The organism is Stenotrophomonas sp. YJH_SMC_36 (genome assembly GCF_059369935.1).
In genome coordinates this window covers 110,637-167,247 of record NZ_JCAFTD010000009.1, presented here as the reverse complement: position 1 = coordinate 167,247, position 56,611 = coordinate 110,637, and the positions used below count along the sequence as shown (strand labels likewise).

The following is a 56,611-nucleotide window of genomic DNA, read 5'->3' as shown; positions in this document are numbered from 1 at the left end:
GCGCGCTGGACCTCAAGGTCCTGCCCAACCTGTTGTTCCTGGCCGCCCTGCTGGTGCCACTGCCGTGGCGATGGGCACGCATCACACGCACGGTCGTCGCCGTGCCGGTGGCCGTGGTGCTCTACTACCAGGACACCTGGTGGCCGCCCTTCCAGCGTCTTCTCGCACAGCCGGGCGTGCTCGATTTCTCCGCCGACTACTGGCTGGAGCTGGCGCAGCGCTTCATCAACTGGCAGATGGTCGCGGTGCTGGTGCTGCTGGTGGTTGCCTACCTGCTGCTGAAACCGTGGCTGCGCATCACGACGCTGAGCGTGCTGGGCATGCTGGGCATGGCGGTGGTGGCACTGCCATTGCCGGCGGGCCTGAACTGGAGAACGTCGCAGGCCACCGCAGCGACCGGCGGTGCTGACGCCGCTGCCGGCGCTGCCGGTGCACTTGCGCCGGCCAGCAACGAGACACTCAATGCCTGGCTGGCGGCCTTCTACCAGCAGCAGTCGGGCCTGAAGACGGTGTTCCCGGCGCCGGCCAGCGCTGCGCCGTTCGACGTCATCATCCTCAACATCTGTTCGCTGGCATGGAGTGATCTGGACGAAGTCGGCATGCGCCAGAACACGCTGCTGGACCACATGGACCTGATCTTCGACGATTTCAACTCGGCCACCGCCTACAGCGGACCGGCGGCGATCCGCCTGCTGCGCGCCAGCTGCGGACAGACCTCGCACACCGCATTGTTCGACCCGGTGCCAGCCGAATGCCAGTTGTTCTCCAACCTGCAGCGCCTGGGTTTCCAGAGCGAGCTGGCGATGAACCACGATGGGCACTTCGACAACTTCATCGGCGAACTGAGCCAGTACGGTGGGTTGCAGGCACGGCCGATGGACATCAGCGCGTTTCCCCGGGCGCTGGTCGCGTTCGACAAGTCGCCGCTGCGCCGCGATGGTGACGTGCTGAACGCCTGGTGGAAGCAGCGCCAGGCCGAACAGGCGCAGCAGGTCGCGCTGTTCTACAACACGATCTCCCTGCACGACGGCAACCGCATCGTCGGCGCCGACGGTCGTGCCAACGCGGCTGACTACAAGGCCCGCGCGCAGATGGTGCTGGGTGACATGGCAGGCTTCGTCGAAGCGGTGGAGCGCAGTGGCCGTCGCGCCATGATCGTCGTGGTGCCCGAGCATGGCGCGGCGCTGCATGGCGACCGCATGCAGATTCCCGGCATGCGGGAGATTCCCAGCCCCTCGATCACCCATGTGCCGGTCGGCGTCAAGCTGGTCGGGATGGGCACGCCGGCCAGCGGAGGGCCGCGTCATGTGCCCGAGCCCAGCAGCTATCTGGCCCTCTCCGAACTGGTGTCGCGGGTGTATGCGCTGAACGCGCAGTCGCCGCCGGGAGCGCGTGACTGGGACAGCCTGCTGCAGGGGCTGCCACGTACGCCCTCGGTGTCGGAGAACGAAGGCGCCAAGGTCATCGATTACGGTGGCAAGCCCTGGCTGCAGCTGCAGGGAAGCAAGGCCTGGAACCCGTACCCGGAGGACAAACGCTGATGGCCGACATCCTGGCCGTTGCCAGTACGCTTTCGGTGGAGGAGGACGACATCGATCTGCTGCGTCGCAGCCTGGGCATGCCCGGGTTGCCCTACGTGGACTTCTCGGCGCAGAACGAACGTGCCCGGGCACTGGCACGCTGGCCGTTGCTGGCCGAGCTGGAGCGGCAGCCATGAGCGTACTGCTGTCCCTGCAGGGCGTGCACGGCGGCACAGGCGTCACCACGGTGCTGGCCGCACTGGGACAGGCGCTGCATGCGCAGGGCCAGCGCGTGCTGCTGGTCGAGTGCAGTCCGGATCAGATGCTGGGCCTGCATGTCGGGTTGGCCGCACGGGAGGCCGATGGCTGGGCGCGGGCGATGCTGGACGGCCGCGACTGGCGAGATGCGGCCTTCGCCTGCGCGCCGGGCCTGGCGGTGCTGCCGTACGGCCGTGTCAGCGCGGCCGAAGCCCTGCAGATCGAGCAGGCGCTGAGTCTGGCACCCGATACCTGGAATGATCGTGTGCCGGTGCTGTCGGCGCAGTTCGACTGGCTGCTGTTCGACCTGCCGCAGCGGCTGCCGGCACACGCGGCGGCGGTCAACCGATATGCGCGCTGTACGCTGCCGTTGCGCCTGGCGTGCGTCGATCCGGCAAGCCACGTCTTCCTGCAGCGGCAGCACGACGATCCGCGCCGTCTGCTGGCCAACCGGTATGACCCGGCGGTTCCGGTGCAGCGCGATCTGATGCAGCTGTGGCTGCATGCGCACGCGTCGATGCTGGTGCCTCAGCCTCTGCACGAAGATGCGCGGGTGCCGGCCGCGTTGGCCAGCAAGCAGCCGCTGGGGCAGCATGCGGCCGATGCGCTGGCGGCTGCCGACGTCGCCGGCCTGGCATTGTGGTGCCTGGCCGAGGCGGCGCGGCGGCAGGATCGGGAGAGCGGGCGATGAAGGGCGCACGCATCCACTATCTGCACTGGAACCGGCTGCGTGAGCGCGTGTACGCCGCATGGCCACTGTGCGCGCTGCTGTGGTCGCTGCAGGCCCTGGGCTGGGCGCTGTTGAGGCTGGAAGGACCTGCGTGGCAGGCGCTGGCGCCGCGGCTGCGGCGTGCGTTCCCGCAGTTGCAGGGTGATCGCCGCTGGCGCCCCGGAGATCCACTGCGGCTGCTGATCCAGGCCGCATGGCTGTCGCTGGTGCGCCTGGTTCCGCATACCTCGCTGCGCCGCCAGCGCCTGGCCCAGGCCCGGCGCCAGCGCATCGCCGAGCTGCGCGGAGCGGCAGGACGCGGTCGCCTGCGCTACCTGCGGGCGATGCGTGATGCACCTGCCGATGTCGGCAACAGTCGCCTCGCGGCGTGGCTCGCACAGCGCCTGGAGCACCTGCCGCCCCGCGCGCGTCAGGCGCTGACCGCGCTCACTGGTCTGGCTACGCTGGGTCTGGCGGCACTGTGCATCACCCAGCCCTTCAGCTACCTGGCGCAGTTCGTGTTCGTGCTGCTGCTATGGGTCATCGCGCTGCTGGTACGGCGCATGCCCGGCCGCTATGCGACGCTGGTACTGGTGGTGCTGTCGATCACCGTGTCCTGCCGCTATCTCTGGTGGCGCTATACCGCCACCCTGAACTGGAGCAGCACCTTCGACCTGGTCTGCGGTCTGGTGCTGCTGGTGGCCGAGACGTATTCCTGGCTGGTGCTGATGCTGGGCTACGTACAGGTTGCCTGGCCGCTGCGACGGCGTCCGGCGCCCTTGCCGGCCGACATCCGGCAGTGGCCCACGGTGGATGTGCTGATTCCCACCTACAACGAAGACCTGTCACTGGTGCGGCATACCGTCCATGCCGCCATGGGGCTGGACTGGCCGGCCGACAGACTTCGCATCCACCTTCTCGATGACGGCAAGCGCGAGGCGTTCCGTGCCTTCGCCGAGCAGACCGGCGTCAACTACATCACCCGCAGCGACAACCGGCACGCCAAGGCCGGCAACCTCAACCACGCCCTGACCCTGATCGACGGTGAGCTGGTGGCGATCTTCGACAGCGATCACTTGCCGGTGCGCTCGTTCCTGCAGATCACCTGTGGTTGGTTCCTGCGCGATCCGAAGCTGGCGCTGGTGCAGACGCCGCACCATTTCTTCTCGGCCGATCCCTTCGAGCGCAACCTGCAGGTGTTCCGCAGTGATCCCAACGAGGGCGAGCTGTTCTACGGGCTGGTGCAGGACGGCAACGACCTGTGGAATGCCGCGTTCTTCTGTGGTTCCTGCGCGGTGCTGCGGCGTGAGGCCATCGATGCCATCGGCGGCTTCGCCACCGAGACCGTCACCGAGGATGCGCATACCGCCCTGCGCCTGCATCGCCAGGGCTGGAACTCGGCCTACCTTCGCATTCCGCAGGCGGCCGGCCTGGCCACCGACAGCCTGGGCGCGCATGTCAACCAGCGCATCCGCTGGGCGCGCGGCATGGTGCAGATCTTCCGCATCGACAATCCGCTGCTTGGCAAGGGCCTGAGCCTGTTCCAGCGCTTCTGCTACGCCAACGCGATGCTGCACTTCCTCGCGGGCATCCCGCGGCTGGTGTTCCTCACCGCGCCGCTGGCCTTCCTCCTGCTGCATGTCTACATCATCTACGCCCCCGCGCTGGCGATCCTGCTGTTTGTCGTTCCACACATGGCCCACGCCAGCCTGACCAACGCGCGCATCCAGGGCCGGTACCGCCGCCCGTTCTGGGGTGAGGTCTATGAAACCGTGCTGGCCTGGTACATCGCGCGGCCGACCACCGTGGCCCTGTTCAGTCCCGGCCGTGGCAAGTTCAATGTCACCGACAAGGGCGGCACGCAGGCGGGTGACCGCTTCGACTGGCGGGTGGCGCGCCCCTACCTGGTACTGGCGCTGCTGAACGTGCTGGGGCTGTGCTTCGCCGTGTGGCGTTTCATCGAGGGGCCTGCCGATGAGCGCGGCACGGTGGTCGTGAGTTCGTTGTGGGTGCTGTACAACCTGCTGATCATCGGCGGCGCGCTGGCGGTGGCGGCGGAGGTACAGCAGGTGCGGCGCACCCACCGGGTCACCACGCGCCTGCCGATGGCGCTGCAGATACCCGATGGGCGTCGACTGCGGGGCGTGCTGCAGGACTATTCCAACGATGGCGTCGGCCTGGAGTTGGGACTGGATCCGCAACTGGCCGAAGGCACGCGCGTACACCTGCTGCTCGGGCGTGGCCGGCGCGAGTTCGCCTTCCCGGCTCGGGTACAGCGCAGCGTCGGCCATCGCCTTGGCCTGCTGCTGCAGTTCGACAACGAGCGCCAGCGCGTGGAGTTCGCCCAATGCACATTCGCCCGCGCCGATGCGTGGCTGGACTGGCATGCCGGTTACCAGCCCAAGAGCCTGCCACGCAGCCTGTGGAGCGTGCTGGTGCTGGGCTGGAAAGGCTATCGGCGGATGGGCGACTTCACGCCGTTCGATCTCGACCGCCCCGTGCACTGGAGCGGTCGCCTGCTGCGCTGGCTGGCCAGTTTCGCACCACAACGTCCGCTTCCCTCCCACCCGGCTGACCCAGCCGCTGACCCAGGGCTTCGTCCATGAGCATCCCGACCTCTCTGCGCTGGCTGCTGCTGCCGTTGCTGGTACTGCCAGTGGTGTCCGGCAATGGCGCTCCAGCACCCGTGCCGGCGCCTGCCACCGGTTCCACGCCGGATGCCCCGGCCGCGCAGGTTGCGGTACCGACCCCGACCACAGCAGCATCGGTGCCCGCGCCGCGCGGCGAACCGGCCTTGCCCGATACCTGGGCCGGCAGCGCTTGGCCCTGGCAACGGCACAGCACCTTCGCACAGCTTGGCCGCCGCCAGGACACGCTGCTGTCCGGCGTCCGCAACAGCACCACGTTCGAATTCCAGGTGCGCCGCGATCGCCTCGCGCGCGAAGCGGAACTGGATCTGAGCTTCACACCCTCGCCGTCGCTGTTGCCGACGCTGTCGCACCTGCGGGTCTATCTGAATGACGCGATGATGGGCGTGGTACCGATCAGCAACGACCAGCTGGGGCGCCCCGTGCAGGCCAAGCTGCCGCTGGACGCGCGCCTGATCGCTGATTTCAACCAGGTCCGCCTGGAATTCGTAGGCCATTACACCGATATCTGCGAAGAACCCACGCACAGCTCGCTGTGGGTCAACCTCTCCAGCAACAGCACGCTGAGGCTGGGCGGCCAGCCGCTGGACATGCAGGATGATCTGGCCAATTTCCCGCTGCCCTTCTTCGATCCGCGCGACACCGCGCGGCTGGAACTGCCGGTGGTGTTTGCAGCGGCGCCCACGCTGGCGCAGCAGCGGGCTGCGGCGGTCATGGCGTCCTATTTCGGCAGCCTGGCGGGATGGTGGCGGCAGGCCCGTTTCCCGGTGAGCTTCGGCACCCTGCCCGAGCAGGGCCACGCGGTCGTGCTGGCGGTGAATGGCCGCTTCCCGCCGGTGATCGCCAACCACGCGCCTGTGCAGGGGCCGGTGATCGAGCTGATGGCCCTGCCCGAGGATCCGCAGCGCAAGCTGCTGCTGGTGCTGGGCCGCAACGACGATGACCTGCAGAAGGCCGTTTCGGCGATGGCGGCCGGCAATGTCCTGTTCCGCGGCCGCCAGGTCGCGATCGACGAAATGAAGCCGTTGGCGCCACGCAGGCCGTACGACGCGCCGAACTGGGTGCGTACCGATCGCGCGGTGCGCCTGGCCGAGCTGCTGGACTATCCGCAGCAGCTGCATGCCAACGGGGTATCGCCGCAGCCGATCACGGTCAATCTCAACCTGCCACCGGACCTGTTCATCTGGCGCAACCAGGGCATTCCACTGAACCTGCGTTACCGCTACACGCCGCCGTTTGGCAGTGATGAGTCGCGGCTGGGCGTGGCGATCAACGACCAGTTCATTTCAAGCTTCCCGCTGGTGCGCCGCACCGGCAAGCAGGGTGTGGCGGAAATCCGCCTGCCTGTGCTCGCTGGCGATGCCGGCGCCGACGATGGCCGCCTGTTGATTCCGGCGCTGAAGCTGGGTGACCGCAACCAGCTGCGGTTCGACTTCAACTTTGCCAGCGTGATGGGCAGTGCCCAGCGCGACCACTGCCAGACCGTGCTGCCGCCCAACCTGCAGGCGGCCATCGAGGAGGATTCGACCATCGACTTCTCCGGTTTCCATCACTACATGGGGTTGCCGGACCTGTCCGCGTTCGCGCTCAGCGGCTTCCCGTTCACACGCATGGCGGACCTGTCTGAAACCGTGGTGCTGGTGCCGCCGTCCGCCAGCGAGGCCCAGGTCAGCCTGCTGCTCAACCTGATCGGAGGCCTGGGCGTGCAGAGTGGGTACCCGGCCTACGGGTTGCGCCTGTCCGCGGACTGGAAACAGGCCAGTGCGCTGGATGCGGACCTGCTGGTTCTGGGCGCGTTGCCGGATGAGCTGCGCGGCAGCCAGCAGCTGTCACTGCTGATCGACGATCAACGCACGCGCCTGCTCAACGGCCAGTGGCCATCGCCGGAGCTGGCGGTGCAGCAGGCCCGTCGCGGCAGCCGTGCGGGCGATCCTGCGGTCACCCGCGTGGCGGTCACCGCACAGGCGCCCTTCGCGGCCATCGTCGGCCTGCAGTCGCCCCGCCATGCACAGCGCAGCATCGTCTCGCTGGCGGCCAGCCATCCGGCCGACTATCAGCTGCTCGATGATGCACTCAGCGACACCGGCAAGCGCGAAGCCATTGCGGGATCGGTGGCGATCCTGCGCAGTTCCGGCATCAACAGCCAGTTCGTGGGCGAACACTACTACGTGGGCGCGCTGCCGTGGTGGCTGCTGCTGTGGTACCACCTGGCCGATCATCCGGCATTGCTGGCCGTGCTGGCCACGCTGGTGGTGCTGATGGTCGCCTTCCTGCTCTGGCGTGCACTGCGCTGGGTCGCCGCGCGGCGCCTGGATGCGGGCAAGGAATGAGCCGGACCTCGCCGCCGCTGCTGATGGCGTCCCGGCTGGTGCTGCTGGGTCTGGCCGGGACCGGCGCATGTGCGGCACAGGCGCTGCCGCAAATGCCCGGCGGTACTGCGGCCGAGCAGCGGCAGTGGTTGTTGCAGCAGGTACGCATCGGCGAGGCGACCGGGCGCCAGAGTCTGATCGAAGATGCGTTGGCCCGGCTGCGCATGCTGGCACCGGATGATCGTGGCACCCTGCTGGCGATCCTGGAGGTGCAGTTGTCGCAGCAGAAGGTGGAGGATGCGACCGCGACGCTGCAACGATTGCGGCAGGTCGGTGCGGGCAGTCGCGAACTCGCTGCGGGTGATCGCCTCTGGCAGGCCTACCAGGGCGATCTGCAGCAGGAGCTGCAGCAGGCACGCCTGTTCGCAGCCGGTGGCCGCAGTGCCGATGCGCTGGCGATCTACCGCCGCCTGTTCAATGACGCGCCTCCGGGGTTGCAGCTGGGGCTGGAGTACTGGCGTCTGCGTGGCGCGCAGGCGGATGGCCGCGCGCTGGCGATCCGGGAGCTGACCGCATTGGACCAGGCGTATCCAGGCAACACCGGGCTGCTGCAGACGCTGTCGCAGCTGCTGTTCGCGGCCGGTCGCGACGATGAAGCGCTCGACGCGCTGCGGCGCATGGGCCGCAACCCCGACGCCCGCGGGCTGGCTGCCGATGCCGAGTGGGCGTACCTGCAGGACCAGCCCGCCGATGAGCGCGGCGTGCGTCGCCTGCAGGAGTTCATCACCCGCAATCCAACCTTCAATGACATCGCCCTGGTGCGCGAGCGCTATGCCGAGCAGCACAGGCAGGTCAGTGATCCGGCCTGGCGGGCGGGTCTGCGTGGCCAGCAACTGCTTGAACGCGGGCGCGATGCCGAGGCCGAACGTGCCTTCCAGCAGGCGTTGCGGGCCTATCCGCGCGAAGCCGCCTTCCTGGGCGGATTGGGCATGGCGCAGATGCGACAGGGCCGTCGCGCGTCGGCGATCGGCCTGTTCGAACGCGCGATCCAGGCCACGCCCGTCGGCGAGAGCAGCGACAAATGGCGCGACCTCATTGCCAGTACGCGCTACTGGCTGCTGCTGGACCAGGCCGATGCCGCACTCGGTGCCGGTCGGCTGGACGAGGCGGATGCGTTGTACGCGCAGGCGCGGCGGCAGCAGCCACGCGAGGTCAACGCACGGCTGGGGCAGGTGGATGTTGCCGTGGCCCGTGGCGACGACGCCTCGGCCGAACGCCAGCTGCAGGCCGCGAGGCGGATGGCGCCGAACGATGCCAACGTGATCCGCAGGTTGGTGCAGCTGTATGGGAGGACCGATCCGCAGCGTCTGGAGACCTTCATCGATGCGTTGCCGGCCGCGCAGCGCCGGTTGTACGCCGAGGATCTGCGTCAGCTGCGGATCAGTCGCCTGCGCGAACGACGTGAGCAGGCCCTGGCGGCCGGCGATGCGGAGGCCGCCCTTGCGCTCGGGCATGAGCTGCGCGTGGAGCTGCCCGCCGATGCGTGGCTCGCCCGTGCCCTGGCCGTTGAGCTGCAGGCCGCGGGTCGGCCTGCCGAGGCCGATGCGGTGGTCGCGGACATGGTGGCGCGCAATGACAGCGCTGAAGCACGCTACGCGCAGGCGTTGTATCTGTCCGGCACCGATCGCCTGCCGCAGGCACTGGCAGTGCTGGACGCGGTGCCGCTGGCGGAATGGGATGACGATATCCGCGCACTGTCCGCACGGCTGCGCCGGCAGCAGCTCATCGATCATCTCTGGTCGCTGCGTGCGCAGGGACGCGAGCCGGAAGCCATCGCCCTGCTGCAACAGCAACCGGCCAGTGCCGAGAACAACCTGCTGCTGGCCGACTGGGCGCGCCTGCGCGGCGACCACCCGCAGGCCCTGCAGTATTACCAGCGGGTACTTGCGGAGCAGCCGGACAACGTCGATGCACAGCTTGGCCAGGTGCAGGCCTGGATCGGTGCCGGCGATCTGGACAACGCGCGGCGGCAGATGCGGCTGTCGCCGCCGGTGGTCGCCGAAGATGCGCTCGGCCAGCAGCGCCAGCTGGCCGGCATCTGGACCGACCTGCACGAGGACGCCAAGGCATTGGCGATCCTGCGCGCGCTGCTGGCCCGCAGGGACGGTCCGGATCCACAGTCCTGGCGCGACGCAGCGCGACTGGTGCGCCGCGAGGATCCGCAGCAGGCGCTGGACATGTACGCGCAGGCGATGGCCGACAACGGCCTGCTGGCCGCAACGCAGGCACAGCCGCGCGACAACCGCGCGCTGACCCTGGCCAGCCGCGAGACCGCGGGGGACGACTGGCTGCGGCGCAGCCTGCGCAGCGACGTGGGAACGCTGTACCAGCAGGAAAATCCCACGCTGACGGTGATGCAGGATACCGGTCGTCGCAGCGACGGAACGCCCGGCATTTCCCGCCTCGGGCGCGACACCCGCATCGCGCATCTGGATGCGCCGTTTGCAGGCGGGCTCGGCTGGGCGCGCATCGAACAGGTGCACTTCGACGCAGGGCGGTTCCGCACCGGCGCCGACGACACTTACGACGAGGATTTCGGCAGCTGCGACCTGTCGCTGCTGCGTGCCGACGGCTCCCGGCTGCAGGCCCCGGGATGTACCCGCTTCGTGCATCAGCGGCGCAGTTCCGGCGCAGGGTTCGCGGCCGGCTGGCGCACGCTGGACGATCGCTGGAATGTCGACCTTGGCCATACGCCGTCCCACTATGTGATCGGCAACTGGCTGGGAGGCATCACCGCCAATGGCGATCTGGGCCGTCTCGGCTGGGGGGCGACGCTGTCGCGGCGGCCGATGACCAACTCCCTGCTGTCACAGGCCGGTGCCTACGATCCTCGCAGCGGCATTGCCTGGGGTGGGGTGACCGCCAATGGCATCACCTTCAGCCTGGGCTTCGATGAGGGCGGACGCAATGGTGTCTGGTCGAACTGGAGCTGGCACCGGTTGACCGGTCACAACGTCGCGGACAACACGCGTGCGCGTGCGATGGTCGGCTGGTACCACAAGCTGATCCAGCGTACGGACATGCGCCTGGACGTCGGCACCACGGCCATGTATTGGCGTTACCAGAAGGATCTGGGCGGCTACTCGCTGGGCCAGGGCGGCTACTACAGCCCGCAGCGCTATGCCTCGTTGAGCCTGCCGGCCAGCTTTGCCTGGCGCAATGATCTGTGGTCGCTGCGGGTGGATGGGTCGGTCAGTGTTTCCAGCGCGCGTACGGCGTCGATCAGCCGCTTCCCGGACCAGGCGCTGATCGAGCGCGTGGTGGCACAGCTGGAGCCGCAGTACGGTGCTCTCGCGCTGGACGAGGCTGGCCTGTACACCGGCGACAGCCGCAGCACCGGCACCGGCTATCGGCTCTACGCGGCCGTGGAGCGGCGGCTGGGCGATCACATCGTCCTGGGCGCGGCGGGAACCCTGCAGCGCAGCCGTGACTTCTCGCCGAACACATTCCAGCTCTATCTGCGCTATACCTTCAAGCCCTGGCAGGGCAACCTGCCGCTGCCCGTGTCGCCGCTGGTGCCCTATGGCGAGTTCCGCTGACCCGCAACGCCGCCGACTGCTGCAGGCGACGGCCGCCTTGCCGTTGCTGGCCATGGGCGCAGGGCGTGCGCTCGCAGCGCCGCGCTGGCCGGCCTGGCAGGTGCTGCTGGACAGCAGCCTCAGCAACGACGGACGCATGATCGATCGCAGCCAGGACGACCAGCGCAGTACGTCGGAAGGGCAGTCGTATGCGTTGTTCTTCGCGCTGGTCGACAACGATCAGGCGCTGTTTGATCGCGTTCTGGGCTGGACCCAGGACAACCTGGCCGGGGGCGATATGCGGCAGCGGTTGCCGGCCTGGCTGTGGGGCCGCGATGACAAGGGCGGCTGGCGCGTACTGGACGACAATCCGGCGTCCGATTCCGATCTGTGGCTGGCCTACGCCCTGCTCGAAGCGGGGCGGCTCTGGCACCGTCCTGCGTTGCAGGCCATCGCCGGGGGCATGCTGGGGCAGGTGCGGGAAAGGGAAGTCGTGCAGCTGCCCGGTCTCGGCCCGATGCTGCTGCCGGGACCGCAGGGATTCGTCGAAGGCGATGCGACCCGGGTCAATCCCAGCTATCTGCCGCTGCCGCTGCTGCGGCGCTTTGCCGCGGCCGATCGCAGTGGGCCCTGGGCGGAACTGGCGGACAACGCGACCACGCTGCTGGAGCAGACCAGCCCGCATGGCTATGCACCGGACTGGGCGGCGTGGCAGCAGGGGCGCTTCGTGGTCGATCCGGTGAACGGAGCGGTGGGCGGCTACGATGCGATCCGCTGCTACACGTGGGCAGGCATGACGGCCCCGCGCGATCCGTTGTTCCGGCGGCAGCTGGCGGCGTTGTCCGGTCCGCTGCAGCGCCTGCGCAGCGGTGCGGCACTCTGGGAAAAGGTCGATACCCGCAGCGGGCAGGGGCAGGGCGAAGGCAACTATGGTTTCCGCGCGGCTGTACTGCCCTGTGTGCTGGCACAGCGCGAGCAGGGGCTGGCGAAGTCGCTGCTGGCCAGCCTGCCCAGCCCGGAACAGCAGCGTGCCGAGGCACCGGCCTACTATTCGCAGATGCTGGCCCTGTTCGGCCGGGGCTGGGCCGAGGGCCGCTGGCGTTTCGGCGTGGATGGCCAGCTGCGACCGGCATGGCGATGAGTACACCACCAGCCCGCCGTGACAGCGGGCCCCTGCCCTGATTACTCCAGCGCGAAGCGCAGCACGAACAGCACGGCCACCAGCCACACCGCCGGATGCACCTCGCGCCAGCGGCCAGTGCCGGCCTTCAGCGCGGCGTAGGCGATGAAGCCGAAAGCCAGTCCATTGGCGATGGAGTAGGTGAACGGCATCGCCAGCGCGCACAGGGCCGCCGGCACCGATTCGGTGAGGTCGCTCCAGTCCACTTCCACCAGCTCGCGCAGCATCAACCCGGCAACGAACAGCAGGGCCGGTGCGGTGGCGTAGCTTGGCACCATCGAGGCCAGCGGCGAGAACAGCAGGGCGGCCAGGAACAGCGCGGCGACCACCAGGGCGGTGAGGCCGGTACGGCCGCCCACCTGCACGCCCGAGGCGCTTTCGGCGAATGCCGTGGTGCTGCTGGTGCCCAGCATGGAGCCGGCGACGATTGCCGTGCTGTCGGCCAGCAGTGCACGGCCGAAACGCTTCTGCGCACCCGGCAGCTTCAGCAGGCCGGCGCGGCCGACCACCCCGTACAGCGTGCCGGTGGCATCGAACACCTCCACCAGCACGAACACCAGCACCACCTGCAGCAGTACCGCGATGGGGGCACCGCCGTCGTGGTGCAGCAGGCCCGGCAGGTCCAGCTGCAGGAAGGTCGGCGCCAGGCTTGGCGGCAGGGACACCAGTCCCTGGTACTGCACGTCGCCCAGCGCCCAGCCGGCCCCAGTGACCGCCAGGATGCCGATCAGGATCGCACCACGGATGCGGCGCGCCTCCAGCACGGCGATCAGCAGGAAGCCGGCCAGTGCCAGCAGCGGTGGGGCGGTGTTGAGCGGGCCCAGCGCCACCAGCGTGTCCTCGTTGCCGATGATCACCCCGGACTTCTGCAGGGCGATGATGGCCAGGAACAGGCCGATGCCGGCGACGATGGCTGAGCGCAGTGACGAAGGAATGCCGGATACCAGCCAGGCACGCACGCCGGTCAGCGACAGCACCAGGAACACCAGGCCGGAGATGAACACTGCCGCCAGCGCCTGCTGCCAGGGCAGGCCGGCGGCGCCGACCACGGTGAAGGCAAAGAACGCGTTCAGGCCCATGCCCGGAGCCATGCCGACCGGGAAATTGGCTGCCAGCGCCATCACCGTGGAGCCCAGCGCGGCCGCCAGGCAGGTGGCGACGAATACCGCGCCCGCATCCATGCCGGTGGTGCCGAGGATTTCGGGGTTGACGAAGACGATGTAGGACATCGTCAGGAAGGTGGTGACACCGGCCAGCAGCTCGGTGCGCACGGTGGTGCCGTGCTGCTGCAGCTGGAACAGGCGTTCGAACAGGGACATGGGGCTTCTCGTGAAGGTGTCTCCCGGCAAGCGGGCGACCCACAGAAGGAGAAAGGCCGCGCGAGCGCGGCCTTTCCTGTTGCGTTACTTCAGTGCCTTGAAGCGCAGGCGCTTCGGCGCAGCGTCATCGCCCATGCGGCGCTTCTTGTCTTCCTCGTACTCGCGGTAGTTGCCCTGGAAGAACTCCACGTGCGAGTCGCCTTCGAAAGCGATGATGTGCGTGGCGATGCGGTCCAGGAACCAGCGGTCGTGCGAGATCACGAAGGTGTTGCCCGGGAACTCCAGCAGCGCGTCTTCCAGCGCACGCAGCGTTTCGATGTCCAGGTCGTTGGACGGTTCGTCGAGCAGCAGCACGTTGCCACCCTGCAGCAGGGTCTTGGCCATGTGCAGGCGGCCACGCTCACCACCGGACAGCGAGCCGACCATCTTCTGCTGGTCCTGGCCCTTGAAGTTGAAGCGGCCGATGTAGGCGCGCGACTGGATCTCGATGCCGTTGATGTTGAGGATGTCCAGGCCACCGGCGATTTCCTGGAAGACGTTGTGGTTGCCTTCCAGCTTGTCGCGGCTCTGGTCCACGTAGGACAGCTGCACGGTCGGGCCGATCACGATCTCGCCCGAATCCGGCTTCTCCTGGCCGGTGATCATCTTGAACAGCGTCGACTTGCCGGCGCCGTTCGGGCCGATGATGCCGACGATCGCGCCCGGCGGAATCAGCATCGACAGGTTGTCGATCAGCAGGCGGTCGCCGAACTTCTTGGACACGTTCTTGAACTCCATCACCATGTTGCCCAGGCGCTCGCCCGGCGGGATGAAGATTTCGTTGGTCTCGTTGCGCTTCTGGTAATCCTGCGACTGCAGCTCTTCCAGGCGGGCCAGACGGGCCTTGCCCTTGGAACGGCCGCCCTTGGCGTTCTGGCGCGACCACTCCAGTTCCTTCTGGATCGCCTTCTGGCGGGCCTTTTCCTGGTTTTCTTCCTGCTTCAGGCGCTCATCCTTCTGCACCAGCCATTCGGTGTAGTTGCCCTTCCACGGAATGCCGCGGCCGCGGTCCAGTTCCAGGATCCACTCGGCGGCGTTGTCCAGGAAGTAGCGATCGTGGGTAACGGCCACCACGGTGCCGGTGTAGCGCGCCAGGAACTGTTCCAGCCATTCCACCGACTCGGCGTCGAGGTGGTTGGTCGGTTCGTCCAGCAGCAGCATGTCCGGCTTCTGCAGCAGCAGGCGGCACAGCGCGACGCGGCGCTTTTCACCGCCGGACAGGTTGGCGATCTTGGCATCCCACGGCGGCAGGCGCAGCGCATCGGCAGCCACGTCCAGCTGGTTTTCCAGGGTGTGCGCGTCGCCGGCGGCCAGGATCGCCTCCAGACGCTCCTGTTCCTTGGCCAGCGCGTCGAAGTCGGCGCCTTCCTCGGCGTAGGCGGCGTACACCGCCTCCAGCGCAGCCTGGGCCTGCAGCACTTCGCCCACGCCTTCCTCGACCGACTCGCGCACGGTCTTGTTCGGGTCCAGTTCCGGTTCCTGCGCCAGGTAGCCGACCTTGATGCCCGGCTGCGGGCGTGCCTCGCCCTCGAAATCGGTATCCACGCCGGCCATGATCTTCAGCACGGTCGACTTGCCGGCGCCGTTCAGGCCCAGCAGGCCGATCTTCGCGCCCGGGAAGAAGGACAGCGAGATGTCCTTGATGATCTGCCGCTTGGGCGGGACCACCTTGGACACGCGGTTCATGGTGTAGATGTATTGCGAGGACATGAGGTCTCCGTAGGCGCGACCCTGCGCCCGACCGTCACGGGAGGTTTCCCGGTGCGGCAGCGGGCACAGACTTGAATGGAATACCGCCAATTATAGCCGGAACCGGTTACCCGCCGCGCCACGGGTAGCCGGCCGGGCTGGCCGCGGCCTGAATCGCCGTCACAGTCCTGAAGCGGGAAGCGTTTCCAGCCGGAAACGGTTCAGATCCGGTGCGCAATATGGGGTCACCACCACCCAAGCAGAGGTCTGACATGCGCATCAATCGAGTAATGGCCGGAGCCGTGGCCTCTGTGCTGGCGCTCGGCGCGGTTGCCCCGGCATTTGCCGACGACGACCATCGCGGCCGCGGTCACGACCGCCGCGAGTGGCGGGAGGATCGTCGCGAGTGGCGACAGGACCGTCGTGACTGGGAGCGCGACCGCCGTGAGGCCCGGCGCGATTACCGGCAGGACCGCCGCGAGTGGCACCGTGACCATGACCGCTACTACCGCCCGGCACCGCCGCCGCGTGTGGTCTACCGCCCTGCCTACGGCCCCGGCTATGGCTGGAAGGTGGGGCACCGCTACCGCGACTACTATCGCGGCCCGATCTACGTGGTGAACGACTATCCGCGCTACCACCTGCGCCGTCCGCCGCATGGCCACCACTGGATCCGCGATGACCGCGGCAACATGCTGCTGGTGGCCATCGCCACCGGCGTGATCGCCCAGTACGTGCTCAGCAGCCGCTGAGGACCCCGCAACATCACTCGGAACCATACGGGGCCGGATTCCTTCGAGGGATCCGGCCCCGTCCGTTTCGGCCCCAGCCGGCCGGTGCGGGGCTACAATCAGGGGCTGAGCCGTACACCCCCTTTCCCTGCCTGCTGGAGTACCCGATGTTCCCGCGTGACGTCCGCATCGAATCCTACGATCCCGAACTGGCCAAGGCCATCGCCGCTGAGACCCAGCGCCAGGAAGACCATGTCGAGCTGATCGCCAGCGAGAACTACACCAGCCCGGCAGTGATGGAAGCGCAGGGCAGCCAACTGACCAACAAGTACGCCGAAGGCTATCCGGGCAAGCGCTACTACGGTGGTTGCGAATACGTGGACATCGCCGAGCAGCTGGCGATCGACCGCCTCAAGCAGCTGTTCGGCGCCGACTATGCCAACGTGCAGCCGCACAGCGGCTCGCAGGCCAACCAGGCCGTGTACTTCGCGCTGCTGCAGCCGGGCGACACCATCCTCGGCATGAGCCTGGCCCACGGCGGCCACCTCACCCACGGTGCCAAGGTGAACGCCTCGGGCAAGCTGTTCAACGCCGTGCAGTACGGCGTGAACGACCAGGGCCTGATCGACTACGACGAAGTCGAGCGCCTGGCCCTGGAGCACAAGCCGAAGATGGTCGTGGCCGGCTTCTCGGCCTACTCGCAGGTGATCGACTGGGCACGCTTCCGCGCCATCGCCGACAAGGTCGGTGCCTACCTGTTCGTCGACATGGCCCACGTCGCCGGTCTGGTCGCCGCCGGCGTCTATCCGAGCCCGCTGGACCACGCCCACGTCGTCACCTCCACCACCCACAAGACCCTGCGCGGCCCGCGCGGCGGCATCATCGTCGCCAAGGGTGCCGATGAGGACCTGGTCAAGAAGCTGCAGTCGATCGTGTTCCCGGGTATCCAGGGCGGTCCGCTGATGCACGTCATCGCCGGCAAGGCGGTGGCCTTCAAGGAAGCGCTGGAACCGGCCTTCAAGACCTATCAGCAGCAGGTGGTGAAGAACGCCCAGGCGATGGCCAACACGCTCATCGCGCGCGGCTACAAGATCGTCTCCGGCGGCACCCAGAACCACCTGATGCTGGTGGACATGATCGGCAAGGACGTGTCCGGCAAGGACGCGGAGGCGGCACTGGGGAAGGCGCACATCACCGTCAACAAGAACTCGGTGCCGAACGACCCGCGTTCGCCGTTCGTGACCTCCGGCCTGCGCCTGGGTACGCCGGCGGTGACCACCCGTGGCTACACCGAGCAGGACTGCGTGGATCTGGCCAACTGGATCGCCGATGTCCTCGATGCGCCGAACGATGACGCCGTGATCGCCCGCGTGCGCGATGCCGTCAGCGCGCAGTGCCGCAAGTACCCGGTCTACGGTTGATCGGGTAATGGGGTCGGATCCCGTCCCGCAGGGGAAGGGCTCTGACCCCGGCCCAGGGAGAGCAACGCACATGGATGAGCGTATGGATGAACGTCTGCACAAGCGCCTGCACCTCGTGCAGGCCCTGCTGTTCGGGCTGCCAGGCGTGCTGCTGGGAGGCACCGTGGCCTTGGTGGGCGTGTACTCCGGCCTGACGCAGGAAACCCGCCTGCCGAGCCGGCTGCTGCTGGTGTGCTGGGGCACCGCCGGGGCGCTGGGCATTGTTGCCTGGTTGTACATCGGCGCCGGTTTCCTCCTGCAGGGCCGGTCTGGCCTGCAGGCAGTGGGCCGGGTGTGGTGGGCGTTGCTGGCGCTGGGCGCGCTGGCAGCAGTGCCCGCCGTCGTGCTGGGGCTGGTGGTCGGCCTGACCGAACGCATGGACGGCTTCAGCCTGTTGCTGTTCGGCCCGCCGCTGTTGCTGCCCGCGGCGCATCTGGCCTGGCTGCGCTGGCGGCCTGCTCACCTTCCGGGCGCCTGACTTTTCAGGCAAGTCGCATGGTGGTGTAGGGATGGCATGTCCAGCCTCACGCATCAGGGTGTTTCTGAGTATCTGGGTGCATCTGGGACGGCTGCAGGGTTGCCCTTGACGAGGGACCGTACCGCACATGAAATTTGCCGGAAAGCCCCTTCTCAGGTACCTTTGCGACGCTGCCATGACCGTGGCATTAGGTTGTCCCCTGAGCCAGGCGTTCCATGTATTGCCCCTTCTGCCAACATGCCGATACCCGGGTCATCGACTCGCGCGTCTCTGAAGACGGCGCGACGATCCGCCGTCGGCGTGAGTGCGAGGCCTGCAACGAGCGCTTCAGCACCCTGGAAACCGTCGAACTGAAGCTGCCGGCCATCGTCAAGAGCGATGGCACCCGCGAGGCCTTCGACCAGCGCAAGGTACGCGCCGGCTTTGATCGCGCGCTGCAGAAGCGTGCCGTGCCGGAAGACAAGATCGAAGCGGCGGTGCGTGCGGTGGTCCATCAGTTGCGCCTCAGTGGCGAGCGTGAAGTGCCTTCGATCAAGGTGGGCGAGTTCGTGATGAACGAGCTGCGCAAGCTCGATCACGTGGGGTACGTGCGATTCGCTTCGGTCTACCGCAGCTTCGAGGATGTGGCCGATTTCCGCGAGGAAATCGAAAAACTCGAACGCGAGCTGCCGGCCAGCACCGAACAGCTGCAGCTGTTGGGCGATGTGATCGCGCTGGCCAAGAAGAAGAAGGGCTGACCGCCTCTGCCTGGTTGGGTGCCAACCCTGGTTGGCACTGATGGCGCATCCACGGGTGGGTGCCAACCTCGGTTGGCACCGATGGCCGCATTCACTGGTGGGTGCCAACCTTGGTTGGCACCGATGGCATGGATCAACACCGGCAGCGTTACCATGGCCAGATGACCACCCCATTCTCCGTACTCGACCATCTGCACATGGCCAGCGCGCTGCGTCTGGCCGAGCGCGCCGCCTACACCACCCGCCCCAATCCGATGGTCGGCTGCGTGATCGCCCATGGTGAACGTGTGGTCGGGCAGGGCTGGCACCAGCGTGCCGGTGGCCCGCATGCCGAAGTGTTCGCGTTGCGCGAGGCCGGTGGTGAGGCGCGCGGTGCCACTGCCTACGTCACCCTTGAGCCCTGCGCGCATTACGGGCGCACACCACCGTGCGCACTGGCACTGATCGAGGCCGGTGTATCGCGTGTGGTCGCTGCGCTGCGTGATCCCTTCCCGCAGGTCGATGGCGGCGGATTCGACCTGCTGCGCGGCGCCGGCATCGAGGTCGCCGAAGGGCTGATGGCGGCGCAGGCACGCGAGCTCAACAAGGGCTTTCTGTCACGCGTGGAGCGCAATCGCCCGTGGCTGCGGGTGAAGCTGGCCGCCAGCCTGGACGGGCGTACGGCGATGGCCGACGGCACGTCCAAATGGATCACCGGAGCTGCGGCGCGCGAAGACGTGCAGCACTGGCGTGCACGCGCTGGCGCGATCCTGACCGGTGCCGATACCGTCCTGGTTGATGATCCGATGCTGACCGTGCGCCTGGCCGATGCCGAGGTGATGCCGCCACTGCGCGTCGTGCTCGATTCGCGCCTGCGTTCGCTGGAATGCAGCCGCGTGCGCGAGGGTGGGGCACCCACGTTGTACCTGCACGATGCGGCGGTCAGCGCACCGGATGCCGCCGATGCCGAGTTCGCCTGCGTGCCCAGTGCCGACGGCCGTCTCGATCTTGGCGCGATGCTGACCCTGCTGGCCGGGCGCGGCATCAACGAAGTGCATACCGAAGCCGGCGCTACGCTGGCCGGTGCGCTGCTGCGCGGCGGCTGGGTGGATGAGCTGCTGCTGTACCAGGCGCCCACCCTGCTGGGTGACCGGGCCCGCCCGCTGCTGGCCGGGCTGGGCATCGAAGCGATGCAGCAGCAACGCCGGCTGCGCGTGGTCGAGCAATGCCAGGTGGGTGAGGACCTGCGCCTGCTGCTGCGGCCGTAGCATTGGCAGGCGGCGGACGAGACGGACGCGCGGTAGCCGGGGTGGTCAGTCGTGGAGCAGGATTGGGGGAACATCCCCCGCGATACGCATGTCCCATGCCTCGAACGGCAGCAATGTCAGCAGAATGGCCTGGTACAGCTGGTCTGAACGTGCCTCATGCACGTCGCCATGGCGATAGGAGGACCACCCCACCACATGGGTGCGATGCAATGCCGCCGGCGCACTGCGGGCGCCGGGTCGGGCAACGCGCAGGCGAGCGTGAATCGACCAATCTCGGGACTGCCCAGCGGCAGGAACGCCTCGGCGCAGGTGGCCGTCGACAGTCGCGCCAGCAGTGCATCGGTGACATCCTGCATCACCGACGCCGAGGTGCTGCTGCCGCAGCCAGGTGGGCAGATCGTCGAGGCTGCGCTGCCAATCGATTCCGTTGCGAGGAACAGCGGCAGCGTCCCACAGGGCCAGCTGGTCGCGCGCAGCCGGATCGTGCTGGAGGACAACACGCGCCTGCAGCGTGTACTCCTGTTCCGGCGTGTGTGGCGCGGCAATGCACACGCCGGTGAACAGACAGGACAGAGCGGCGAGCAGGCGCATGTATGGGGCCGGGAAGGTGCTGCAGGATCGGCCCCGGCATCCTGTGAAGCAATGCAACAAGTTGCAAACGGGGTCATGCAGCGCATGTCCCCGCTGCGATGCCATCATCACGCGATCAGGTGCATTCGAGTGTCGCCGGGCATGGCCCGGCGCTACCACTTAGCGGCTCAGGTGCATTCGTCGGTCCACATCATCTCGGCCAGCGGGCGCAGTGCCTTGCACTCCTGCGTCATCTCCTCGGCCGACTGCACCTGCGCTTTGGCCTTCAGCTCTTCGGCCATCGCGTCCACGCCGCTGATCTGGTTGGGCGCGATCTTCGCCACGCAGCTGCGGTGCTGCTGCAGCAGCAGGTCGCAGCCGGGTATGCCGGTCACTTTCGGCGCGTTGGCTGCCTGCGCGTCCTGCATCCAGTCCTCGAACGGAGCCAGCGCACCGGCCACGGTGCCCACCAGATCATCGAAGTTGCCGCTGTACCAGTAGCCGTTGTCCTTGGCCGGGTAGAGGGTGAAGGTGCCGCTGACCGGCACGCGTGCACCACTCTGCAGCGCCTGGGTGTAGGCGTCGGTGAACTGCTTGCGCGAGGCCGGGCTGGCATGGTCGGCCAGGCTGGCGGCGAACAGCGGGCGGACCTTGCCCAGGTCGGGCACCTGGCAGGTGTAGGTGATCCGCGCCAGCTTCTGGTCTTCAACGTATTCGTTGTCTTCGATCACGCTCTGGGTTGCGCGGCACTTCGAATCACGCAGCGCCTTGGCGTACAGCGCTTCGGTGGCCGCAGCGTCGATCGAAGCGCCGGTGCTGGCCAGTACCGTCTGCCAGGGTTCGGCCAATGCCTTGGCCAGCGCGCCCGGGTTCGGGGTCACGGCGTCCTGGCCCTCGAACGCCGGCTTCAGCGCGTCGTTGAGCGTGCGCGTGGCGGTCGCGTCGTCTTCCAGCAGTACGCGGGCATAGAGATCGAACGTCTGTTCGGGGCTCAGCTGCGTCGAGGCGGCGCTGGCGAACAGGGGAGCGCACAACAGTGCAGTGGCCAGCAGGGAGCGCAGGGGGGTCTTCATGACAGTGATTCCGGGTCCAGAGGCGGGCAAGCCTAGCGCATCTGCCCACGCTTTCGATGGCGCGATGCAGCCAGGTAACGGTGTGCAGCGGAAAAAAAACGGGCCCCTTGCGGGGCCCGTTCGATCGCACGACGAGGATCGGGCAATCAGAAGCTGGCGCGGACGCCGGCCGAGAACTGGGTGACATCGCGCTGGCCGGAGACTTCTCCCACCAGGCCCCAGGTCGGGGTGAAATTGATCTGGCCACCGACGGTGCCGACCCAGGTGCCCTTGAAGTCGTTGCCGCCATCCATGTAGCCGGCCTTGGCCCACGCTTCGGTCTTCGGCGAAGGCTTGCCACGCACGCCCATGGTGGCGCGGGCCAGGTTGGTGTGATCCTTCAGGTGTTCGCGGCCGAACAGATCCGATTTCACGGTCAGCTCGGCGTTCTGGCGCACCCAGGCGATGTCGGCGGTGTAGTCCAGGCGGTCCGTCCACGGCATGTGGTAGCCGATGCCCAGCTCAGGCTGGTCCAGTTCGAACTTGGCCGACGCACCGGTGAAGTGGTAGCTCTTGCTGGTACGCGACCAGCTGCCGAACACGTGCACCTGCTCGGCCAGCGCGAACGAACCGCGCACGTAGCCGCCGTCAAGCTTCGGGTCGTTGAAGTCGCTGTCGTCGGTCTTGACCTGGGTCCAGCCACCTTCGACGTAGGTGTAGCTCAGCCCTTCGGCGGCCGAGGCCAGCGGAGCGACGGCCAGCAGGCTGGCGATGATCAGGAGCTTGCGCATGGGAATTCCTGTGAATTGCAGTCCATTGGCGGGCGCGCCGGAGGCGCAGCCCGTGGCGACCTCATGTCGTCCGCGGCGAATTTTAATGAAAGTTTTACAAAATGCGAGAGACAGCCGTCACAGGCTGGGCAGGCTTGGGGTCAGATCCGTTTCCCGCCGGGAAACGGCTGCGGCGCCGGGCATCCCACCCCGTTCAGCCCGGGCTGGTACACTTGCTGCGCCGGTTCGCCGGTACACAAACGTCTTCAGGGCGGGGTGCAACTCCCCACCGGCGGTAGGTGCGCAAGCACGAGCCCGCGAGCGCCCCGGCCCACGGCCGGGGGTCAGCAGATCCGGTTCAAGGCCGGAGCCGACGGTCATAGTCCGGATGAAAGAAGACGGTGCCACAGGGCTCATGCCCTGCGCGTGCCTGTTTGCCTTGCGGCGTTTTTCGCTCACATCCTGCGGAGAACGTTACTTGTTTACTGGAATCATCGAAGGCGTCGGCCGTCTGGCCGCACGCGAGTCCATCGGCGGCGATGTCCGCTTCACCTTCAATGTCGGCAACCTGCCGTTCGACCACGTGCAGATGGGCGAAAGCATCGCCATCAACGGTGTCTGCCTGACGGTCATCGCATTCGACGCCAACAGCTTCCAGGCCGATGCCTCCACCGAGACGCTGGGCCTGACCACGCTGGGCCAACTCGAGCAGGGCGCGGTCATCAACCTCGAGCGTGCCATGCGCCCGACCGATCGTCTGGGTGGGCATCTGGTCAGCGGCCACGTTGATGGCCTGGGCCAGGTGCTGTCCATCCACGATGACGCGCGCGCCCAGCGCTGGCGCTTCGCCGCGCCGGCCTCGCTGCTGCGCTACATCGCCAAGAAAGGCTCGATCTGCGTGGACGGCGTCAGCCTCACCGTCAACGAAGTGGACGAGGAAGGCTTCGAGGTCGCGCTGATCCCGCATACCGTGGCCAACACCGCCTTCTCCGCCTCCGGCGTGGGCAGTGCGGTGAACCTGGAAATCGACCTGGTCGCCCGTTATGTCGAACGTCTTGTTGGCGGGCACCTGCAGGGAGGCGCAGCATGAACTTCGCGCCGATCCCCGAGATCCTGGAAGACATCCGCCAGGGCCGCATGGTCGTCATCGTCGATGACGAGGACCGCGAGAACGAAGGCGACCTGATCATGGCTGCCGAGCTGGTCAAGGCCAGCGACATCAACTTCATGGTTACCCATGGCCGTGGCCTGGTGTGCCTGCCGTTGACCCGCACCCGCGCCGCCGACCTGGGCCTGGCGCCGATGGTGCAGGCCAACACCGCGCAGTTCCAGACCAATTTCACCGTCAGCATCGAAGCGGCTGAGGGCGTGACCACCGGCATCTCCGCCCATGACCGCGCGCATACCATCCGCACCGCGGTGAAGCCCAACGCGCGGCCGTCGGACCTGCACCAGCCCGGCCACATCTTCCCGCTGATCGCCCAGCCGGGCGGCGTGCTGACCCGCGCCGGCCACACCGAGGCGGGCGTGGACCTGGCCATGCTGGCTGGGCTGGAACCGGCCGGCGTGCTGGTGGAGATCCTCAACCCGGACGGCAGCATGGCGCGTCGCCCGGAGCTGGAAGTGTTCGCCCGCGAGCACGGCCTGAAGATGGGCTCCATCGCCGACCTGATCGCCTACCGCCTGGCCACCGAGAAGACGGTCGAGCGCGTTGATGAGCGCGACATCGATACCGAGTTCGGCCCGTTCAGGCTGGTGACCTACCGCGACCGCATCGCCCACGACCTGCACTTCGCCCTGGTCCGCGGCACTCCCGACGCTGGCACGCCTACGCTGGTGCGCGTGCAGGTGGAGAATCCGCTGGCCGACCTGCTGCACTGGCGTCGTGACGATTTCGGCGTGGCCGCCACCGACGCGCTGCGTGCGATCGCCGCCGAAGGTGCCGGCGTGATGGTGGTGCTGTCGGCGCCGCGCGATGGCGAGGCGCTGCTCGCGCGCCTGCGCCAGCAGCCCGCACCGGTGGTGCCGGGCAAGGACAAGGATGTGGGCCAGTGGCGCCGCAATGGCGCCGGTGCGCAGATCCTGTCCGATCTGGGTCTGGGCAAGCTGCGCGTGCTGGGCACGCCGCGCCGGCAGATCGGCCTGGCCGGCTATGGCCTGGAAGTGGTGGAGACGGTGGCCCTGTAACGGTCGCCCCGTGGGGTCGGAGCCCGCGGTGCGGGATCCGACCCCGGTAGCGCCGGGCCATGCCCGGCGGATGCCAGGCCCCCGCCAACCACGGCCGGGGCCCATCCACGCTAGAATTACCCCTTATCGAGTCCCCCAAGCCGCATATGAGCCACTACGAAGGCGATCTTCGCACTCCCGAGTCGGCGCGCTTTGCCATCCTGGCCAGCCGCTGGAACGCCCGCATCACCGATACGCTGGTGGCCGGCGCGCGCCAGAGCCTGGCCGGCAACGGCATCACCGAAGCCAACATCGACGTGATCCGGGTGCCGGGCGCCTGGGAACTGCCGCTGGTCGCCGCACGCCTGGCCGCCGCCCATGAACACGCCGCCATCCTCACCCTCGGCTGTGTGATCCGCGGCGACACCCGTCATTACGAACACGTGGCCGACCGCTGCGCCGAAGGCCTGATGCGCGTGCAGCTGGATTTCGGCGTGCCGGTACTGAACGGCGTGCTGGCGGTGGAACGCGTGGAAGATGCCGAGGCCCGCGCCGGCGGCAGCCACGGCAACAAGGGCGAGGAAGTCGCACTCGCCGCATTGGAAATGGTCAATCTTCTGGAGCAGCTGCCATGAACAAGAACACCCAGGGCAAGCCCTCCGGTAAACCCGTCCGCCGCGATGGCATTGATCCGGTGCTGCGCTCGCGCGCGCGCCGTCGTGCCGTGCAGGCCGTCTACGCGTGGCAGATCTCCGGCGGCAACGCACAGTCGCTGATCGCCCAGTTCGCGCATGAGCAGGCCCGCGAGATCGCCGATCTGGCGTACTTCGAGGCGCTGATGCACGGCGTGCTCGACAACCGCACCGACATCGACGAAGCGCTGGGCCCGTATCTGGACCGTGGCATCGAGGAAGTCGATGCCATCGAACGCGCGGTGCTGCGCCTGGCCGCGTACGAGCTGCGCTACCGCCTGGACGTGCCGTACCGCGTGGTGATCAACGAGGCCATCGAATCGGCCAAGCGCTTCGGCTCCGAACACGGCCACACCTACGTCAACGGTGTGCTGGACCGCGCCGCCGTGGAATGGCGCAAGGTCGAATCGGGCCACTGACCCGATCGCTGTAGAGCCGTGCCCTGCCTGGCTTGCCGCGCAGGGCAGGGCTGCGTCCGGTAGTGTGGCGCGTGATCGAACTGCAGCCGCGCATGGCCCGGCTGCTACCTAAGAGCAGAACGCCCCATGTCCCTGGCCGAATTCGCCCTCATCGACCGTATCCGCGCCCGTACCGCCGAGCGCGATGACGTGCTGCTCGGCATCGGTGACGATGCCGCGCTGCTGCAGCCGCGCGCGAACGAACAGCTGGTGGTGACCGCCGATACACTCAACAGTGGCGTGCACTTCCCGGTGGAGACGCCGGCCTTCGATATCGGCTGGAAGACGCTGGCGGTCAATCTGTCCGATCTTGCGTCGATGGGCGCGCGACCGGCCTGGTGCACCCTGGCGCTGTCATTGCCGGAAACGTCCGAAGACTGGATCGAGGCATTCGCCGATGGCTTCTTCGCATTGGCCGACCAGCATGACGTCGCGCTGATCGGGGGTGACACCACGCGCGGACCGCTGTCGTTGTCTGTCACCGCGATGGGCCAAGTGGGCCGTGGTCAGGCCCTGCGCCGCGACCGTGCACAGGCCGGCGATGACATATGGGTCAGTGGCACGCTGGGGGATGCGGCAGGTGCGCTGCGCCTGTGGCAACAGGGGGCGCTGAACGTGGCCACGGCCACGTTGCTGGCCGATTACGAACGCCTGCGCGTGCGCCTGCTGCGGCCGACGCCGCGTGTCACCCTCGGCCTGCGCCTGCGTGCCTTCGCGCATGCGGCAGTGGATGTGTCCGACGGACTGCTGGCCGATCTGGGCCACATCGCCCGCCGCAGTGACGTGGCAGCGCATGTCGATACCGATGCGTTGCCGATCTCGCACGCGCTGCGTGAGCTGCTCGGCCGCGATGGCGCGCGCGACTGTGCATTGCGTGGCGGAGACGACTACGAGCTGTGCTTCACCGCGGCCGCCGATCAGCGCGACGCACTGCATTACCTCGCCGAATCGCTGGACCTGCCGCTCACCCGCATTGGCCGCATCGCCGAAGGGCAGGGCGTGCACGTGGATGGCGAAGTGGCCGACGGTGGTTATCAGCACTTCGCCTGACGAATGAGAACGCCGGGCATGGCCCGGCGCTACCGTCCTGACACGGACGGCGTTCATGCACAGGGCGGCGCCTCATGCAGGAGGCAGCACCTTGCCCGGGTTGAGGATGCCATCCGGGTCCAGCGTGGCCTTGATCGCGCGCATGGTCGCCAGCGTGGCGGGAGTGAACGCCTGCGCCATGAAATCGCGCTTGGCCAGGCCAATGCCATGTTCACCGGACAGTGTGCCGCCCAGCGCCAGCGTCAGCGCGAAGATCTTCGGCAGCGCCGCATGCGCTCGCGCGCTCTCATCGGCATCGTCCGGGTGGTACAGGATGTTGACGTGCAGGTTGCCGTTGCCGGCATGGCCGAAGGTGACGATGGTCAGGCTGTACTCGCCTGCCAGCGCCTGTACCCCGGCAACCAGGTCGGGAATGCGCGATACCGGCACCACCACGTCTTCGTTGATCTTGCCGGGTGCAACGCTGCGCAGCGCGGGCGACAGTGCCTTGCGCGCCGCCCACAGCTGGTCGCGTGCGCGGCCCTCCATCGCTACGTCCAGTTCCATCATGCCGTCGCCTTCGGCAGCGCTGGCCAGCGCCTGCAGCAGGTAGGGCAGGGTGTCGTGGTCGCCATCGGCCTCGACCAGCAGCATCGCGCCGGCCTCCGGTACGTCGGCGCCATTGAGGCGCAGCAGTTCCAGGCTGCGCGCGTCCATGAACTCCAGGCGGGTGGGTACCACTGGCTGCGACATCAGCCGCGATACCGCGGCGGCGGCGGCATAGGCATCGCGGTACAGCACGCGCAGTCCGGCCTGCGCGACCGGCAGCGGCGTCAGCTTCAAGGTAGCTTCCACGATCAGCGCCAGGGTGCCCTCGCTACCCACCAGCAGGTGGGTCAGGTCGTAGCCGGTTGCATCCTTGGTATAGGCACCACCGCAGCGGATCACCTCGCCGGTGCCGGTGACCGCGACCAGCCCCAGTACGTTGTCGCGGCTGGTGCCGTACTTCACCGCGCGTGGGCCACCGGCATTGCAGGCGAGGTTGCCGCCGACGCTGCAGATCTCCGCGCTGGACGGGTCCGGCGCCCAGAACAGCCCATGCGGTGTCAGCGCCTGCTGCAGGGCGCCGTTGAGCACGCCAGGCTGCACCACCGCGCAGCGATCACCGGCACGGATCTCGACGATGCGATCCATGCGGGTGAACGACAGCACGATGCTGCCCGGCAGGGGCACCGCCGCCCCGGTGGTACCGGTGCCCGCGCCACGCGCGACCAGGGCCACGCCGTGCACGCGGCAGGCGCGGACCAGCGCCTGCACCTGTTCGGTGTCGGCCGGCAGCGCGACGGCGGCGGGGCGTTGCCGGCGCCATGAGTTGTCCTGCGCATTCGCCTCCAGCGCGGTGTCATCCATGCGCCAGCCCTCCGTGCCCAGCAGGGCGGACAGTTCGGCAACCAGGGCAGCGGGCAGGGCAGGGCTCATGTTGGATCTCGTGGAACAACCGGTACGGAGTGGATGGCCTTACAGGCGGCTTCTGCGCCGGGCATCGGCACGGCAGCGTGGGTGATGATCGAGGGCATCAGCAGTCGTCCAGCCGGAATGCGTCGCGCAGCCAGTGCAGCTGTGGCGGTTCGCCGCTGGCCTCGACCACGTCGAAGCGGCAGGGCGCATCGGCCAGTGCAGGATGCGCCTGCAGGTACAACTGTGCGGCCTGTACCAGGCGCCGGCATTTGCGGGGGTCGACCGAGGCGGCAGCGCCGCCGAAGTCGCTGCGCGCGCGGTACCGCACCTCCACGAAAACCACGGTACCGGCGTCGTCCATCACCAGATCCAGTTCACCGCTTCGATAACGGACATTGCGCGCGCGTGGCTGCAGCCCGGCCTGTTGCAGGTGCAGCTCGGCGGCGGTTTCCATCGCCGAGCCCCGCTGCGTGCGCTCAGCGACCACCGACGATCGGCATCGGCCGGCCGCCGCTGAAGGTCGACCACGCCGGCTGGCGCAGGATGTTGCCATTGCCATCGAGGAACAGGGTGCCGGTGGCGCCTTCCAGGCCGCCTTCGTTGGCCAGCTTGTCCAGATAGCTGCTGATCTTCCACGCGTCGGCGCCGAAGGCGAACAGGCGGCCGGCGGCACCGCGCGCGCTGGGCAGCGTGCTGGCGACCTGGCTGGCCGACGGCAGGCCGGAGACACTGCGCACGTTCCAGGCTTCATTCGGGTAGACGATGCCGTCCAGTGCCACGTCTTCCTCCACCTTGCCGCTGCCGATGGTCAGCTGGGACGTACCGACGCGGGTGGCGCCGCCGACACCGGCCAGCGCCAGCTGCGGCGCAAGCAGCCGCGCCTGCGGAGCGCGCACGGCGAGAAACACAGCGTCGACCTGGCCGGCATTGCGCACCTGGGCGCCGACATCGCCCACCGCTTCAGGGACCGATACCGTGGCGGCCACCTGGCCACCGCGCTGGGTGAAACGCTGGGAGAAGGCCGCGGCGGCGCGGCGGCCGGTATCGTCGCTGCTGCTGATGACCAGGGCGCGATTGCGCTCACGGCCGCGCAGGTATTCGGCGGCGACGATGCCGTCGTCTTCCGGGGCGAGCGAGAAGCCGGCGCTGCCGGCCGGCGGTGAATCCTTGCCACGGTTCAGTGCCAGCACCGGCACCTGCAGCGGCTGGCGGCCGTATACCGCATCCACTTCATCGCGGCCCAGCGGGCCGACGACGAAGTCGGCACCGGAGGCCACTGCCTTGTCGTAAGCAGCCAATGCACCGGCCGGCGTGCCGGCGGTATCGAAGAAATTGATGTCCGGGCGGCGGCGCGATTCGCCGTAATAGGCGGCGAGCAGGCCATCGCGCACCGGCTGTGCCGCGGTGGCAAGGCGGCCACTGAGTGGCAGCAGCACGGCCAGCTTCGCCGGCGGGCGGTAGCCATCGCTCATTGCCGGCGGGCGCTTGCTGGTATCGAACTGGGCGGCACCGTCGCGGTCGAACGGACGCGGAAGCGGCAGGCCGCGGGCGATCAACGCACGGCCGGCGAAGTTGTACAGCGGATCGTTGGCCGGCAGCGCGGCGGCACGGCTGCGCAGGGTGGCATCGTCGAGGGTGCCGAGCAGGCCTGAAATGGCCGCCTGGTTCTCGTTGCGCGCGCTGCCGGTGAGGCCGGCCTGCGCGCGTGCGCGGTCGCTGGCGGCGCCGAAGGCATCGCCAGTGGCCTGCAGGGCCTGGGCACGGGCGAGCAGCCAGCGCGTGCGCAGGCCGGGTGCGACGTTGTCGCCATTGTCCTTGAGCAGGGCCAACGCCTGTGCGGGTTGCTTGTCAGCCAGTGCCAGCTCGGCGCCGGTCAGCTGGTAACGCTGCAGGCTGGCACCGGACAGCTGGCGGGCGCTGAGCTGCCCCAACAGGCTGCGCGCGCGGGTGCTGTCGCCGGCCAGGTGCCACGCCCAGGCTGCATCCGCCAGGGCATTGCTGCGCGCGCTGCCGCGCAGGGTGGCCGCCAGGCCCTCCAGCTGCATCGCGGCGTCGCGCGGCTTGCCCTGTTCGATCAGCGCCAGCGCCTGGCTCTGGGCCGGCGATTCGGGCGCGCTGGTGAAGCTGGTGGTGGCACAGCCGGCCAGGAGCATCAGCGACAACGAAAGGGCGGAGATGCGTGCGGCGGGCTTGTTCATGATCGGGTCCATGCGATGAGGGCAGCGGCCTTGGCCAGGTACACGCTAGGATTCTACCCTTGCCCCGTGAGTACCGCTGAAATGAGTGTCCCCACCCTGTATGTCGTCGCCACGCCGATCGGCAACCTGGCCGATCTGAGTCCGCGCGCACAGGAGGTGCTGCGTTCGGTAGCGGCGATCTGTGCCGAAGACACGCGGCGCAGCGGCCAGCTGTTGTCCCATTTCGGCATCCAGCAGCCGCTGGTGGCGCTGCACGAGCACAACGAAGACGCCCTGGCGCAGCGACTGGTCTCGCGCCTGCAGGCGGGCGAATCGCTGGCGCTGGTCAGCGATGCCGGCACGCCGCTGGTCAGCGATCCCGGCTTCCGCCTGGTACGGGCCGCGCGCGCGGCGGGCATCCGGGTCAGCCCGGTTCCGGGTGCCTGTGCCGCCATTGCCGCGCTCAGCGTGGCCGGCCTGCCCAGCGATCGCTTCAGTTTCGAGGGATTCCTGCCGGCCAAGGCCAGCGGGCGCCGCGACCGGCTGCAGGCGCTCGCCGGCGAGGTGCGCACGATGGTGTTCTACGAATCCTCGCACCGGATCGCCGAGTCCCTGGCGGACATGGCCGCGATCTTCGGCGGTGAGCGGCCTGCGGTGCTGGCGCGGGAGCTGACCAAGCTGTTCGAGACCGTGCTGGATGGCGATCTGGCGGCCTTGCGGGCAACGGTCGAAGCCGACGAGAACCAGCGCAAGGGCGAGTTCGTGGTGATGGTGCAGGGGGCCGGCGACGACGAGGAAGCGCAGCTGGCCCATGGCCGTCGCGTCTACGCCACATTGAGCGAGCACCTGCCGCCGTCGACCGCCGCCAAGCTGGCCGCCGAGCTGACCGGCGCACCGCGCAAGGCGTTGTACGGCCGGTAGCGCCGGGCCATGCCCGGCGTGCGCGTCGCGCGGCATCGAACAGCCACCGGGCAGGAACCACCCGCGTACGGTAGAATGCGCGCTGGCGGAGCCGGCCAGACAGTCGCGTCATCCCTTGCGGGGTGCCGAGGAAAGTCCGGGCTCCACAGGGCAAGGTGCCAGGTAACGCCTGGGCGGCGCAAGCCGACGGAAAGTGCAACAGAAAGATACCGCCTACGTCTTCTTCGGAAGGCCGGTAAGGGTGAAATGGTGCGGTAAGAGCGCACCGCGAGTCTGGTAACAGACCGGCACGGCAAACCCCACCTGGAGCAAGACCAAATAGGGATCCTTTGGCGCGGCCCGCGTTGGATCCGGGTAGGTTGCTTGAGCGTTGCGGTGACGTAACGCCTAGAGGAATGACTGTCCACGACAGAACCCGGCTTATCGGCCGGCTCCGCCTCCATTCACCTGTGTAGCGCCGGGCCATGCCCGGCGGCATCCTGCCCGCCGTTCAGAAGTCGATGCGGCTTCCGGCGACGAATACGCCCTGCGGCCCGAAGCGGCGTTCATGGATCTGCCCGTGGCCATCACCATCGATCAGCAGCACGGTGCTGGCACGGGTGCCGTAGTCGTCGCCGCGGATGAAGGCCGGGCTCAACCAGCGCTCGCGTTCCAGTCCGATGCCGGTGTCCGGCAGGTCACTGTCGGCAGGCCGGTGTTCGTCGGCCAGCGCGGTCCATAGCGGGGTCAGGTCCGGGGTCAGATCCCTTTCGCTTTGCGAAGGAGATCTGACCCCGTCTTCTTCCAGCCAGGCCGTCAGCGCGGCCATCAGCCGCTGTGTCTTCGGCCAGGGGGCATCCAGTGCACCGTTGGACATGCCATGCACGCCCGGCCCCAGGCGCTGCCGTTCGGCAGGGTGGTTGCCCAGATACTCCAGGCTGTCGCTATCGGCCAGCAGCAGGTTGAACGGGGCGTAGGCGCCGGCCACGGCCGCCAAGCGGTCGATATGCACTGCGGCCGGGTCGCGGCCACGCAGGAAGTCGGCCACCAGCGCGCCACGCGAGGGACCGGTCTGGGCGGCCAGCGGATCGCGCACATTGGTGACCACCGCCATCCGGCCGCCGGCACCGACGCCGGCCCAGCCTCCTCCGGAGCGGAGGTCGCGCCCGCCGATGACGGAGGTCTCATCCTGCCAGCGGGCCAGCGCCGCAGTGGGGCGGGCGTGGAACTCATCACGGTTGCCGGTCATCACCAGCCGCCAGCGCGGATGGTGCATCCAGCCAAGAGCAAGCAGGCACATGACGTCATTGTGCCCGGTTTGCGCAGTCTGGCGCCGCTTTCAGCCAGTTCCCGATGAATGCGGGGGCGATGTTTCACGCCCCCTGCACAGGCCTGAACTTCCGTTCAATCTCAAAAATTGAGACGGATCAGCAACTTGTGGATAAGCCTTGAACAATTCTCTAAAGGTTGCTGCAAGCCATTGATGTGGCTGGCGATTTCCCTGCGGAAAAGTTGTTGACAACCCTTCGCTCGCTGCTAAGGTGGGCATCAGAGGGAAATCCGGGTGTTTTGTGGGTTTTCGTGGTTCAATGTTTCACCGGGCGAAGGACAAGGTGCAGGCGTCGTGTTTCAGGGCGAGACGGCCATCACAGTTGACGACAAGGGGCGCATGGCGGTTCCCACCGCTTACCGCGACCTCGTCGCGCGCGCCAGCAACAACCGTCTCGTGTTGACCTACAACCCGTTCGAAGCCGGCTGCCTGTGGCTGTATGCCGAGTCCGAATGGGAGCGGGTCCGCGACGATGTCATGTCCAAGCCCAATACCCAGCGCGTCGTGCGCCTGTTGCAGCAGAAGCTGGTCGGCTCGGCCGCCCACCTGGAGCTGGACGGCAACGGTCGTATCAGCATTCCCGCCAGCCACCGCGGTGCGGTGGGCATAGAAAAGAAGGCGGTATTGCTCGGTATGGGCGACAAGTTCGAATTGTGGAGCGAGCAGGCGCATCGTGCCCTGATCCAGCAGACGTTGTCTGACGAGGATCTGGGCGATGGGTTGCTCGACCTGAAGTTGTGAGCCGGGGTGCCCGGATGCGCCCAGAAGCGCAGGCCGGTCACCTTCCGGTGTCGCAGTCGCCGGCGGTGCACCTGCCGGTCCTGTACACCCAGGTCCTGGACGGCCTGAGGGTGATCGAAAACGGACGTTATCTGGATGGCACGTTCGGTCGTGGCGGTCACGCACGTGGCGTGCTCACCCAGTTGGGGCCGGAGGGACGCCTGCTGGTCATGGACAAGGATCCGGAAGCCATCGCTGTGGCCGAGCGCGACTTCGCGCCGGACCCGCGCGTGTCGATTTTCCGTGGCAGCTTCGCCCAGCTGCTGCAGTGGAACGAGACGGCCGAAGGCCTGGATGGCGTGCTGTTCGATCTCGGCGTGTCCTCGCCGCAGCTGGACGTGGCCGAACGTGGTTTCAGCTTCGGCAAGGACGGCCCGCTGGACATGCGCATGGATCCGGACAGCGGCGAAAGTGCCGCGCAGTGGATCAACCGCGTCGAGGAGCGCGAGATCGCCGACGTGCTGTGGACCTATGGCGAAGAGCGGCAGAGCCGGCGCATCGCCCGCGCCATCGTTGCCCGCCGCGAGAAGCAGCCGTTCTCCCGCACCGCCGAACTGGCCGAACTGATCGCGTCGGTGATGCCCCGCGGCAAGGACAAGATCCATCCGGCCACCCGCAGTTTCCAGGCCATCCGCATCCACATCAACCGCGAGCTGGCCGATCTGGAGGCCGGGCTCGACGCGGCGGTGGAACGGCTCAAGCCCGGCGGCCGGCTGGCGGTCATCAGCTTCCATTCGCTGGAAGACCGTATCGTCAAGCAGTACATGAACCGTCTGGCCAAGGCGCCGCCTGCCAACCGCCGCCTGCCTGAAGCGGTCGCGTTCGTGCCGACCCTGGACCTGATCGGCGGGGCCATCAAGGCCACGGACGACGAACTGGCCGCCAACCCGCGCGCGCGCAGCGCCGTGCTGCGCGTGGCCCAGAAGCGGGAGGCCGACGCATGAGCCGCCTGCTGCTGATCATTCTGCTGGCCTCCACCGTGGCCTCGGCGATCGGCGTGGTGTTCGTGCGCCACCGCCACCGGCAGACGTTCATCGAGCTGTCGCGCGCCGAGCGTGCGCGCGATGACCTGAACATCGAATTCGGCCGCCTGCAGCTGGAACAGGCCACTCTGGCCGAAGCCAACCGCGTCGACCGCATCGCCCGTGAAAAGCTGGGCATGAAGTTCCCCGAAGCCGCCGACGTAGTGGTGGTGCGCCCATGAGCAAGACCGGCCGCAACCGTCCACGCAACGCCTTCAACCTGCGCCAGCGCCTGCGCTGGGTGGCGCTGGCGCTCGGCCTGTGTTCGGTGTCGCTGGTCGGCCGCGCGGCCTACGTGCAGATCATCAACAGCGATTTCTACCAGCGCCAGGGCGAGGCCCGCTACCTGCGCGAGCTGCCGATCAAAACATCGCGCGGCATGATCACCGACCGCAACGGCGAACCGCTGGCGGTCTCCACCCCGGTGGCCTCGATCTGGGTGAACCCGCAGGACCTGCTGCGCGCGCCTGACCGCATTCCGGAACTGGCGCAGGCCGTGGGCATGTCGGTGGACGAGCTGAGCAGCCGCCTGTCGCAGAAGTCGGACAAGGAATTCATGTACCTGCGTCGCCGGATCAATCCGGACGAGGCAGAAAAGGTGGTCGCGCTGAAGATTCCAGGCGTGGCCGCGCAGCGCGAGTTCCGCCGCTTCTACCCGCAGGGCGAAGCGATGGCGCATGTGCTGGGTTTCACCAACATCGACGACCGCGGCCAGGAAGGCCTGGAACTGGCGTTCGACGAATGGCTGCGCGGCAAGCCGGGCGCGAAGCGGGTGATCCGCAACCGCAAGGGCGAGACCGTCGAGAGCGATCTGCTGCGTGCCGCCGAACCGGGCAAGGACCTGACCCTCAGCATCGATCGCCGCATCCAGTACCTGGCCTTCAAGGAACTGCGCAATGCGCTGGTGGCCAACAAGGCGGCCGGCGGTTCGATGGTCATCATGGACGTGACCACCGGCGAGATCCTGGCCATGGTCAACCTGCCGACCTACAACCCGAACTCGCTGACCGGTGCGTTGCCCGATTCGCGCCGCAATCGCGCGGTGACCGATCTGGTCGAACCGGGCTCGACGATGAAGCCGTTGACCATCGCCACCGCGCTGCAGGCAGGCGTGGTGACCAAGGACACCATCGTCGACACCAATCCGGGTTACATGACCCTGGGCCGCTTCACCATCCGCGACGTGCCGCGCAACAACGGGGTACTGAACGTGACCGGCGTGATCACCCGCAGCTCCAACGTGGGTGCCGCCAAGGTCGCGGCGAAGATGCCCGACCAGACCTTCTATGACGGTGTGCGGCGCTTCGGCTACGGCTCGGTACCGCACAGCGGTTTCCCGGGTGAGTCGGGAGGTGTGGTGATGCGTCCGGGCCGTTGGTCGGGAACCACCAAGACCACCATGTCCTATGGCTACGGCCTGTCGGTCACGCCGTTGCAGATCGCCACCGCGTACTCGGCGCTGGCCAACGGTGGTCGCCTGATCGCACCGACCTTCGTCAAGGGGCAGCGCAACGAAGGCCAGCAGATCATCGACGAGAACGTCGCCAAGCAGGTGGTGGCGATGATGGAAACGGTGGTCACCCAGGGCGGCGCCAAGCAGGCGGCGGTCCTGGGCTACCACGTCGCCGGCAAGACCGGTACTGCGCGCAAGGCCGGCCCCGGCGGCTACGAGCGCGGTCACTACAACGCGCTGTTCGCCGGCGTGGTGCCCGCCACCAACCCGCGCTTCGCCACTGTCATCGTCATCAATGATCCGCAGGCCGGCAAGTTCTACGGCGGCCTGGTGTCGGCGCCGGTCTATCACAACGTGATGGAAGGCACTCTGCGCCTGATGGATGTGCCGCTGGACGACCTGCAGTCGTGGCTGGCCGCGCAGCAGTCCGGAAAGATGGGGCACTCGGCCTCGATCCTGCCGGCCCCGCCGGCCGAGACCGCGCTGCCGGTCGATGCCGCCGCCGAATTCGATGCCGCGCTGCCCAGCGCGCAGGTCCAGACGCCGCCCGCCACGGGAGGCACGCAATGAGCCCTTCGATGTTGCTTTCGCAGTTGCTTCCGGACGTGGCCCTGGCGGGCCATGATCCCGTTCTGACCGGCCTGGTGCTGGACAGCCGTGCCGTACGCCCCGGCAATGCCTTCGTGGCCATCGCCGGTTTCGGCGCACATGGCCTGGGCTTCGTCGATCAGGCGCGTGCGGCGGGCGCCGGCGCGATCCTGTTCGAGCCGCCGGCACCGGACGATCTGCCCGCACCGGCCGATGCCATTGCGGTACCGGGCCTGCGCGCACGCATGGGCGCAATGGCTGACCAGTTCCACGGTGCACCGTCGCGGGCAATGGCGATGGTGGGTGTCACCGGTACCAACGGCAAGACGTCCACCGTGCAGCTGCTGGCCCAGGCCTGGCATCTGCTGGGAACGCCCAGTGGCAGTATCGGCACGCTGGGTGCTGGACTTTACGGCGCGGTCGAGCCGACCGGTTTCACCACGCCGCTGGTGCTGCAGATGCATGCCCTGCTGGCACAGCTGCGCGACCAGGGCGCGCGTGCGGTGGCGATGGAAGTCAGTTCACATGCGCTGGACCAGGGCCGCGTCGATGCCGTGCATTACGACGTGGCCGTGTTCACCAACCTCACCCGCGATCATCTCGATTACCACGGCGACATGGCCAGCTACGGCGCGGCCAAGGCCCGCCTGTTCCATCGTCCTGGCCTGAAGGCCGCGGTGATCAACCTCGACGACGCGTTCGGTCGCCAGCTGTTCGCCGACCTGCCGGCCGGCGTGCTGCCGATCGGCTTGAGTTCGCGCGGTGCGGCCGATGCCAACGTGCGCGCCGAAGCGCTGCAGCTGGACGGCCGTGGCATCGCCTTCGAACTGCTCATCGACGGCCAGCGTGCTGCCGTGCAGTCGCCGCTGCTGGGCCGCTTCAACGTCGACAACCTGCTGGCCGTGGCCGGCACCCTGCACGCACAGGGCCAGTCACTGCCGCGTATCGCCGAGGTACTGTCGGCGCTGCAGCCGATCCGCGGCCGCATGAACCGCCTTGGCGGCGAGCAGGGCCTGCCGACCGTGGTCATCGACTACGCGCACACGCCGGATGCACTGGAACAGGCACTGGACAGCCTGCACGGGCATCTGCAGGGCACGCTGTTCTGTGTGTTCGGCTGTGGCGGCGAACGTGACACCGGCAAGCGCCCGCAGATGGCGGCCATCGCCGAGCGGCTGGCCAACCAGGTCATCGTCACCGATGACAACCCGCGCGGCGAGGACGGTGACCGCATCGTCGCCGACATCCTTGCGGGATTCACCGATGCCGGCGCGGTGACGGTGCAGCGCAACCGTGCGCGCGCGATCGGCCTGGCCGTGAAGCGCGCCGGTGCCGGCGACATCATCCTGATCGCCGGCAAGGGCCATGAGCCCTACCAGGAGATCAAGGGCGTACGCCACGACTTCGACGACACCGAAGTGGCGGCCGCTGCACTGGCTGCCAAGGCCGGTGTGCTGGCGGCGGAGGGTGCACGATGAAGCGCACCCTGCTGTCGCTGATCGCGCACTGGGCTGGCGGCGAGATCCACGGCGACGATGTCGCCATCGATGCCATCAGCAACGATACCCGCAGTCTCGGCCCGGGCAGCCTGTACGTGGCCCTGCGTGGCGAGCGTTTCGATGGCCATGACTTCGCCGCCGACGCGCAGGCCCGTGGCGCCAGCGCGCTGCTGGTCGAGCGCCTGCTGCCGGTCGAGCTGCCGCAGGTGCTGGTCGCCGACAGCGAACTGGCGCTGGCGAAGATCGCCACGGGCATGCAGCGCGACCGCAGCACCGAGGTGTTCGCGATCACCGGCAGCAACGGCAAGACCAGCGTGAAGAGCCTGCTGCTGGCCATCCTGCAACAGGTGGCACAGCACGCGCACAAGGTGGTCTATGCCAACCCGGGCAACCGCAACAACGAGATCGGCCTGCCGCTGGCGGTGATCGATGCGCCGGAAGATGCCGACTACGCCATCTACGAGATGGGCGCCGGCAAGCCGGGCGACATCGCCTACCTGACCGATATCGCCCGCCCGCGCTATGCGCTGGTCAACAACATCGCGCCTGCGCATCTCGAGCGGATGGGCAGTCTGCTCGGCGTGGCCACCACCAAGGGCGCCATCTACGCCGCACTGCCGGCCGACGGCGTGGCGGTGATCAATGTCGATGATGCCTACGGACGCTGGTTCGAGCAGCACTTCGTCGGCGTCCCGCCGCGCTGCCGCGTGCTGCGTTACGGCCTGGAACACACCGCCGACATCACCGCGCGTGACATCCGCGCCGGTGCGCAGGGCAGCCAGTTCACGCTGGTCTCGCCGATGGGCGAAGCACGCGTGGTGCTGGGCCTGCCGGGCCGCCACAACGTCAGCAACGCGCTTGCTGCCGCCAGCCTGGCGCTGGCTGCCGGCATCGACCTGGCATGGGTTGCCGCCGGCCTGGCCGACGCACAGCCGGTGCCCGGACGCCAGATCGCGCACCAGCTGCGCAATGGTGCGGTGCTGGTGGACGACAGCTACAACGCCAATCCCGGTTCGCTGGCCGCCGCCATCGATGCGCTGGCGGCCGCCCCGGAAGAGGGCTGGCTGGTGCTGGGTGACATGCGTGAGCTTGGCCCGGATGCGCAGTCGCTGCACGCGCAGGCCGGCGTCCGCGCGCGCGCCGCAGGGCTGAAGCGCCTGTATGCGCTCGGTCCGCTCAGTGCCGCCGCCGCCGCCGCGTTCGGCGAAGGCGGCCGCCAATTCGCCACCCATGACGCGCTGTCGCAGGCGTTGAAGGACGAGCTGCACGCCGGCGTGCGCTGCCTGGTCAAGGGTTCCCGTGGCAGCGCCATGGACACGATCGTCAAAGCGCTGCTGGCGCAAGGAGAGGAATCCCCGCATGTTGTATGAACTGGCTCGATGGTTGCAGCAGTTGGAGAGCCTGTTCGGGCTGTTCAACTACCAGACGTTCCGCGCCATCCTTGCCGCGTTGACGGCCCTGTTCCTGTCGCTGTGGCTCGGCCCGGCGATGATCCGCAAGCTTGCCCAGTTCAAGGGCGGCCAGCCGATCCGCAAGGACGGCCCGCAGACCCATTTCTCCAAGGCCGGCACGCCGACCATGGGCGGTTCGCTGATCCTGCTGACCGTCACCCTGTCGGTGCTGATGTGGGCCGACCTGCGCAACCGCTACGTCTGGCTGGTGCTGGCGGTGATGCTGTGCTTCGGCGCGATCGGCTGGTACGACGACTGGATCAAGATCGTCCGCCGCGACCCGAACGGCCTGAAGTCGCGCTGGAAGTACCTGCTGCAGTCGATCTTCGGACTGGCCGCCGGCCTGTTCCTGTTCTATACCGCTGATGTGCCTGCCGCACTGACCTTCTACATTCCGATGTTCAAGTCGGTGGCGCTGCCGCTGGCCGGCATCGGCTTCGTGACCATCGCCTACTTCTGGATCGTCGGCTTCTCCAACGCGGTCAACCTGACCGATGGCCTGGACGGCCTGGCGATCATGCCCACCGTGCTGGTCGCCTGCGCGCTGGGCGTGTTCGCCTACGCCTCCGGCAACGTGGTGTTCGCCAACTACCTGCAGATCCCGCAGATTCCCGGTGCCGGTGAGCTGGTCATCATCTGCGCCGCCATCGCGGGCGCCGGGCTGGGCTTCCTGTGGTTCAACACCTATCCGGCAATGGTCTTCATGGGCGACATCGGCGCGCTGGCGCTGGGCGCGGTGCTGGGCACGATCGCGGTGATCACCCGCCAGGAACTGGTGCTGGTGATCATGGGCGGCGTATTCGTCATCGAGACCCTGTCGGTGATGATCCAGGTCGCCTCGTTCAAGCTGACCGGCAAGCGCGTGTTCCGCATGGCGCCGATCCACCACCATTTCGAACTGAAGGGCTGGCCGGAGCCGCGCGTGATCGTGCGCTTCTGGATCATCTCCGTCGTGCTCGTGCTGATCGGCCTGGCCACGTTGAAGGTGCGCTGACGATGAACGACCTGTCCCGCCAGGCAACACGCCTCGAAGCCATCGAAGGCAGCTACGACAAGTGGCTGCTGGGTGCGATGCTCGCGCTCACCGGGCTGGGCGTGGTGATGGTGGCGTCGAGCTCGATCGCGTTGATGAGCAGCCCGTTCTACTACCTCAACCGCCACCTGGTGTTCCTGGCGATCGGCATCGTGCTGGCTGCCATTGCCGCGCGTACCGAGCTGAAGTCCATCGAGCAGTACAACCAGGTGCTGCTGCTGGGCTGCTTCGCACTGCTGCTGGTGGTGTTCATCCCCGGTCTGGGCAGCAGCGTCAATGGTGCCCGCCGCTGGATCAACCTGGGGGTCTCCAAGTTCCAGACCGTGGAAGCGGTGAAGGTGCTGTACATCGTCTGGCTGTCCAGCTACCTGGTGCGCTTCCGCGACGAGGTCAACGCGACCTGGCCGGCGATGCTCAAGCCGCTGGGCGTGGCCGGTGCGCTGGTGGTGCTGCTGCTGCTGCAGCCCGACTTCGGTTCGTCGACCCTGCTGCTGGCGATCACGGCCGGCATGCTGGTGCTGGGCGGAGTCAACATGCCGCGCATGTCGATGCCGGTGATCATCGGCCTGGTTGGCATGAGCGCGCTGGCGATCATCGAGCCATACCGCATGCGCCGCATCACCTCGTTCCTGGACCCGTGGGCCGACCAGCAGGGCGACGGCTACCAGCTGTCCAACGCGCTGATGGCGGTGGGGCGCGGCGAGTGGACCGGCGTCGGCCTCGGCAATTCGGTACAGAAGCTGTACTACCTGCCCGAAGCACATACCGACTTCATCTTCTCGGTGACCGCCGAGGAATTCGGCTTCATGGGTACCTGCGTCATCATCGCCCTGTTCGCGCTGCTGGTCGGCCGCACCTTCTGGCTGGGCATGCGCTGCGTGGAAATGAAGCGCCACTTCTCCGGCTACATCGCCTTCGGCATCGGCCTGTGGATCAGCATGCAGACCTTCGTTTCGATCGGCGTGAACCTGGGCATCCTGCCGACCAAGGGCCTGACCCTGCCGCTGATCTCCTCGGGCGGTTCGTCGGTCCTGATGACGTGCGTGGCGATGGGCCTGCTGCTGCGCGTGTCCTACGAGCTGAAGCGTGCCGAGCGCCGCCAGGCCGTGCGCATCGGCGGCGGCGACGATGCTGCCACCGCACCGGCCGAAGAGCCGTCCGCCCCGTCTGCGGGGTCGCTGCCGATGGGCGCGGACGCGCCTGCCGGCGCGGGCCCTGCCGTGCGTGGCACCAGCCGCCTGCAGTCCCGCGTCGAACCGACTTTCGGGAGGCTCGGATGAGCGCTGCCGACCACAACGTTCGCCCGGTGATGATCCTGGCCGGTGGTACCGGCGGGCATATCTTCCCGGGGCTGGCCGTGGCCCGCGTGCTGCGCGAGCGTGGCGTGCCGGTCACCTGGATGGGCGCCGAAGGCGCGATGGAAACCCGGTTGGTGCCGCAGCACGACATTCCGATCGACACGCTGTCCATCACCGGCCTGCGTGGCAAGGGCAAGCTGGCACTGCTGGGCGCACCGTGGCGGCTGATGCGCGCGTTGCGTGCGGCCGGCATGATCATCCGCCGTCGCCAGCCGCGTGCGGTGATTGCCTTCGGCGGATTCGCCTCGGGACCCGGTGGCATGGCCACCCGCCTGCATGGGCTGCCACTGCTGGTGCACGAGCAGAACCGCGCACCCGGCATGACCAACCGCATCCTGTCGCGCTACTCGCGCCGCCTGCTGACCGGGTTCCCGGGCACCTTCGCCAAGGGTGAAGAAGCGGTGGGCAATCCAGTGCGCGCGGAGATCGCCGCGATCGCGCCGCCGGAACAGCGTTTCGCCGATCGCCACGGTCCGTTGCGCGTGCTGGTGGTGGGTGGCAGCCAGGGTGCGCGCGCACTCAACAGCGGCGTGCCGCAGGCCATCGCAGCGCTCGGTGCGGAAGTGCCGGTGCAGGTGCGCCATCAGAGCGGCGAGAAGCTGCACGCCGAAGCGGTCGAGGCCTATGCCAAGGCGGGCGTGCAGGCGCAGATCACGCCGTTCATCGCGGACATGGCCGAGGCATTCGCGTGGGCCGACCTGGTCGTGTGCCGTGCCGGGGCATCCACCCTGGCCGAGCTGTGCGCGGTCGGTGTCGGCAGCGTGCTGGTGCCATTCCCCGCCGCCGTCGACGATCACCAGACCCGCAACGCGGAGTATCTGGTCGAGCGCGGCGCGGCGGTTTTGCTGAAGCAGGACGGAACGCTGGCAGACGGCATTGCCGCACTGCTGCGCGATCTGTCCGAAAATCCCGGCCGCCGCATGCAGATGGCGCAAGCCGCGCGTGCCCTGGCCAAGGTCGATGCCGCCGAGCGCATCGCCGATATCATTCTCGAGGAAGCTGTATGAAGAAGGCATGCCAGCGCGCCTGCCCTGCGCGAGGCCGCGCATGATCCGTCGCCTGCACGACACCAACGACCTGGTGCGCGCCTTCCCGCGCGTGCACTTCGTCGGCATCGGCGGCACCGGCATGAGCGGCATCGCCGAAGTGATGCTGACGCTGGGTTATGAAGTGTCCGGTTCGGACAATGCCGACAATGCGGCCACCCGCCGCCTGGCCGGCCTGGGCGCACGCATCATGCGTGGCCATTCGGCGGCCAATGTGCTGGGCACCGACTGCGTGGTGGTGTCCAGCGCGATCCGCGAAGACAACCCGGAGCTGATGGAGGCGCGCAGCCAGCGCATTCCGATCATGCCGCGTGCGGCGATGCTGGCCGAGCTGATGCGCTTCCGGCGTGGCATCGCCGTGGCCGGCACCCATGGCAAGACCACCACCACCAGCCTGACGGCAGCGGTGCTGAGCGAGGGCGGCCTGGACCCGACCTTCGTGATCGGTGGCCAGCTGCTGGCCGCCGGCGCCAATGCCAAGCTGGGCGGTGGGCAGTGGCTGGTGGCAGAGGCCGATGAGAGCGATGGCAGCTTCCTGCGCCTGAATCCGCTGATGTCGATCATCACCAACATCGATGCGGACCACCTGGAAAACTACGGCAACGACTTCGCCCGGGTGCAGGCCGCATTCGCCGAGTTCCTGCAGCGCCTTCCGTTCTACGGGCTGGCGGTACTGTGCATCGACGATCCGGAAGTGGCTGCACTGGCCGCCAGGACGCCGCGCCACGTCATGAGCTACGGCATGAGCCCGCAGGCCGACGTGCGCGCCGAGAACGTGGTGCAGGAGGGCTCGCGCATGCGCTTCACCCTGCGCCTGCCGCAGGGCACCAGCCAGGAAGTGGTGCTGGCACTGCCGGGCCGGCACAACGTGCTCAACGCGCTGGCCGCCGCTGCGGTCGGTTGGCAGCTGGGCGTGGCACCGGATGCAATTGCCCGTGCGCTGGAGGCCTTCGCCGGCGTCGGCCGTCGCTTCAATGACCTGGGCGAAGTCACCACCGCCAGCGGTGCCAGGGTGCGGATCATCGATGATTACGGTCATCACCCGAGCGAACTGGAGGCGGTGTTCGCCGCTGCCCGCGGCGGCTGGGCCGACAAGCGCCTGGTGGTCGCGTTCCAGCCCCACCGCTACAGCCGCACCCGCGACCAGTTCGACAAGTTCGCTGCAGTGCTGTCCAGCGTCGACGCGCTGGTACTGAGCGAGGTCTACCCGGCCGGCGAGGAGCCGATCGCAGGTGCCGATTCGCATGCGCTGGCACGCGCCATCCGCGCCCGCGGCCGCAGCGAGCCGGTGGTGGTGGGCAAGGCCGCCGAGCTGGCGAGCGTGCTGCCGGACGTGCTGCAGGATGGTGACCTGCTGCTGATGATGGGGGCCGGCGATATCGGCGCCGTCGCCACCCACATCGCAGTGGAAGGCTTCAAGGCGGAGGGCGAGGCGTGAGCACGCTGACCTTCCCGCCGCTGCGCAGTACCGACCCGGCCGCGTTCGGTCGCGTCGCCGTGCTGCTCGGCGGTACCTCCAGCGAGCGCGAGGTGTCGCTGGATTCCGGCCGCAACGTGCTGGAGGCGCTGCAGTCGCGCGGCGTCAATGCGTTCGCCGTGGACGGCATTCCGGCCCTGGCCCGGGCATTGGCCGGCGGCGGCATCGATCGCGTATTCAACATCCTGCACGGCCACAACGGTGGCGGAGAGGATGGCATCGTGCAGGGCCTGATGGACGCCTTCGGCGTGCCGTACACCGGCTCGGACGTGCTGGGTTCGGCATTGAGCATGGACAAGATCCGCACCAAGCAGGTGTGGCTCTCGGTCGGTTTACCCACCCCGCAGTACCGGAAGGTCACTGCCGAGACCGTCCACGCACAGGCGCGCGAGCTGGGCCTGCCGGTGGTGGTCAAGCCGGCCAACGAAGGCTCGAGCGTGGGCATCAGCCGTGTGACCGACGAAGCAGGCCTGGACGAGGCGGTGGCGTTGGCCGCGCGCTACGACGGCCAGCTGCTGATGGAGCAGATGGTGGTCGGCGACGAGCTGACCGTCGCCATCCTTGGCGACGTCGCACTGCCGTCGATCCGCATCGTGCCCAAGGGCCAGTGGTACGACTACAACGCCAAGTACATCGCAGAAGATACCCAGTACCTGTGCCCGGGCCTGGACGGCGAGGCCGAGGACGAGATCCGTCGCATCGCGCTGGCCGCGTTCCGCGCCGCCGGCTGCCGTGGCTGGGGGCGCGTGGACGTGATGCGTGACCGGGCCAGTGGCCGCTTCTTCCTGCTGGAAGTGAACACCGCGCCGGGCATGACCAGCCACTCGCTGGTGCCCAAGGCGGCCCGCCAGGCCGGCATCGGCTTCGAGGAGCTGGTGTGGCGCGTGCTTGAACAGACCCTGGAGGCTGGCCACGCATGAACGCGGTGCTGCGCATCTTCGTCTGGCTTCTGGCGCTGTCGGTGGTGGCACTGCCGGTGGTGGCCGTGGTCAATGGCTGGGTCGGCGCCGAGCGCTGGCCGCTGGCGAAGCTGCGCGTGCACGGTGAATTCAAGCGCGTGCCGGCCGAGCAGCTGCAGCAGGTGCTGTTGCCGTATGCGCGTGCCGGGTTCTTCGCGGTCAAGCTGCAGGATGCGCAGGACGCACTGGAGAAGCTGCCGTGGGTGGAAAGCGCGCAGGTGCGCAAGCAGTGGCCTGACGTGCTGGAAGTGACCCTGGTCGAGCACAAGCCTTTCGCCCGCTGGGGCGAGGGTCGCCTGCTGTCCGAGCAGGGCAAGCTGTTCCCCACGCCGAAGAAGCTGGCCGACCTGCAGCTGCCCGAGCTGGATGGCCCCGACAGCCAGACCGAGGAAGTGGTCAAGCTGTACAACGATTCACGCGCGCTGTTCGCGCCTGCCGGCGTCGACGTGCGCCGGCTGACCATGGATGCGCGCGGCAGCTGGTCGCTGGTGCTGAGCAACGGCACCGAAGTGGTGGTCGGGCGCGATGACGCCCGTTCGCGCCTGCAGCGCTTCGTGCGCGTGCTGCCACAACTGGCCAACCAGGCTGCGCCGATCGAGCGCGCCGATCTCCGCTACACCAATGGTTTCACGCTGAGCTGGGGCACCCCGGCCGCGCCGGCTGACGCGCCGGCGACCCCGGCAAGAAGGACGCAGGAAAGGACATGAATCGCAAGGGTGACAAATCGCTGATCGTCGGCCTGGATATCGGCACCTCCAAGGTGGTGGCGCTGGTGGGCGAGTATTCGCCGGGCAATCCGATCGAAGTGATCGGCATCGGATCGCACGAGTCGCGCGGCCTCAAGCGCGGCGTGGTGGTGGACATCGAATCGACCGTGCAGTCGATCCAGCGTGCGGTCGAAGAGGCCGAGCTGATGGCCGGCTGCGAGATCCGTTCGGTCTACGCCTCGATCTCCGGCAACCACGTGCAGTGCAAGAACTCGCCGGGAATCGTGCCGATCCGCGATGGCGAGGTGACCTGGGGCGACCTGGACCGCGTGCTCGACGCTGCCAAGGCGGTGGCGATTCCGGCCGACCAGAAGATCCTGCATGCGATCCCGCGCGAGTACGTGCTGGATGATTCGCAGGAAGGCATCCGCAACCCGGTGGGCATGACCGGTGTGCGCCTGGAAGTGCATGCACACCTGGTGGTGTGCGCGCAGTCCGCCGCCGCCAACATCAGCAAGTGCGTGCAGCGCTGCGGCCTGCAGGTGGATGATCTGGTGCTGTCCTCGCTGGCCTCCAGCGTGGCGGTGCTGACCGCCGACGAACGCGAGCTGGGCGTGGTGCTGGTCGACATGGGCGCAGGCACCACCGACATCGCGGTGTTCGTGCAGGGCGCGATCTGCCACACCGCATCGCTGCCGATTGCCGGCGACCATGTCACCAACGACATCGCGCACATGCTGCGCACGCCGACCCCGGAAGCCGAGCAGATCAAGGTGCGCTATGCCTGCGCCCTGGCCCAGCTGGCCACTGCCGAGGAGAGCATCCAGGTGCCGTCGGTGGGTGATCGCCCGCCGCGGCGCATGCCGCGCCATTCGCTGGCGCAGGCAGTGCAGGGCCGCTACGAGGAAATCTTCGAGATGGTGCAGGCCGAACTGCGTCGCTCCGGCTTCGAAGAGCTGGTGCGCGCGGGCATGGTGCTCACCGGCGGTGCATCGAAGATGGAAGGCGTGGTCGAGCTGGCTGAAGAGATGCTGCAGATGCCGGTGCGCGTGGGCATTCCGCAGCACGTCACCGGCCTGGGCGAAGTGGTCGGCAACCCGGTGCACGCCACCGGCGTGGGCCTGCTGCTGATGGGCAGCCAGATCGAGCATCCGCGCCGGCCATCGCTGCCGACCGGGCGCGCCGGCAGCATGTTCAAGAAACTCAAGACCTGGTTCCGCGGCGAGTTCTGACGCGGAACCCGTAACGCCGGGCATCGCCCGGATGCAGCACCCGCAACACAACGCAACACCGGCAACACACAACCCACACAGCCGCAACGGCGGCATGCAGCAGGACGGCAGGACGCCCGAATGCCCATGCCATCGAAAGCGGATACAACGAGGACACGGACATGGCGCATTTTGAACTGATCGAAAAGATGGCACCCAATGCGGTGATCAAGGTGGTTGGCGTGGGCGGCGGCGGCGGCAATGCCGTGGCGCACATGGTCAACTCGGCGGTGGACGGCGTGGAGTTCATCACCGCCAACACCGACTCGCAGGCCATCAAGAATTGCGGTGCGAAGCTGCAGCTGCAGCTGGGCACCAACGTGACCAAGGGCCTGGGCGCAGGCGCGAACCCGGAAGTGGGCCGCCAGGCCGCCCTGGAAGACCGTGAGCGCATCATGGACGCCCTGCAGGGCGCCGACATGGTGTTCATCACCGCCGGCATGGGCGGCGGCACCGGCACCGGTGCGGCGCCGGTGGTGGCGCAGCTGGCCAAGGAAATGGGCATCCTGACCGTGGCCGTGGTCACCAAGCCGTTCCCGTTCGAAGGCCGTCGCCGCATGCAGGTTGCGCTGAAGGGCATCGAGGAACTGAGCCAGCACTGCGACTCGCTGATCACGATTCCGAACGAGAAGCTGATCACCGTGCTGGGCCGCAACGCCACCATGATCCAAGCGTTCCGTGCCGCCAATGACGTGCTGCAGGGCGCCGTGCAGGGCATTGCTGACCTGATCGTGCGTCCGGGCCTGATCAACGTCGACTTCGCCGACGTGCGCACCGTCATGTCCGAAATGGGCCTGGCGATGATGGGTACCGGCACCGCCCGTGGCGATGACCGTGCCCAGGCTGCCGCCGAAGCGGCGATCCAGAACCCGCTGCTGGACGATGTGAACCTGGCCGGTGCCAACGGCATCCTGGTCAACATCACCGCCGGCGCCGACTTCACCATGGCCGAGTTCGACGAGATCGGCCGCACCATCGATGGCTTCGCGTCCGAAGATGCCACCGTGGTGGTCGGTACCGTGCTGGATCCGGACATGCAGGACGAAGTGCGCGTGACGGTGGTCGCTACCGGCCTGAACCGCGTGTCGGCCAGCAAGAGCCAGCGTCCGGGCGAGCGTGCGCCGATCAAGCTGGTGCGCAATGCCACCACCGGCCAGCCGGAGTTCGGCGAGTTCGACACGGGTGGCGATGCGGTCTCCAAGGCCGTGGGCGGCATGGGCCTGGGCCTGCGTCGTGCCAGCAGCGATACCGCGGCAGCCTCCACCGCGTCGGCCCCGGCCTCTTCGGCCCCGGCGGCGGCGGAACTGCCGAACGATTACCTGGACATCCCGGCGTTCCTGCGCCGCCAGGCGGACTGAGCGGAGCTGCCCGGGGCTTGTCCTCCCCGGGTCGCGCCACCATGTCCTGAAGTGCGGGCGCCGGGCCAGGATAGGCCCGGCGGCCCTTCACGCGTGTCCCACCCGCGCGCCGGTGTGTCCTGCCGCCGTTTCAGCCGGGGTAGGGGAGTGCGCGTGTTAATCTAAGGTGTCACTTCCGGTCTGCCCCCATGATCCAGCAACGCACCCTCAAGAACACGATCCGCGCCACCGGCGTTGGCCTGCACAGCGGTGACAAGGTCTACATGACCCTGCGCCCGGCACCGGTCAACCACGGCATCGTGTTCCGCCGCGTGGATCTGGATCCGGTGGTGGAAGTGCCGGCCAAGGCGGAGCTGGTCACCGAAGTGACCCTGTGCACCGGCCTGACCTGCAACGACGCCAAGGTCCAGACCGTTGAACACCTGATGTCGGCTCTGGCCGGCCTGGGTGTGGACAACATCATCGTCGAGCTGTCCTCGGCCGAGCTGCCGATCATGGACGGTTCGGCCGGCCCGTTCGTGTTCCTGCTGCAGTCGGCAGGCATCGTGGAACAGGATGCGCCCAAGCGCTTCATCCGCGTGCTCAAGACCGTGGAAGTGACCGAGGGTGACAAGGTGGCCCGCTTCACGCCCTACGAGGGGTACAAGCTGGGCTTCACCATCCAGTTCGACCACCCGATGATCCCGGCCAAGCAGTCACGCCAGGAAATCGAATTCTCCACGCTGGCGTACACCAAGGAAATCTCCCGCGCGCGCACCTTCGGCTTCATGCGCGACCTGGAGTACATGCGTGAACGCAATCTGGGCCTGGGCGGGTCGATGGACAACGCCATCGTGCTTGACGAGTTCCGCGTGCTCAACGAAGACGGGCTGCGCTACGCCGACGAATTCGTGCGCCACAAGATTCTTGATGCGATCGGCGACCTCTACCTCGCCGGTGGCCAGGTGCTGGGCGCCTACGAGGGCTTCAAGTCCGGTCACGCGCTCAACAACAAGCTGGTGCGCGCGCTGATGGCCGATGCCAGCGCGTGGGAGTGGGTCAGCTATGACTCGCCGGCGGTACCGGATCCGGTCGAGTACGCCACCCCGGCCTACGCCTGATCCACATAACGTTTTGAATTGAAAGGAAAAAACGCCGCCTCTCAGGGCGGCGTCCGCATTTCTGGAGGCTGCGATGGATACGACGCAGCAGGTGACGCGACTGTCGGTCTGTCGTCACGGTTTCGTGAACCTGTTGGATCGGAAGCCTGAATTTAACGTTGTTTTAACAACAATCTAACGACAGGTCCACCGGGGACCGCTAGGATGCGACCCGGCCCCCGAAATGTTTCACGCTGCGGTGACACGCGCGACGGGGAGCGGAGCAGGAGGCTCCGTTGTCCTCAGGACCGCTTCTTCGGCTTCGAAGGAACATCCTGCAGGGCTGCCAAGGCGTCGCGTAGCCCTTTGTGCGTGGCGGCTGAAACTGCGTGGGGGCCATTCCGGTTGTCGATCGCTGGGGAGCGTGAGGGAGTGGTGGACGCAGTCTTGATGGTCACCCTGGTGGCCTTCAGCCCGATGGACCGGGCCGCGTCGAGAAGCTGGGCCTCGGCAAGCCGGAACTTGGCATGCCAGACCGGGGACTCGACGAGAAAAACGAGGTGTTCCCCGTCCACATTGGCCAGCCGGCAACGGCTGCGCAGAGGTGGCGGCAACTGGGGGCGCAACTGACGGTCCAGCGCGTCGAGCCACAAGGCACGCCGCAGCGGGTTCCCGCTTTTGTCCGCCATTACCGCATCCAGTGCCGGTTTCGGCACGGAAGCGGGGCGAACGCTGGATTTCGGCTCAGACATGAAAACTCACTGATGGCATTCAAAAAGATCGTAATCAAAACGCGTGAAGGTCAGGCCAAATCGGCGCTCACGCGTTTGCGGTTCTATTTCGAGGACCGCCCCCGTGCCCTGCTGGGCAGCGTGCTCGGGGTAGGCTGCATTATCGGCTTTGCAGGCGGAATCGGCGCCAACGCGTTCAACGATTCGCGGCTGCAGGCCAAGGTCGACCGCCAGGAGGCTGAACTGGCCAAGGTCCAGCGCGATGCGCAGACCCAGGTCAACGCGCTGGCGGCCCGCCTCGGCGAGCTGCAGGCGCAGGCCACCCGCCTCAACGCCCTGGGCGAACGGCTGACCCAGATGGGCAAGCTGGAAGATGGCGAGTTCGACTTCAACGAAACTCCCGGCCTGGGTGACGGCGATGCCGGCGGCCCGACCTCGGACATCCCGGTCAAGGATGTCAACGCCGACTTACAGGTGCTGGAGCAGCGTTTCGCTGCTTCAGGCCGCCAGCTGTCGGTGATGGAATCGCTGATGTTCGATCACCAGCTGCAGCAGAACGCCGTGCCTTCGCGCATGCCGATCCGCAACAGCTATGTCACGTCCGGCTTCGGCACCCGTGCCGACCCCTTCGGCCGCGGTGCCGCCACCCACAAGGGCATGGACTTCCACGCCCGGGTCGGCGATCCGGTCATGGCCGTGGCCGATGGCGTGGTCAGCTTCTCCGGCGTCAAGGGCGGCTACGGCAACGTCGTCGATGTCGACCATGGCAACGGCTACGTCACCCGCTACGCGCACAATTCGCGCCTGGTCGTGAAGGTCGGCGATCTGGTCCGTGCCGGCCAGGAAGTGGCCAAGGCCGGTTCCACCGGTCGCTCCACCGGCGCCCACGTGCACTTCGAGGTGTGGGAAAACGGCAACGTGGTCAACCCGCGCAAGTTCCTCGGCGACGGCGGCAACACGCCGGTCGGCCGTATCAGCCGCGGCTGATTCCAGCGCCGGGCATGGCCCGGCGCCACCCTCCTTGGGGTCAGATCCTTTCGCCACGGCGAAAGGGATCCGACCCCTTTGCTCAACCCCGGTTTGCCGGATCCGGGCCGATCACGCCGCACGGGACGCTTGAAACCCCTCCCGGCCGTCCCAAGCTACAATGGGTGTTGCCATCGACAGGGCGCCAAGCGCCCTGTTTCGTTTGCGGCGGACGGATTCCCCAGGGAAGGCCGGGCGTCGTGTCCATCCAACCCGGTTCCTTCAATGATCAACAGCCTGCTTACCCGCGTATTTGGCAGTCGTAACGAACGACAGCTGCGCCAGCTCAACCGCATCGTCGCCAAGATCAATGCGCTGGAGCCGGAGATCGAGAAGCTTTCCGACGAGCAGCTGCAGGCCAAGACGCCGGAGTTCAAGCAGCGCATCGCCGGCGGTGAGGCCCTGGACAAGGTCCTGCCGGAAGCATTCGCGGTCTGCCGCGAAGCCGGTCGCCGCGTGCTCGGCATGCGCCACTACGACGTGCAGCTGATCGGCGGCATGGTCCTGCACCTGGGCAAGATCGCCGAAATGCGTACCGGTGAAGGCAAGACCCTGGTGGCCACGCTGCCGGTGTACCTCAACGCGCTGGAAGGCAAGGGCGTGCACGTGGTCACCGTGAACGACTACCTGGCCCGCCGCGATGCCGCGCAGATGGGCAAGCTGTACAACTGGCTGGGCCTGAGCGTGGGCGTGGTGTATCCGGGCATGCCGCACAGCGACAAGCGCGAAGCCTATTCCGCCGACATCACCTACGGCACCAACAACGAATTCGGTTTCGACTACCTGCGCGACAACATGGCGCTGTCCAAGGCCGATCGCTATCAGCGCGGCCTGCACTACGCCATCGTCGACGAAGTCGACTCCATCCTGATCGACGAAGCACGCACCCCGCTGATCATCTCCGGCCCGGCCGACGATTCCCCGGAGCTGTACATCCGCGTCAACCGCATCGTGCCGAACCTGGTCAAGCAGGAAGTGGAAGACGGCGAGGGCGACTTCTGGGTCGACGAGAAGGGCAAGCAGGTGCACCTGTCCGAAGCGGGCATGGAGCACGCCGAACAGCTGCTGGTCGAGGCCGGCATCCTCAACGGCGACACCGAAGGCCTTTACGCGGCGCAGAACCTGACCGTGGTCCACCACCTCAACGCCGCCCTGCGCGCGCACGCCATCTACCAGCGTGACGTGGACTACATCGTGCGCGATGGTGAAGTGGTGATCGTGGACGAGTTCACCGGCCGTACCCTGGCCGGTCGCCGCTGGTCCGACGGCCTGCACCAGGCGGTGGAGGCGAAGGAAGGCGTGCCGGTGCAGCGTGAGAACCAGACGCTGGCCAGCATTACCTTCCAGAACCTGTTCCGCATGTACAAGAAGCTGTCCGGCATGACCGGTACGGCCGATACCGAAGCATTCGAGTTCCAGAGCATCTACGGCCTGGAAGTGGTGGTGATCCCGACCAACCGCCCGACCATCCGCAAGGACAGCCCGGACCAGGTGTTCCTCAACCGCAAGGGCAAGTTCAACGCGGTGCTGGCCGACATCGAGGAATGCGCCAAGCGCGGCCAGCCGGTGCTGGTCGGTACCACCTCGATCGAAACCTCGGAAATGCTGTCCGAGCACCTGCGCAAGGCGGGCGTGAAGCACGAAGTGCTCAACGCCAAGCAGCATGACCGCGAAGCGACCATCGTCGCCAATGCCGGTCGTCCCGGCGCGGTGACCATCGCCACCAACATGGCCGGCCGTGGTACCGACATCGTGCTCGGTGGTTCGCTGGAAGCAGAGCTGCATGCGCTGGGCGAAGATGCCACCGATGAACAGAAGGCGGCGATCAAGGCCGACTGGCAGCAGCGCCACGAAGCAGTGAAGGCGGCAGGCGGCCTGCACATCGTCGGCACCGAGCGCCATGAATCGCGTCGTATCGACAACCAGCTGCGTGGCCGTTCGGGCCGCCAGGGCGACCCGGGTTCGTCCCGCTTCTACCTGTCGCTGGAAGACAACCTGATGCGCATCTTCGCCTCCGACTGGGTGCAGAAGGCCATGCGCATGATGGGCATGAAGGAAGACGACGTCATCGAAGACCGCCTGGTCAGCCGCCAGATCGAGAAGGCGCAGCGCAAGGTCGAGGCCCACAACTTCGACATCCGCAAGAACCTGCTGGACTTCGACGACGTCAACAACGACCAGCGCAAGGTCATCTACGCCCAGCGCGATGAACTGCTGGACGCCGAATCGGTGAAGGAGAACGTCGATGGCATCCGCGACGACGTCGTCTTCGACATCGTTGCGCGCTTCGTGCCGCCGAACTCGGTAGACGAGCAGTGGGACCTGCGTGGCCTGGAAGCGACCCTGGAGTCGGAGTTCGGCCTGCAGATGTCGCTGACCGACCTGGTCAAGTCGCACGAGGAACTGGACGCCGAAACCATCGCCGCCAAGGTGCAGGAGCGCGTCAACCAGCACTTCGCCGAGAAGGAAGCCAGCGTCGGCGACGAGACCATGCGCGCGCTGGAAAAGCATGTGATGCTGACCGTGCTGGACCAGAGCTGGAAGGAGCACCTGGCACGCATGGACTACCTGCGCCAGGGCATCTACCTGCGGGGTTACGCGCAGAAGCAGCCGAAGCAGGAGTACAAGAAGGAAGCCTTCGAGCTGTTCTCGGACATGCTGGAGAACGTCAAGCGCGAAGTGGTGACCCTGCTCGCCCGCGTGCGCATCCGCAGCGACGAGGAAGTGCAGGCACTGGAAGCGGCCGAGCGCCAGCAGGTCGAGGCACGCCTGCGCCAGTCGCAGTTCCAGCACCAGGACGCCGGCGGCTACAGCGCCGACGAGGAAGCGGCGCAGGTGCAGGCCGCGCAGCAGGGCGTGGCCCAGGTGCAGCGCGAAGAAGCCAAGATCGGCCGCAACGATCCGTGCCCGTGCGGCAGTGGCAAGAAGTACAAGCACTGCCACGGCCAGCTGAGCTGACCGGCCAGAGAGCCCCGCGAAAGCGGGGCTCTCCCGTTCTGGGGCAGGAAAGTACGCGATCCGCGATTGCGCCGGTCCCCCTGTTGTAGGCATGCTCCCTGCATGCCTTCCCCCACCCGATCGATCCATGTCGTGGCGGCCGTCATCACCGACGCCCGTGGCCGCGTGCTGCTCAACCGTCGTACCGAGAACCGTGACATGGCCGGCCTGTGGGAGTTCCCCGGCGGCAAGCGCGAAGCGGGCGAAACCTCCGCGCAGGCCCTGGTGCGTGAACTGCGCGAGGAACTGGGCATCGAAGCCGAGGTCGGCGACTGGATCATGGACGTGCCGCAGCGGTACCCGGACAAGCACCTGACGCTGGAAGTGCGGCACGTCCGCAGTTGGAAGGGCACGCCGCGCGGTCGCGAAGGCCAAGCCATCACCTGGGTCGCGCAGAACAAGCTCGGACGCTACTCGATGCCGCCGGCCGACCTGCCGGTGGTGGCGGCACTGCGCGAGCCCGACTGCTATCTGGTCACCCCTGCACCGGGTGAGGACGAGGCCGGTCAACGGCAGTGGCAGGAACGGCTGCAGCGCGCGGTCAGTGGCGGCCAGCAGCGCATCCAGCTGCGCCTGCCGCTGCAGCATCCTCGCCGTCAGGCCCTGATCGAGCAGGCGCTGCGTGCGCACCGGCGCGGGGTGCAGTGGCTGCTGAACCGCGATATCGAACTGGCGCGCTCGCTGGGTGTCGGCGTGCATCTGGGCAGCGAACAGCTGTTGTCCCTGCAGGCGCGACCGTTGCCGGATGGGCAGCTGGTGGGAGCCTCCTGCCACGATCTTGAGCAGCTGCAGGCCGCACAACGGCTGGGATGCGACTTCGCCGTGCTTGGGCCGGTGCAGGCGACCGCCAGCCATCCCGAGGCAACGCCGCTGGGCTGGGATGCGTTTGCCGCCCTGCGTGCACAGGTATCGCTGCCCATCTACGCGCTGGGTGGGATGGCACGCGGCCAGGTCGCTGAGGCGCGCCGCCATGGCGGGCAGGGCATCGCCGCCATCCGCAGCCTGTGGCCGGAGTAGAGCACGCTCGCGGGGTCAGATCCCCGCGCGGCCGGGCTCTGCCCCCTCGCGGTCACAAGGTGATCCAGAAACAACCGTACTGACGCCGCAGTCCCAGCACGGTCGCGGCGCGGGTGGCGCTGCCAGGCAGCGTCTGCTCAAGCCGCAGGCCTACGGGATGGCGCGATGTGGAGGGCTCGGTCGCGGATCCGGCCAATGCAGCATCCTCGTCCTGGAGAACGGCCTGTGCCTGCTGCGGATAGACCGGCACGACGTCCACCAGTGGCCGCCGCGCCAGCGACTCGAGCTGGCCGAGGATGCGCTGCGCGCCCGCGTCGGACACCGCCCCCCAGAGATAGAGTGAGGACAAGCGGTTCACGTCGTTGCCGGTGATGCCGGTGCGCAGGGCCTGTACCAGCTCGCTCAGGCGGCGCGGGCAGCGCGCCCCCAGCGAGTCCTGCGGCAGGTGGTTGCCGGCAGGAGCGGGAGGTGGCAGCCGTGATCGCGCGCCGATGCTGTCGCAGGGCCGGTCGGTGTAGACGCTCTGGCCTTGTGCATCGGTGCAGCGGTTCAGGCGCGAGGCCTGGCCGTGGGCAACGCCGGGCGCAGCGGACAGCAGCAGCGGCAGCAGCAGGAGTGAAATGGATCTCATCGACGCAGGGTAGCGCCGAATGCACGCGTGCAGCGTGCTTTCAGCCCTGCAGCAGTTTCAACACGGCCGTTGTCGGCTTGGCCAGGTTCAGTGTGTAGAAGTGCAGGCCCGGCGCGCCGCCTTCGATCAGGCGCTGACACAGCTTGGCCACCACTTCGGCGCCGAATGCACGCACCGATGCCGCGTCATCGCCGTAGGCCTGCATCTTGCGGCCGATCCAGCGCGGGATCTCGGCACCGCATTGCTCGGAGAAGCGGCGCAGCTGGCTGAAGTTGGCGATCGGCATGATGCCGGGCGTGATCGGCACGTCCACGCCAAGCCGGCGCACTTCATCCACGAAGTGGAAGTAGGCGTCGGGGTTGAAGAAGTACTGGGTGATCGCCGCGTCGGCGCCGGCATCGATCTTGGCCTTGAAGTGCTTCAGGTCGGCCAGGGCATCGGAGGCCTGCGGATGTGTTTCGGGGTAGGCACCGACCTCGATGCGGAAGGCATTGCCATGTTCGGCACGGATGAAGGCGATCAGTTCGGCGGCGTAGCGCAGGTCGCCAGGAAAGCCCATGCCCGAGGGCAGGTCACCGCGCAGTGCGACCAGCCGACGGCAGCCGATCGCGCGGTACAGCTTGA

General features: G+C 67.7%; 48 protein-coding genes, 1 other RNA gene and 1 riboswitch (2 of these 50 only partly in view). Of the genes, 37 read left to right on the top strand and 12 right to left on the bottom strand.

What is annotated here, in order from left to right; all coding sequences use genetic code 11:
• The 7 genes in view from bcsG to bcsZ are tightly spaced (each overlapping or abutting the next) and all read left to right on the top strand, a layout consistent with a single transcriptional unit that may run on beyond the window.
• Window positions 1-1,541: the 3' portion of a cellulose biosynthesis protein BcsG gene (gene bcsG, locus AC5P76_RS17375; RefSeq protein ID WP_253119430.1), read on the top strand. 97 nt of this gene lie to the left of the window's left edge; only the last 1,541 of its 1,638 coding nucleotides appear in the window; the start codon falls outside the window, past its left edge; the stop codon is at window positions 1,539-1,541.
• Complete coding sequence (gene bcsR, locus AC5P76_RS17370) at window positions 1,541-1,717, top strand: cellulose biosynthesis protein BcsR (RefSeq protein WP_080375313.1); 177 nt, start codon at window positions 1,541-1,543, stop codon at window positions 1,715-1,717. Before bcsG ends, bcsR begins: the two co-directional genes overlap by 1 nt.
• Entirely contained in the window at window positions 1,714-2,469 is a 756-nt protein-coding gene (gene bcsQ, locus AC5P76_RS17365) for a cellulose biosynthesis protein BcsQ (protein WP_053518884.1), read from the top strand. Before bcsR ends, bcsQ begins: the two co-directional genes overlap by 4 nt.
• Window positions 2,466-5,093, top strand: coding sequence for a UDP-forming cellulose synthase catalytic subunit (bcsA, locus tag AC5P76_RS17360; RefSeq protein ID WP_053518886.1), 2,628 nt, complete (start codon window positions 2,466-2,468; stop codon window positions 5,091-5,093). The genes bcsQ and bcsA overlap by 4 nt, the downstream gene beginning before the upstream one ends.
• Window positions 5,090-7,465, top strand: coding sequence for a cellulose biosynthesis cyclic di-GMP-binding regulatory protein BcsB (bcsB, locus tag AC5P76_RS17355; protein ID WP_180876950.1), 2,376 nt, complete (start codon window positions 5,090-5,092; stop codon window positions 7,463-7,465). Before bcsA ends, bcsB begins: the two co-directional genes overlap by 4 nt.
• On the top strand, window positions 7,462-11,043 hold the full coding sequence (gene bcsC, locus AC5P76_RS17350; RefSeq protein ID WP_253119427.1) for a cellulose synthase complex outer membrane protein BcsC: 3,582 nt from the start codon (window positions 7,462-7,464) through the stop codon (window positions 11,041-11,043). The genes bcsB and bcsC overlap by 4 nt, the downstream gene beginning before the upstream one ends.
• Window positions 11,027-12,163 carry a cellulose synthase complex periplasmic endoglucanase BcsZ gene (gene bcsZ / locus AC5P76_RS17345; protein ID WP_111186320.1) on the top strand — a complete coding sequence of 379 codons (1,137 nt, stop codon included), beginning with the start codon at window positions 11,027-11,029 and terminating at the stop codon, window positions 12,161-12,163. Before bcsC ends, bcsZ begins: the two co-directional genes overlap by 17 nt.
• Window positions 12,164-12,204: 41 nt before the next feature.
• On the opposite strand, the gene AC5P76_RS17340 is transcribed toward bcsZ, so the two are convergent.
• Both AC5P76_RS17340 and ettA read right to left on the bottom strand, forming a co-directional pair.
• Window positions 12,205-13,521: an NCS2 family permease gene (locus AC5P76_RS17340; protein WP_053518892.1), complete on the bottom strand. Its 1,317-nt coding sequence runs from the start codon at window positions 13,519-13,521 to the stop codon at window positions 12,205-12,207.
• Between the two features lie 84 nt (window positions 13,522-13,605).
• Window positions 13,606-15,270, bottom strand: a complete 1,665-nt coding sequence (gene ettA / locus AC5P76_RS17335; protein ID WP_005415249.1) for an energy-dependent translational throttle protein EttA — start codon at window positions 15,268-15,270, stop codon at window positions 13,606-13,608.
• 251 nt (window positions 15,271-15,521) lie between these two features.
• Between ettA and AC5P76_RS17330 the strand changes: the two genes are divergently transcribed.
• From AC5P76_RS17330 to ribD, 5 genes are all read left to right on the top strand, one after another.
• The gene (locus AC5P76_RS17330; protein WP_065175826.1) at window positions 15,522-16,001 is read left to right on the top strand and encodes an RcnB family protein; all 480 of its coding nucleotides are present in this window, start codon (window positions 15,522-15,524) and stop codon (window positions 15,999-16,001) included.
• Window positions 16,002-16,147: 146 nt separating this feature from the next.
• Complete coding sequence (gene glyA / locus AC5P76_RS17325) at window positions 16,148-17,401, top strand: serine hydroxymethyltransferase (RefSeq protein ID WP_053518895.1); 1,254 nt, start codon at window positions 16,148-16,150, stop codon at window positions 17,399-17,401.
• Between the two features lie 82 nt (window positions 17,402-17,483).
• A complete protein-coding gene (locus tag AC5P76_RS17320) occupies window positions 17,484-17,918 on the top strand; it encodes a hypothetical protein (protein WP_065175824.1) in 435 nt (144 codons plus the stop codon).
• A 215-nt stretch (window positions 17,919-18,133) separates the two neighbouring features.
• On the top strand, window positions 18,134-18,655 hold the full coding sequence (nrdR, locus tag AC5P76_RS17315) for a transcriptional regulator NrdR (RefSeq protein ID WP_053518899.1): 522 nt from the start codon (window positions 18,134-18,136) through the stop codon (window positions 18,653-18,655).
• A 161-nt stretch (window positions 18,656-18,816) separates the two neighbouring features.
• Window positions 18,817-19,902, top strand: coding sequence for a bifunctional diaminohydroxyphosphoribosylaminopyrimidine deaminase/5-amino-6-(5-phosphoribosylamino)uracil reductase RibD (gene ribD, locus AC5P76_RS17310; RefSeq protein WP_253119424.1), 1,086 nt, complete (start codon window positions 18,817-18,819; stop codon window positions 19,900-19,902).
• Window positions 19,903-19,947: 45 nt separating this feature from the next.
• Here ribD and AC5P76_RS17305 read toward each other — a convergent pair whose 3' ends face one another.
• The 3 genes from AC5P76_RS17305 to AC5P76_RS17295 all read right to left on the bottom strand — a co-directional run bounded on the left by AC5P76_RS17305 (window position 19,948) and on the right by AC5P76_RS17295 (window position 22,315).
• Window positions 19,948-20,493, bottom strand: coding sequence for a hypothetical protein (locus AC5P76_RS17305; RefSeq protein WP_253119422.1), 546 nt, complete (start codon window positions 20,491-20,493; stop codon window positions 19,948-19,950).
• A 167-nt stretch (window positions 20,494-20,660) separates the two neighbouring features.
• Window positions 20,661-21,545 carry a hypothetical protein gene (locus tag AC5P76_RS17300; protein WP_253119419.1) on the bottom strand — a complete coding sequence of 295 codons (885 nt, stop codon included), beginning with the start codon at window positions 21,543-21,545 and terminating at the stop codon, window positions 20,661-20,663.
• Between the two features lie 146 nt (window positions 21,546-21,691).
• Window positions 21,692-22,315: a hypothetical protein gene (locus tag AC5P76_RS17295; protein WP_053518907.1), complete on the bottom strand. Its 624-nt coding sequence runs from the start codon at window positions 22,313-22,315 to the stop codon at window positions 21,692-21,694.
• Window positions 22,316-22,552: 237 nt separating this feature from the next.
• A riboswitch (FMN riboswitch) is annotated at window positions 22,553-22,698 on the top strand.
• 74 nt (window positions 22,699-22,772) lie between these two features.
• Between AC5P76_RS17295 and AC5P76_RS17290 the strand changes: the two genes are divergently transcribed.
• From AC5P76_RS17290 to thiL, 5 genes are all read left to right on the top strand, one after another.
• Window positions 22,773-23,384, top strand: a complete 612-nt coding sequence (locus tag AC5P76_RS17290; RefSeq protein WP_111186317.1) for a riboflavin synthase — start codon at window positions 22,773-22,775, stop codon at window positions 23,382-23,384.
• A complete protein-coding gene (gene ribB / locus AC5P76_RS17285) occupies window positions 23,381-24,481 on the top strand; it encodes a 3,4-dihydroxy-2-butanone-4-phosphate synthase (protein WP_053516472.1) in 1,101 nt (366 codons plus the stop codon). Before AC5P76_RS17290 ends, ribB begins: the two co-directional genes overlap by 4 nt.
• A gap of 146 nt (window positions 24,482-24,627) precedes the next feature.
• On the top strand, window positions 24,628-25,095 hold the full coding sequence (gene ribH / locus AC5P76_RS17280) for a 6,7-dimethyl-8-ribityllumazine synthase (protein WP_010481977.1): 468 nt from the start codon (window positions 24,628-24,630) through the stop codon (window positions 25,093-25,095).
• Window positions 25,092-25,571, top strand: coding sequence for a transcription antitermination factor NusB (gene nusB / locus AC5P76_RS17275; RefSeq protein WP_053516471.1), 480 nt, complete (start codon window positions 25,092-25,094; stop codon window positions 25,569-25,571). The genes ribH and nusB overlap by 4 nt, the downstream gene beginning before the upstream one ends.
• A gap of 126 nt (window positions 25,572-25,697) precedes the next feature.
• On the top strand, window positions 25,698-26,660 hold the full coding sequence (gene thiL, locus AC5P76_RS17270) for a thiamine-phosphate kinase (RefSeq protein ID WP_164151686.1): 963 nt from the start codon (window positions 25,698-25,700) through the stop codon (window positions 26,658-26,660).
• Between the two features lie 72 nt (window positions 26,661-26,732).
• Here the strand turns inward: thiL and AC5P76_RS17265 are convergent, their stop codons facing one another.
• From AC5P76_RS17265 to AC5P76_RS17255, 3 genes are all read right to left on the bottom strand, one after another.
• Window positions 26,733-28,118: an FAD-binding oxidoreductase gene (locus tag AC5P76_RS17265; protein WP_253119416.1), complete on the bottom strand. Its 1,386-nt coding sequence runs from the start codon at window positions 28,116-28,118 to the stop codon at window positions 26,733-26,735.
• Window positions 28,119-28,215: 97 nt separating this feature from the next.
• Window positions 28,216-28,584 carry a YraN family protein gene (locus AC5P76_RS17260; RefSeq protein WP_253119413.1) on the bottom strand — a complete coding sequence of 123 codons (369 nt, stop codon included), beginning with the start codon at window positions 28,582-28,584 and terminating at the stop codon, window positions 28,216-28,218.
• On the bottom strand, window positions 28,574-30,295 hold the full coding sequence (locus AC5P76_RS17255) for a penicillin-binding protein activator (RefSeq protein WP_128989130.1): 1,722 nt from the start codon (window positions 30,293-30,295) through the stop codon (window positions 28,574-28,576). The genes AC5P76_RS17260 and AC5P76_RS17255 overlap by 11 nt, the downstream gene beginning before the upstream one ends.
• 81 nt (window positions 30,296-30,376) lie before the next feature.
• Here AC5P76_RS17255 and rsmI point away from each other — a divergent pair, with 81 nt between their 5' ends.
• A complete protein-coding gene (gene rsmI / locus AC5P76_RS17250) occupies window positions 30,377-31,195 on the top strand; it encodes a 16S rRNA (cytidine(1402)-2'-O)-methyltransferase (RefSeq protein ID WP_065175817.1) in 819 nt (272 codons plus the stop codon).
• An 87-nt stretch (window positions 31,196-31,282) separates the two neighbouring features.
• An RNA gene (gene rnpB, locus AC5P76_RS17245) (RNase P RNA component class A) lies at window positions 31,283-31,634 on the top strand.
• A 51-nt stretch (window positions 31,635-31,685) separates the two neighbouring features.
• On the opposite strand, the gene AC5P76_RS17240 is transcribed toward rnpB, so the two are convergent.
• On the bottom strand, window positions 31,686-32,474 hold the full coding sequence (locus tag AC5P76_RS17240) for an NRDE family protein (RefSeq protein WP_065175816.1): 789 nt from the start codon (window positions 32,472-32,474) through the stop codon (window positions 31,686-31,688).
• Window positions 32,475-32,798: 324 nt separating this feature from the next.
• On the opposite strand from AC5P76_RS17240, the gene mraZ reads away from it, so the two are divergent.
• The 15 genes from mraZ to lpxC all read left to right on the top strand — a co-directional run bounded on the left by mraZ (window position 32,799) and on the right by lpxC (window position 49,606).
• Window positions 32,799-33,245 (top strand): division/cell wall cluster transcriptional repressor MraZ, encoded by a 447-nt coding sequence (gene mraZ / locus AC5P76_RS17235; RefSeq protein ID WP_004143635.1) that lies wholly within the window; start codon window positions 32,799-32,801, stop codon window positions 33,243-33,245.
• A 14-nt stretch (window positions 33,246-33,259) separates the two neighbouring features.
• On the top strand, window positions 33,260-34,228 hold the full coding sequence (gene rsmH, locus AC5P76_RS17230; protein ID WP_053516464.1) for a 16S rRNA (cytosine(1402)-N(4))-methyltransferase RsmH: 969 nt from the start codon (window positions 33,260-33,262) through the stop codon (window positions 34,226-34,228).
• On the top strand, window positions 34,225-34,488 hold the full coding sequence (ftsL, locus tag AC5P76_RS17225; protein WP_053516463.1) for a cell division protein FtsL: 264 nt from the start codon (window positions 34,225-34,227) through the stop codon (window positions 34,486-34,488). Before rsmH ends, ftsL begins: the two co-directional genes overlap by 4 nt.
• Entirely contained in the window at window positions 34,485-36,329 is a 1,845-nt protein-coding gene (locus tag AC5P76_RS17220) for a peptidoglycan D,D-transpeptidase FtsI family protein (RefSeq protein WP_065182805.1), read from the top strand. Before ftsL ends, AC5P76_RS17220 begins: the two co-directional genes overlap by 4 nt.
• Entirely contained in the window at window positions 36,326-37,825 is a 1,500-nt protein-coding gene (locus tag AC5P76_RS17215; RefSeq protein WP_253119411.1) for a UDP-N-acetylmuramoyl-L-alanyl-D-glutamate--2,6-diaminopimelate ligase, read from the top strand. The genes AC5P76_RS17220 and AC5P76_RS17215 overlap by 4 nt, the downstream gene beginning before the upstream one ends.
• A complete protein-coding gene (locus AC5P76_RS17210; RefSeq protein ID WP_253119408.1) occupies window positions 37,822-39,216 on the top strand; it encodes a UDP-N-acetylmuramoyl-tripeptide--D-alanyl-D-alanine ligase in 1,395 nt (464 codons plus the stop codon). The genes AC5P76_RS17215 and AC5P76_RS17210 overlap by 4 nt, the downstream gene beginning before the upstream one ends.
• Window positions 39,206-40,291: a phospho-N-acetylmuramoyl-pentapeptide-transferase gene (gene mraY / locus AC5P76_RS17205; RefSeq protein ID WP_053516457.1), complete on the top strand. Its 1,086-nt coding sequence runs from the start codon at window positions 39,206-39,208 to the stop codon at window positions 40,289-40,291. Before AC5P76_RS17210 ends, mraY begins: the two co-directional genes overlap by 11 nt.
• Before the next feature lie 2 nt (window positions 40,292-40,293).
• Window positions 40,294-41,610 (top strand): putative lipid II flippase FtsW, encoded by a 1,317-nt coding sequence (gene ftsW / locus AC5P76_RS17200; protein ID WP_065175812.1) that lies wholly within the window; start codon window positions 40,294-40,296, stop codon window positions 41,608-41,610.
• The gene (gene murG / locus AC5P76_RS17195) at window positions 41,607-42,695 is read left to right on the top strand and encodes an undecaprenyldiphospho-muramoylpentapeptide beta-N-acetylglucosaminyltransferase (RefSeq protein WP_065175811.1); all 1,089 of its coding nucleotides are present in this window, start codon (window positions 41,607-41,609) and stop codon (window positions 42,693-42,695) included. The genes ftsW and murG overlap by 4 nt, the downstream gene beginning before the upstream one ends.
• 40 nt (window positions 42,696-42,735) lie before the next feature.
• On the top strand, window positions 42,736-44,172 hold the full coding sequence (murC, locus tag AC5P76_RS17190; RefSeq protein ID WP_053516454.1) for a UDP-N-acetylmuramate--L-alanine ligase: 1,437 nt from the start codon (window positions 42,736-42,738) through the stop codon (window positions 44,170-44,172).
• Complete coding sequence (locus AC5P76_RS17185; RefSeq protein WP_253119405.1) at window positions 44,169-45,131, top strand: D-alanine--D-alanine ligase; 963 nt, start codon at window positions 44,169-44,171, stop codon at window positions 45,129-45,131. The genes murC and AC5P76_RS17185 overlap by 4 nt, the downstream gene beginning before the upstream one ends.
• Window positions 45,128-45,877: a cell division protein FtsQ/DivIB gene (locus AC5P76_RS17180; RefSeq protein ID WP_053516451.1), complete on the top strand. Its 750-nt coding sequence runs from the start codon at window positions 45,128-45,130 to the stop codon at window positions 45,875-45,877. Before AC5P76_RS17185 ends, AC5P76_RS17180 begins: the two co-directional genes overlap by 4 nt.
• A complete protein-coding gene (ftsA, locus tag AC5P76_RS17175) occupies window positions 45,874-47,109 on the top strand; it encodes a cell division protein FtsA (protein WP_005408083.1) in 1,236 nt (411 codons plus the stop codon). The genes AC5P76_RS17180 and ftsA overlap by 4 nt, the downstream gene beginning before the upstream one ends.
• Before the next feature lie 161 nt (window positions 47,110-47,270).
• On the top strand, window positions 47,271-48,506 hold the full coding sequence (ftsZ, locus tag AC5P76_RS17170) for a cell division protein FtsZ (RefSeq protein ID WP_053516450.1): 1,236 nt from the start codon (window positions 47,271-47,273) through the stop codon (window positions 48,504-48,506).
• Window positions 48,507-48,694: 188 nt separating this feature from the next.
• Entirely contained in the window at window positions 48,695-49,606 is a 912-nt protein-coding gene (gene lpxC / locus AC5P76_RS17165) for a UDP-3-O-acyl-N-acetylglucosamine deacetylase (protein ID WP_053516449.1), read from the top strand.
• Window positions 49,607-49,887: 281 nt separating this feature from the next.
• On the opposite strand, the gene AC5P76_RS17160 is transcribed toward lpxC, so the two are convergent.
• A complete protein-coding gene (locus AC5P76_RS17160) occupies window positions 49,888-50,337 on the bottom strand; it encodes a DciA family protein (protein WP_053516447.1) in 450 nt (149 codons plus the stop codon).
• A 12-nt stretch (window positions 50,338-50,349) separates the two neighbouring features.
• Between AC5P76_RS17160 and AC5P76_RS17155 the strand changes: the two genes are divergently transcribed.
• The 3 genes from AC5P76_RS17155 to AC5P76_RS17145 all read left to right on the top strand — a co-directional run bounded on the left by AC5P76_RS17155 (window position 50,350) and on the right by AC5P76_RS17145 (window position 55,356).
• Window positions 50,350-51,303: a M23 family metallopeptidase gene (locus tag AC5P76_RS17155; protein ID WP_053516446.1), complete on the top strand. Its 954-nt coding sequence runs from the start codon at window positions 50,350-50,352 to the stop codon at window positions 51,301-51,303.
• 264 nt (window positions 51,304-51,567) lie between these two features.
• A complete protein-coding gene (gene secA, locus AC5P76_RS17150) occupies window positions 51,568-54,300 on the top strand; it encodes a preprotein translocase subunit SecA (protein ID WP_053516445.1) in 2,733 nt (910 codons plus the stop codon).
• Window positions 54,301-54,402: 102 nt separating this feature from the next.
• The gene (locus AC5P76_RS17145) at window positions 54,403-55,356 is read left to right on the top strand and encodes a Nudix family hydrolase (RefSeq protein ID WP_253119402.1); all 954 of its coding nucleotides are present in this window, start codon (window positions 54,403-54,405) and stop codon (window positions 55,354-55,356) included.
• A 52-nt stretch (window positions 55,357-55,408) separates the two neighbouring features.
• On the opposite strand, the gene AC5P76_RS17140 is transcribed toward AC5P76_RS17145, so the two are convergent.
• Window positions 55,409-55,987: a DUF4124 domain-containing protein gene (locus AC5P76_RS17140; RefSeq protein ID WP_253119400.1), complete on the bottom strand. Its 579-nt coding sequence runs from the start codon at window positions 55,985-55,987 to the stop codon at window positions 55,409-55,411.
• A gap of 40 nt (window positions 55,988-56,027) precedes the next feature.
• On the bottom strand, window positions 56,028-56,611 hold the 3' portion of the coding sequence (gene metF / locus AC5P76_RS17135; protein ID WP_053516480.1) for a methylenetetrahydrofolate reductase [NAD(P)H]. It continues 244 nt past the right edge of the window; 584 of the gene's 828 nt are visible here — the last part of the coding sequence; the start codon falls outside the window, past its right edge; the stop codon is at window positions 56,028-56,030.

Bases quoted from the DNA above. Each gene is read 5' to 3' on its own strand.
- bcsR (WP_080375313.1), top strand. From the start codon at position 1,541: ATGGCCGACATCCTGGCCGTTGCCAGTACGCTTTCGGTGGAGGAGGAC.
- bcsQ (WP_053518884.1), top strand. From the start codon at position 1,714: ATGAGCGTACTGCTGTCCCTGCAGGGCGTGCACGGCGGCACAGGCGTC.
- bcsA (WP_053518886.1), top strand. From the start codon at position 2,466: ATGAAGGGCGCACGCATCCACTATCTGCACTGGAACCGGCTGCGTGAG.
- bcsB (WP_180876950.1), top strand. From the start codon at position 5,090: ATGAGCATCCCGACCTCTCTGCGCTGGCTGCTGCTGCCGTTGCTGGTA.
- bcsC (WP_253119427.1), top strand. From the start codon at position 7,462: ATGAGCCGGACCTCGCCGCCGCTGCTGATGGCGTCCCGGCTGGTGCTG.
- bcsZ (WP_111186320.1), top strand. From the start codon at position 11,027: ATGGCGAGTTCCGCTGACCCGCAACGCCGCCGACTGCTGCAGGCGACG.
- AC5P76_RS17340 (WP_053518892.1), bottom strand. From the start codon at position 13,521: ATGTCCCTGTTCGAACGCCTGTTCCAGCTGCAGCAGCACGGCACCACC.
- ettA (WP_005415249.1), bottom strand. From the start codon at position 15,270: ATGTCCTCGCAATACATCTACACCATGAACCGCGTGTCCAAGGTGGTC.
- AC5P76_RS17330 (WP_065175826.1), top strand. From the start codon at position 15,522: ATGCGCATCAATCGAGTAATGGCCGGAGCCGTGGCCTCTGTGCTGGCG.
- glyA (WP_053518895.1), top strand. From the start codon at position 16,148: ATGTTCCCGCGTGACGTCCGCATCGAATCCTACGATCCCGAACTGGCC.
- AC5P76_RS17320 (WP_065175824.1), top strand. From the start codon at position 17,484: ATGGATGAACGTCTGCACAAGCGCCTGCACCTCGTGCAGGCCCTGCTG.
- nrdR (WP_053518899.1), top strand. From the start codon at position 18,134: ATGTATTGCCCCTTCTGCCAACATGCCGATACCCGGGTCATCGACTCG.
- ribD (WP_253119424.1), top strand. From the start codon at position 18,817: ATGACCACCCCATTCTCCGTACTCGACCATCTGCACATGGCCAGCGCG.
- AC5P76_RS17305 (WP_253119422.1), bottom strand. From the start codon at position 20,493: ATGCGCCTGCTCGCCGCTCTGTCCTGTCTGTTCACCGGCGTGTGCATT.
- AC5P76_RS17300 (WP_253119419.1), bottom strand. From the start codon at position 21,545: ATGAAGACCCCCCTGCGCTCCCTGCTGGCCACTGCACTGTTGTGCGCT.
- AC5P76_RS17295 (WP_053518907.1), bottom strand. From the start codon at position 22,315: ATGCGCAAGCTCCTGATCATCGCCAGCCTGCTGGCCGTCGCTCCGCTG.
- ribB (WP_053516472.1), top strand. From the start codon at position 23,381: ATGAACTTCGCGCCGATCCCCGAGATCCTGGAAGACATCCGCCAGGGC.
- ribH (WP_010481977.1), top strand. From the start codon at position 24,628: ATGAGCCACTACGAAGGCGATCTTCGCACTCCCGAGTCGGCGCGCTTT.
- nusB (WP_053516471.1), top strand. From the start codon at position 25,092: ATGAACAAGAACACCCAGGGCAAGCCCTCCGGTAAACCCGTCCGCCGC.
- thiL (WP_164151686.1), top strand. From the start codon at position 25,698: ATGTCCCTGGCCGAATTCGCCCTCATCGACCGTATCCGCGCCCGTACC.
- AC5P76_RS17265 (WP_253119416.1), bottom strand. From the start codon at position 28,118: ATGAGCCCTGCCCTGCCCGCTGCCCTGGTTGCCGAACTGTCCGCCCTG.
- AC5P76_RS17255 (WP_128989130.1), bottom strand. From the start codon at position 30,295: ATGAACAAGCCCGCCGCACGCATCTCCGCCCTTTCGTTGTCGCTGATG.
- rsmI (WP_065175817.1), top strand. From the start codon at position 30,377: ATGAGTGTCCCCACCCTGTATGTCGTCGCCACGCCGATCGGCAACCTG.
- AC5P76_RS17240 (WP_065175816.1), bottom strand. From the start codon at position 32,474: ATGTGCCTGCTTGCTCTTGGCTGGATGCACCATCCGCGCTGGCGGCTG.
- rsmH (WP_053516464.1), top strand. From the start codon at position 33,260: ATGCGCCCAGAAGCGCAGGCCGGTCACCTTCCGGTGTCGCAGTCGCCG.
- ftsL (WP_053516463.1), top strand. From the start codon at position 34,225: ATGAGCCGCCTGCTGCTGATCATTCTGCTGGCCTCCACCGTGGCCTCG.
- AC5P76_RS17220 (WP_065182805.1), top strand. From the start codon at position 34,485: ATGAGCAAGACCGGCCGCAACCGTCCACGCAACGCCTTCAACCTGCGC.
- AC5P76_RS17215 (WP_253119411.1), top strand. From the start codon at position 36,326: ATGAGCCCTTCGATGTTGCTTTCGCAGTTGCTTCCGGACGTGGCCCTG.
- AC5P76_RS17210 (WP_253119408.1), top strand. From the start codon at position 37,822: ATGAAGCGCACCCTGCTGTCGCTGATCGCGCACTGGGCTGGCGGCGAG.
- mraY (WP_053516457.1), top strand. From the start codon at position 39,206: ATGTTGTATGAACTGGCTCGATGGTTGCAGCAGTTGGAGAGCCTGTTC.
- ftsW (WP_065175812.1), top strand. From the start codon at position 40,294: ATGAACGACCTGTCCCGCCAGGCAACACGCCTCGAAGCCATCGAAGGC.
- murG (WP_065175811.1), top strand. From the start codon at position 41,607: ATGAGCGCTGCCGACCACAACGTTCGCCCGGTGATGATCCTGGCCGGT.
- murC (WP_053516454.1), top strand. From the start codon at position 42,736: ATGATCCGTCGCCTGCACGACACCAACGACCTGGTGCGCGCCTTCCCG.
- AC5P76_RS17180 (WP_053516451.1), top strand. From the start codon at position 45,128: ATGAACGCGGTGCTGCGCATCTTCGTCTGGCTTCTGGCGCTGTCGGTG.
- ftsA (WP_005408083.1), top strand. From the start codon at position 45,874: ATGAATCGCAAGGGTGACAAATCGCTGATCGTCGGCCTGGATATCGGC.
- ftsZ (WP_053516450.1), top strand. From the start codon at position 47,271: ATGGCGCATTTTGAACTGATCGAAAAGATGGCACCCAATGCGGTGATC.
- lpxC (WP_053516449.1), top strand. From the start codon at position 48,695: ATGATCCAGCAACGCACCCTCAAGAACACGATCCGCGCCACCGGCGTT.
- AC5P76_RS17160 (WP_053516447.1), bottom strand. From the start codon at position 50,337: ATGTCTGAGCCGAAATCCAGCGTTCGCCCCGCTTCCGTGCCGAAACCG.
- AC5P76_RS17155 (WP_053516446.1), top strand. From the start codon at position 50,350: ATGGCATTCAAAAAGATCGTAATCAAAACGCGTGAAGGTCAGGCCAAA.
- secA (WP_053516445.1), top strand. From the start codon at position 51,568: ATGATCAACAGCCTGCTTACCCGCGTATTTGGCAGTCGTAACGAACGA.
- AC5P76_RS17145 (WP_253119402.1), top strand. From the start codon at position 54,403: ATGCCTTCCCCCACCCGATCGATCCATGTCGTGGCGGCCGTCATCACC.
- AC5P76_RS17140 (WP_253119400.1), bottom strand. From the start codon at position 55,987: ATGAGATCCATTTCACTCCTGCTGCTGCCGCTGCTGCTGTCCGCTGCG.